The sequence below is a fragment of the Mycolicibacillus trivialis genome (genome assembly GCF_002102395.1).
Taxonomy (GTDB): Bacteria; Actinomycetota; Actinomycetes; order Mycobacteriales; family Mycobacteriaceae; genus Mycobacterium; species Mycobacterium triviale.
Genome location: NZ_LQPZ01000016.1, coordinates 1 through 57154, shown reverse-complemented (window position 1 = coordinate 57154; position 57154 = coordinate 1). Strand labels below are relative to the sequence as shown.

55 protein-coding genes and 3 pseudogenes (1 of these 58 cut by a window edge) are annotated in these 57154 nt (G+C 67.1%); 28 read left to right on the top strand and 30 right to left on the bottom strand.

Annotated elements, in window-relative coordinates:
- Both AWC30_RS06380 and AWC30_RS06375 read right to left on the bottom strand, forming a co-directional pair.
- Positions 1-759, bottom strand: partial view of a glutamyl-tRNA reductase gene (locus tag AWC30_RS06380; RefSeq protein ID WP_085109359.1) — the 5' portion only. The gene continues 606 nt to the left of window position 1, outside the view; the window shows 759 of its 1365 coding nt (coding positions 1-759); it begins with the start codon at positions 757-759; its stop codon lies off the left edge, out of view.
- Positions 760-849: 90 nt separating this feature from the next.
- On the bottom strand, positions 850-1119 hold the full coding sequence (locus tag AWC30_RS06375) for a glutaredoxin family protein (protein WP_264000296.1): 270 nt from the start codon (positions 1117-1119) through the stop codon (positions 850-852).
- A 97-nt stretch (positions 1120-1216) separates the two neighbouring features.
- Between AWC30_RS06375 and AWC30_RS06370 the strand changes: the two genes are divergently transcribed.
- Together AWC30_RS06370 and AWC30_RS06365 are read left to right on the top strand one after the other, a co-directional pair.
- On the top strand, positions 1217-2119 hold the full coding sequence (locus AWC30_RS06370) for an HAD family hydrolase (protein ID WP_085109357.1): 903 nt from the start codon (positions 1217-1219) through the stop codon (positions 2117-2119).
- Positions 2120-2328: 209 nt separating this feature from the next.
- On the top strand, positions 2329-2844 hold the full coding sequence (locus AWC30_RS06365) for an FAS1-like dehydratase domain-containing protein (RefSeq protein ID WP_085109356.1): 516 nt from the start codon (positions 2329-2331) through the stop codon (positions 2842-2844).
- A gap of 12 nt (positions 2845-2856) precedes the next feature.
- On the opposite strand, the gene AWC30_RS06360 is transcribed toward AWC30_RS06365, so the two are convergent.
- The 9 genes from AWC30_RS06360 to AWC30_RS06320 all read right to left on the bottom strand — a co-directional run bounded on the left by AWC30_RS06360 (position 2857) and on the right by AWC30_RS06320 (position 10638).
- Complete coding sequence (locus AWC30_RS06360) at positions 2857-3915, bottom strand: lysophospholipid acyltransferase family protein (protein WP_085109355.1); 1059 nt, start codon at positions 3913-3915, stop codon at positions 2857-2859.
- 47 nt (positions 3916-3962) lie between these two features.
- On the bottom strand, positions 3963-5042 hold the full coding sequence (locus tag AWC30_RS06355; protein ID WP_085109354.1) for an SDR family oxidoreductase: 1080 nt from the start codon (positions 5040-5042) through the stop codon (positions 3963-3965).
- A gap of 54 nt (positions 5043-5096) precedes the next feature.
- Complete coding sequence (locus AWC30_RS06350; RefSeq protein ID WP_081597721.1) at positions 5097-5198, bottom strand: 30S ribosomal protein bS22; 102 nt, start codon at positions 5196-5198, stop codon at positions 5097-5099.
- Between the two features lie 206 nt (positions 5199-5404).
- Positions 5405-5668, bottom strand: a complete 264-nt coding sequence (locus tag AWC30_RS06345) for a helix-turn-helix domain-containing protein (protein ID WP_085109353.1) — start codon at positions 5666-5668, stop codon at positions 5405-5407.
- A gap of 140 nt (positions 5669-5808) precedes the next feature.
- Positions 5809-6678 carry a pyrroline-5-carboxylate reductase gene (proC, locus tag AWC30_RS06340; RefSeq protein ID WP_207568400.1) on the bottom strand — a complete coding sequence of 290 codons (870 nt, stop codon included), beginning with the start codon at positions 6676-6678 and terminating at the stop codon, positions 5809-5811.
- A gap of 27 nt (positions 6679-6705) precedes the next feature.
- Complete coding sequence (locus AWC30_RS06335; RefSeq protein WP_085109351.1) at positions 6706-7563, bottom strand: thioesterase family protein; 858 nt, start codon at positions 7561-7563, stop codon at positions 6706-6708.
- A gap of 16 nt (positions 7564-7579) precedes the next feature.
- Positions 7580-8422, bottom strand: a complete 843-nt coding sequence (locus tag AWC30_RS06330; RefSeq protein ID WP_085109350.1) for a sugar phosphate isomerase/epimerase family protein — start codon at positions 8420-8422, stop codon at positions 7580-7582.
- An 18-nt stretch (positions 8423-8440) separates the two neighbouring features.
- Entirely contained in the window at positions 8441-9625 is a 1185-nt protein-coding gene (locus AWC30_RS06325; RefSeq protein ID WP_085109349.1) for an Rv0497 family membrane protein, read from the bottom strand.
- Positions 9622-10638 carry a Ppx/GppA family phosphatase gene (locus AWC30_RS06320; protein ID WP_085109348.1) on the bottom strand — a complete coding sequence of 339 codons (1017 nt, stop codon included), beginning with the start codon at positions 10636-10638 and terminating at the stop codon, positions 9622-9624. The genes AWC30_RS06325 and AWC30_RS06320 overlap by 4 nt, the downstream gene beginning before the upstream one ends.
- Before the next feature lie 74 nt (positions 10639-10712).
- Between AWC30_RS06320 and AWC30_RS06315 the strand changes: the two genes are divergently transcribed.
- A complete protein-coding gene (locus AWC30_RS06315; RefSeq protein WP_109561950.1) occupies positions 10713-11498 on the top strand; it encodes a DUF3109 family protein in 786 nt (261 codons plus the stop codon).
- 12 nt (positions 11499-11510) lie between these two features.
- On the opposite strand, the gene AWC30_RS06310 is transcribed toward AWC30_RS06315, so the two are convergent.
- Together AWC30_RS06310 and AWC30_RS06305 are read right to left on the bottom strand one after the other, a co-directional pair.
- Positions 11511-12404: a metal-dependent hydrolase gene (locus AWC30_RS06310; RefSeq protein WP_085109347.1), complete on the bottom strand. Its 894-nt coding sequence runs from the start codon at positions 12402-12404 to the stop codon at positions 11511-11513.
- Between the two features lie 21 nt (positions 12405-12425).
- A complete protein-coding gene (locus tag AWC30_RS06305; RefSeq protein WP_234807964.1) occupies positions 12426-13307 on the bottom strand; it encodes a metal-dependent hydrolase in 882 nt (293 codons plus the stop codon).
- A gap of 232 nt (positions 13308-13539) precedes the next feature.
- Here AWC30_RS06305 and AWC30_RS18235 point away from each other — a divergent pair.
- The 6 genes and pseudogenes from AWC30_RS18235 to AWC30_RS06275 all read left to right on the top strand — a co-directional run bounded on the left by AWC30_RS18235 (position 13540) and on the right by AWC30_RS06275 (position 20716).
- Positions 13540-15089: pseudogene (locus AWC30_RS18235) on the top strand (flavin-containing monooxygenase).
- Positions 15079-15660, top strand: a complete 582-nt coding sequence (locus tag AWC30_RS06295) for an SRPBCC family protein (protein ID WP_085109346.1) — start codon at positions 15079-15081, stop codon at positions 15658-15660. The pseudogene AWC30_RS18235 and the gene AWC30_RS06295 overlap by 11 nt, the downstream one beginning before the upstream one ends.
- Complete coding sequence (locus AWC30_RS06290) at positions 15657-17219, top strand: flavin-containing monooxygenase (RefSeq protein ID WP_085109345.1); 1563 nt, start codon at positions 15657-15659, stop codon at positions 17217-17219. Before AWC30_RS06295 ends, AWC30_RS06290 begins: the two co-directional genes overlap by 4 nt.
- Complete coding sequence (locus tag AWC30_RS06285) at positions 17216-18091, top strand: SDR family NAD(P)-dependent oxidoreductase (RefSeq protein ID WP_085109344.1); 876 nt, start codon at positions 17216-17218, stop codon at positions 18089-18091. The genes AWC30_RS06290 and AWC30_RS06285 overlap by 4 nt, the downstream gene beginning before the upstream one ends.
- A 59-nt stretch (positions 18092-18150) precedes the next feature.
- A complete protein-coding gene (locus AWC30_RS06280) occupies positions 18151-19629 on the top strand; it encodes a flavin-containing monooxygenase (protein WP_109561958.1) in 1479 nt (492 codons plus the stop codon).
- Positions 19630-19741: 112 nt separating this feature from the next.
- A complete protein-coding gene (locus AWC30_RS06275) occupies positions 19742-20716 on the top strand; it encodes an alpha/beta hydrolase (RefSeq protein ID WP_085109342.1) in 975 nt (324 codons plus the stop codon).
- A gap of 352 nt (positions 20717-21068) precedes the next feature.
- Here AWC30_RS06275 and AWC30_RS06270 read toward each other — a convergent pair whose 3' ends face one another.
- From AWC30_RS06270 to AWC30_RS06235, 8 genes are all read right to left on the bottom strand, one after another.
- A complete protein-coding gene (locus tag AWC30_RS06270) occupies positions 21069-22112 on the bottom strand; it encodes a ferredoxin--NADP reductase (RefSeq protein WP_085109341.1) in 1044 nt (347 codons plus the stop codon).
- Complete coding sequence (locus tag AWC30_RS06265) at positions 22109-22975, bottom strand: alpha/beta fold hydrolase (protein ID WP_165756449.1); 867 nt, start codon at positions 22973-22975, stop codon at positions 22109-22111. The genes AWC30_RS06270 and AWC30_RS06265 overlap by 4 nt, the downstream gene beginning before the upstream one ends.
- 53 nt (positions 22976-23028) lie before the next feature.
- Positions 23029-23982 carry an SDR family NAD(P)-dependent oxidoreductase gene (locus AWC30_RS06260; protein ID WP_085109339.1) on the bottom strand — a complete coding sequence of 318 codons (954 nt, stop codon included), beginning with the start codon at positions 23980-23982 and terminating at the stop codon, positions 23029-23031.
- Positions 23979-25556 (bottom strand): flavin-containing monooxygenase, encoded by a 1578-nt coding sequence (locus AWC30_RS06255; protein WP_085109338.1) that lies wholly within the window; start codon positions 25554-25556, stop codon positions 23979-23981. The genes AWC30_RS06260 and AWC30_RS06255 overlap by 4 nt, the downstream gene beginning before the upstream one ends.
- A 16-nt stretch (positions 25557-25572) precedes the next feature.
- Positions 25573-26472 (bottom strand): metal-dependent hydrolase, encoded by a 900-nt coding sequence (locus AWC30_RS06250; protein ID WP_085109337.1) that lies wholly within the window; start codon positions 26470-26472, stop codon positions 25573-25575.
- A 37-nt stretch (positions 26473-26509) separates the two neighbouring features.
- Complete coding sequence (locus tag AWC30_RS06245; protein WP_085109336.1) at positions 26510-27409, bottom strand: metal-dependent hydrolase; 900 nt, start codon at positions 27407-27409, stop codon at positions 26510-26512.
- Positions 27410-27630: 221 nt separating this feature from the next.
- Positions 27631-28335 carry a TetR/AcrR family transcriptional regulator gene (locus AWC30_RS06240; RefSeq protein ID WP_085109335.1) on the bottom strand — a complete coding sequence of 235 codons (705 nt, stop codon included), beginning with the start codon at positions 28333-28335 and terminating at the stop codon, positions 27631-27633.
- A gap of 58 nt (positions 28336-28393) precedes the next feature.
- Complete coding sequence (locus AWC30_RS06235) at positions 28394-29791, bottom strand: ABC1 kinase family protein (protein ID WP_085109334.1); 1398 nt, start codon at positions 29789-29791, stop codon at positions 28394-28396.
- 26 nt (positions 29792-29817) lie between these two features.
- On the opposite strand from AWC30_RS06235, the gene AWC30_RS06230 reads away from it, so the two are divergent.
- The 11 genes from AWC30_RS06230 (at position 29818) to AWC30_RS06180 (ending at position 40395) form a co-directional block, all read left to right on the top strand.
- Positions 29818-30573, top strand: coding sequence for a TetR/AcrR family transcriptional regulator (locus tag AWC30_RS06230; protein ID WP_085109333.1), 756 nt, complete (start codon positions 29818-29820; stop codon positions 30571-30573).
- Positions 30570-31190, top strand: a complete 621-nt coding sequence (locus AWC30_RS06225; RefSeq protein WP_085109332.1) for a TetR/AcrR family transcriptional regulator — start codon at positions 30570-30572, stop codon at positions 31188-31190. The genes AWC30_RS06230 and AWC30_RS06225 overlap by 4 nt, the downstream gene beginning before the upstream one ends.
- Before the next feature lie 424 nt (positions 31191-31614).
- A complete protein-coding gene (locus AWC30_RS06220) occupies positions 31615-32445 on the top strand; it encodes an MlaE family ABC transporter permease (protein ID WP_109561957.1) in 831 nt (276 codons plus the stop codon).
- A complete protein-coding gene (locus AWC30_RS06215; protein WP_085109331.1) occupies positions 32445-33317 on the top strand; it encodes an MlaE family ABC transporter permease in 873 nt (290 codons plus the stop codon). The genes AWC30_RS06220 and AWC30_RS06215 overlap by 1 nt, the downstream gene beginning before the upstream one ends.
- Positions 33318-33319: 2 nt before the next feature.
- Positions 33320-34351: an MlaD family protein gene (locus AWC30_RS06210; RefSeq protein ID WP_085109330.1), complete on the top strand. Its 1032-nt coding sequence runs from the start codon at positions 33320-33322 to the stop codon at positions 34349-34351.
- The gene (locus AWC30_RS06205; RefSeq protein ID WP_085109329.1) at positions 34348-35361 is read left to right on the top strand and encodes an MlaD family protein; all 1014 of its coding nucleotides are present in this window, start codon (positions 34348-34350) and stop codon (positions 35359-35361) included. Before AWC30_RS06210 ends, AWC30_RS06205 begins: the two co-directional genes overlap by 4 nt.
- Positions 35362-35414: 53 nt before the next feature.
- Entirely contained in the window at positions 35415-36380 is a 966-nt protein-coding gene (locus tag AWC30_RS06200) for an MlaD family protein (RefSeq protein ID WP_234807963.1), read from the top strand.
- A 1-nt stretch (position 36381) separates the two neighbouring features.
- Positions 36382-37563 carry an MCE family protein gene (locus AWC30_RS06195; RefSeq protein WP_085109327.1) on the top strand — a complete coding sequence of 394 codons (1182 nt, stop codon included), beginning with the start codon at positions 36382-36384 and terminating at the stop codon, positions 37561-37563.
- Positions 37560-38618, top strand: a complete 1059-nt coding sequence (locus AWC30_RS06190) for an MlaD family protein (RefSeq protein WP_085109326.1) — start codon at positions 37560-37562, stop codon at positions 38616-38618. Before AWC30_RS06195 ends, AWC30_RS06190 begins: the two co-directional genes overlap by 4 nt.
- Entirely contained in the window at positions 38615-39580 is a 966-nt protein-coding gene (locus tag AWC30_RS06185; protein ID WP_085109325.1) for an MlaD family protein, read from the top strand. The genes AWC30_RS06190 and AWC30_RS06185 overlap by 4 nt, the downstream gene beginning before the upstream one ends.
- A 17-nt stretch (positions 39581-39597) precedes the next feature.
- Positions 39598-40395, top strand: coding sequence for a hypothetical protein (locus AWC30_RS06180; protein WP_133053663.1), 798 nt, complete (start codon positions 39598-39600; stop codon positions 40393-40395).
- 42 nt (positions 40396-40437) lie between these two features.
- Here AWC30_RS06180 and AWC30_RS06175 read toward each other — a convergent pair whose 3' ends face one another.
- A complete protein-coding gene (locus AWC30_RS06175) occupies positions 40438-42009 on the bottom strand; it encodes a flavin-containing monooxygenase (protein WP_085109323.1) in 1572 nt (523 codons plus the stop codon).
- Positions 42010-42371: 362 nt separating this feature from the next.
- On the opposite strand from AWC30_RS06175, the gene AWC30_RS06170 reads away from it, so the two are divergent.
- Positions 42372-43553 carry a phthiocerol/phthiodiolone dimycocerosyl transferase family protein gene (locus AWC30_RS06170; RefSeq protein WP_165756448.1) on the top strand — a complete coding sequence of 394 codons (1182 nt, stop codon included), beginning with the start codon at positions 42372-42374 and terminating at the stop codon, positions 43551-43553.
- Here the strand turns inward: AWC30_RS06170 and AWC30_RS06165 are convergent.
- The 5 genes from AWC30_RS06165 to AWC30_RS06145 form a co-directional block, all read right to left on the bottom strand.
- A complete protein-coding gene (locus AWC30_RS06165; protein ID WP_085109321.1) occupies positions 43532-43900 on the bottom strand; it encodes a hypothetical protein in 369 nt (122 codons plus the stop codon). The two genes, AWC30_RS06170 and AWC30_RS06165, sit on opposite strands and share 22 nt — an antisense overlap.
- Positions 43901-43916: 16 nt before the next feature.
- Positions 43917-44792: an oxidoreductase gene (locus tag AWC30_RS06160; RefSeq protein WP_085109483.1), complete on the bottom strand. Its 876-nt coding sequence runs from the start codon at positions 44790-44792 to the stop codon at positions 43917-43919.
- 67 nt (positions 44793-44859) lie between these two features.
- A complete protein-coding gene (locus tag AWC30_RS06155; protein WP_085109320.1) occupies positions 44860-45627 on the bottom strand; it encodes a methyltransferase domain-containing protein in 768 nt (255 codons plus the stop codon).
- The gene (locus AWC30_RS06150; RefSeq protein ID WP_085109319.1) at positions 45624-46550 is read right to left on the bottom strand and encodes an SAM-dependent methyltransferase; all 927 of its coding nucleotides are present in this window, start codon (positions 46548-46550) and stop codon (positions 45624-45626) included. The genes AWC30_RS06155 and AWC30_RS06150 overlap by 4 nt, the downstream gene beginning before the upstream one ends.
- A gap of 74 nt (positions 46551-46624) precedes the next feature.
- Positions 46625-48439 (bottom strand): SDR family oxidoreductase, encoded by a 1815-nt coding sequence (locus AWC30_RS06145; RefSeq protein ID WP_085109318.1) that lies wholly within the window; start codon positions 48437-48439, stop codon positions 46625-46627.
- A 291-nt stretch (positions 48440-48730) separates the two neighbouring features.
- Here AWC30_RS06145 and AWC30_RS06140 point away from each other — a divergent pair, with 291 nt between their 5' ends.
- On the top strand, positions 48731-49402 hold the full coding sequence (locus AWC30_RS06140; protein WP_234807962.1) for a hypothetical protein: 672 nt from the start codon (positions 48731-48733) through the stop codon (positions 49400-49402).
- A 31-nt stretch (positions 49403-49433) separates the two neighbouring features.
- On the opposite strand, the gene AWC30_RS06135 is transcribed toward AWC30_RS06140, so the two are convergent.
- Both AWC30_RS06135 and AWC30_RS06130 read right to left on the bottom strand, forming a co-directional pair.
- Entirely contained in the window at positions 49434-50282 is an 849-nt protein-coding gene (locus AWC30_RS06135) for an SDR family NAD(P)-dependent oxidoreductase (RefSeq protein WP_085109317.1), read from the bottom strand.
- Positions 50283-50314: 32 nt separating this feature from the next.
- A complete protein-coding gene (locus AWC30_RS06130) occupies positions 50315-51226 on the bottom strand; it encodes an oxidoreductase (RefSeq protein ID WP_085109316.1) in 912 nt (303 codons plus the stop codon).
- A gap of 264 nt (positions 51227-51490) precedes the next feature.
- Between AWC30_RS06130 and AWC30_RS06125 the strand changes: the two genes are divergently transcribed.
- The 5 genes from AWC30_RS06125 (at position 51491) to AWC30_RS06105 (ending at position 55771) form a co-directional block, all read left to right on the top strand.
- On the top strand, positions 51491-52378 hold the full coding sequence (locus tag AWC30_RS06125) for a metal-dependent hydrolase (RefSeq protein ID WP_085109315.1): 888 nt from the start codon (positions 51491-51493) through the stop codon (positions 52376-52378).
- A 37-nt stretch (positions 52379-52415) separates the two neighbouring features.
- Positions 52416-53306 (top strand): metal-dependent hydrolase, encoded by an 891-nt coding sequence (locus AWC30_RS06120; RefSeq protein ID WP_085109314.1) that lies wholly within the window; start codon positions 52416-52418, stop codon positions 53304-53306.
- Between the two features lie 154 nt (positions 53307-53460).
- Positions 53461-53733, top strand: a complete 273-nt coding sequence (locus AWC30_RS06115; RefSeq protein WP_085109313.1) for a hypothetical protein — start codon at positions 53461-53463, stop codon at positions 53731-53733.
- Between the two features lie 326 nt (positions 53734-54059).
- A complete protein-coding gene (locus tag AWC30_RS06110) occupies positions 54060-54911 on the top strand; it encodes an MlaE family ABC transporter permease (protein WP_234807961.1) in 852 nt (283 codons plus the stop codon).
- Between the two features lie 95 nt (positions 54912-55006).
- Positions 55007-55771 (top strand): ABC transporter permease, encoded by a 765-nt coding sequence (locus AWC30_RS06105; protein ID WP_085109480.1) that lies wholly within the window; start codon positions 55007-55009, stop codon positions 55769-55771.
- A 24-nt stretch (positions 55772-55795) separates the two neighbouring features.
- Here AWC30_RS06105 and AWC30_RS06100 read toward each other — a convergent pair.
- Positions 55796-56605 (bottom strand): annotated as a pseudogene (locus AWC30_RS06100) (IS481 family transposase); the annotation flags it as partial.
- 76 nt (positions 56606-56681) lie between these two features.
- Here AWC30_RS06100 and AWC30_RS06095 point away from each other — a divergent pair.
- Positions 56682-57005 (top strand): annotated as a pseudogene (locus tag AWC30_RS06095) (IS21-like element ISMyma9 family transposase); the annotation flags it as partial.
- Between the last annotated feature and the right edge of the window lie 149 nt (positions 57006-57154).

Here is a 57154-nt window from a genome sequence, read left to right as displayed (position 1 = left end):
GCTGACCACGACGTCGGCGACGGCCAGCGCCTCGGCGACCGCGTCGAGCCCACCGGCCTGCGCGGGCACCTTCGACTCGGTGATGCGCTCGGCCAGCCGCCGGGCGCGTTCCGGGGACCGGTTCAGCACCTCGATGCGGCCGATCCCGGCGCGCGTCAGGTGCGCGGCGGCCAGCGAGCCCATCGAGCCCGCGCCGATGATCGCCGCGGTCTTGCCGGCCAGCCCGTCGAGTCGGGTGGCGGCGATGTCGAGGGCGACCGACACCACCGACGCGCCGGCGGCGTCGATGCCGGTCTCGGAATGCACCCGCTTGCCGACCGACAGGGCGCGCTGGGCCAGGTCGTGCAGCACCCGGCCGACGGCGAGGTTGGCTTCGGCGACCGCGTAGGCCTGGCGCACCTGCCCGAGTACCTGCTGTTCGCCGACCACGGCGGAATCCAGGCCGCTGGCCACCGAGAAGAGGTGCTGAACGGCGGCTTCGCTGTAGCGGACGTAGGCGTAGCGGGTGAGTTCGCCGACCGGCATCCCGGAGTGCTCGGCGAGCACCTCGCCGATGGCGGCCAGACCGCCGTGGAAGGCGTCCACCACGGCGTACACCTCGACCCGGTTGCAGGTCGAGAGCAGCATCACCTCACTGACCAGCGAGGATTGCAACATCCGGTCGAGGATTTTGACCTGATCGGCTTCGTCGCTGCTCAGTTGTTCCAGCACCGGCACCGGCGCACTGCGGTGGGAAAACCCGAAGAGCAGGACGCTCACGGCTGCTTCACCCGGCCTGCTCCCTTGCATTCACAAGTGACAACACTTACCTCCAAGGTAAAGGTTTACCAGTCCAGCAATCAAATTTGCTCAGATCGGTGGCCGGCTGCCCAGATCCGCTCGCAGTCGCGGTTCGTCGATCTCCCAGTAGCTGTGTTCGCGACCGTCGAGCAGCACCACCGGCAGCCGGTCGCCGTACTCCGCGCGCAGCCCGCTGTCCCCGGCGGCAGCGGCGGCGTCGACATCGGTGGTGGTCAGTGCGAAACCGAGTTCGGCGGCCAACTCGGTCAGCCGGGCGTGCACCCGCACGCACATCGCGCAGCCGTCCCGGCTCAGCAGTTGCACCTGTCGTTGCGACACGCCTTCCAGTGTGGCACCGATCTCGTCGGCGCCGCCGAGACGGTAGAGCCGGATAAAGTTGGACGACGACCGGTCCAGGTGGAAGGGAGGGGCGGTTGTGAGTTCACCCGAGACTTTCCCCGAACCCGTTGATGCGGCCGGGGCGGCCAGCGCCGAGCGCGCCCTGGTGGATCTCTCCGCCGGGCCCGACGAGCCCGGCGAGGAGGCGCCGCCGACGCCGCCGCCGGTCGATCTGACCGCCGCTGCGTTCTTCGATGTCGACAACACCCTGGTGCAGGGCTCGTCGATGGTGCATTTCGGGCGCGGCCTGGCCGCCCGGAAGTACTTCACCTACAGCGACGTCGTCCGGTTCCTCTACGCCCACGCCAAGTATCAGCTCACCGGCTGGGAGAACAGCGACGACGTGGCCGCCGGGCGACGCAAGGCGCTGGCGTTCATCGAGGGCCGCACCACCGAGGAACTGGCGGAGCTGGGCGAGGAGATCTACGACGAGATCATCGCCGACAAGATCTGGCCGGGCACCCGCGACCTGGCGCAGATGCACCTCGACGCCGGCCAGCAGGTGTGGCTGGTGACCGCCACCCCCTACGAGCTGGCCGACACGATCGCGCGCCGGCTGGGCCTGACCGGTGCGCTGGGCACCGTCGCGGAGTCGGTGGACGGGGTGTTCACCGGCCGGCTGGTCGGGGAGATCCTGCACGGCACCGGTAAGGCGCATGCGGTGCGCTCGCTGGCCATCCGGGAGGGCCTCAACCTCAAGCGCTGCACCGCCTACTCCGACAGCTACAACGACCTGCCGATGCTGTCGCTGGTGGGCACCGCGGTCGCGGTCAACCCCGACGCCCGGTTGCGCGATCTGGCCCGCGAGCGCGGGTGGGAGATCCGCGACTTCCGCACCGCCCGCAAGGCCGCGCGCATCGGGGTTCCCTCTGCGCTGGCGCTGGGGGCAGCCGGCGGCGCCCTGGCGGCTGCCGTGTCGCGTCGCCACGAGCGCGTGTAGCGCGCGAGGGGCGACCGACCGCCTCCCAGCACGTGTCGCGTCGCCACGAGCGCGTCTAACGCGCGAGGGGCGACCGACCGCCTCCCGACACGCGTCGCGCCGCCACGAGCGCGTGTAACGCGCGAGGCGCTCACGACGGAATCGGAGTTGATAAACTTTCGGCCGCCGACGACCAGCGGCAAGATCCCCCGAGAGATAACGGCACCGACATGGCTACCCAGTTGGAGAACGCCGACAGCATCATCGGCACCCACTACCGCTTCCCGGACTACTTTGAGGTGGGCCGGGAGAAGATCCGCGAGTTCGCGTCGGCGGTCAAGGACTCCCACCCGAGTCATTTCAACGAGTCCGACGCCGCGGCCGACGGCTATGACGCGGTGGTCGCGCCGCTGACGTTCCTGGCCGTCGCGGGCCGGCGGGTGCAGTTGGAGATCTTCACCAAGTTCGACATCCCGATCAACATCGCCCGGGTGTTCCACCGCGATCAGAAGTTCACCTTCCACCGGCCGATCCTCGACGGCGACCGGCTGTACTTCGACACCTACCTGGACTCGGTGCTCGAGTCGCACGGCACGGTGATCAGCGAGATCCGCAGCGAGGTCACCGACGCCGACGGCAACCCGGTGATCACCAGCGTGGTGACCATGATCGGCGAGTCGTCGCGTCAGGACGCCGACGCCGAGACCACGATGGCCGCGATCGCGGCGATGCGCGCCAAGAAGTAGCGCCGACGCGGCTCAGCCGAAGAAGGCGTTGCGGCGGCCGGCCAGCACCCGGTAGAGGGTCTTCTGGATCGTCTCGCGGACGTGGTCGGTGATCTCGAAGGTGACCATCGGATCGTCGGCCGCACTCTCGTCGTACTCGGCGGTGGAGATCGGTTCGCCGAAGGCGATATGCCATTTCGACGGCAGCGGCACCAGCCCGGCCGCCCCGGCCAGCGGGAACAGCGGGGTGACCGGGAAATACGGCAGACCCAGCAGCCGCGCCAGCAGCTTCAGGTCGGCGACCATCGGGTAGATCTCCTCGGAGCCGACGATCGAGCACGGCACAATCGGCGCCTTGGTGCGCAGGGCGGCGGCGACGAATCCGCCGCGGCCGAAGCGCTGCAGCTTGTAGCGGTCCTTGAAGTGTTTGCCCAGCCCCTTGTAGCCCTCCGGGAACACCGCGGTCAGCTCGCCGGCCTCCAGCAGCCGCTGCGCGTCGGCGGTGCACGCCATGGTGTGGCCAGCCATCCGGGCACCCTGGCTGATCATCGGCAGGTCGAAGACCAGGTCCGCGGCGAGCAGTCGCAGGTTGCGCTGGGCGGGGTGTTCGTCGTGGACGGCGACCGAGGCCATCAGTCCGTCGATGGGCAGCACCCCGGCATGGTTGGCGACCACCAGCGCCGCACCGGAGTCGGGCAGGTTCTCCACCCCGCTGACCTCGACGCGGAACCAGGACCGGAACCACGGCCGCAACAGCGGCAGGATGACGTTCTCGTTGAAATGCGGGTCGAACCCGAACTCGTCGACGCTGTAGTCGCCGGTCAGCCGACGGCGGACGAACTCCGCGATCGACGAGATCCGTTGCGACAGTTCGTTGGGCTCCGCGGGCGGCACCGCTGCGCCGCCGTGCTGCGGGTCGATCTCGCGGATGATGGCGGCGGCCTGGTCGGCCGGCGGCCACTGTCCGGACCGGGCCAGCAGCGACGGGTGCTGACGGGCCGCGTCGGCGCGTTGGGCGGCCCGGCGTTGCGCCGCCGAGCGACCCGAATCTGCGCGCAGCGGAATGACTTTCGCCTTCCGTTCACCCGCCACGCGGTTACCTCCCCGTCTGTCGTGACCGCCTCACGCGAACCCGACCTTCAGCCTCCCCAGCGCTGCGCGGCCGCAACGAGCCGGGTTTCCATCGAGCGTACCCAGCCGGGGTCGATGACCGGCATCAATCCGCGACCGTGAACGTAATCGTCGAACGCCTCGACCGTCGTCCACTTGGGTTCGAAGCCGAGCTCCACGCGCATGCGTGTGGTGTCCATCACCCGGCCGTAACTCAAATAGTCGAATTGTTCGCGACTGGTCTCGGTGTAGCGATTGGCTCGACGCAGCGAATCTATCACCCGCAGGCCCATCTGGGGTACGGGAACCGGGACCCGGCCGGCCCGCTGAATCGCCTGGGTCATCATCATGATCCCGTCGCCGCCGACGTTGAAGGTGCCGGGTTTTCCGGCCATCGTGGCGTGCTCGAGGGCACCCAGCGCATCCTGCTCGTGCAGCAGTTGCAGGCGTGCGTCGCGCCCGAGCACGGTCGGCACCAGCGGGCCGCTGAGGAACCGGGACAGCACGGTGTCCTGGCCGGGCCCGATCATGTTGGCCAGCCGCAGGATGGAGACCGCGATGTCGGGGCGGCGGCGGCCCAGCCCGCGGGCATAGCTCTCGATGTCCAGACTGTCGCGGCCGAACCCCTCCAGCGGGCGATGGCTGGTGCTGTCCTCGGTGAACCGGACCGGATCGCGCGAACTGGCGCCGTAGACGTCGGAGGTCGATTTGAGCACCACCCGCCGCACCGACGGTGCCTTCTGACAGGCCGCGAACAGCTGCATAGCGCCCATCACGTTGAGTTCCTTGAGCACCGCGCCGGAGCCCGAGCGGGGCGCGTACGAGGCCGCCGCCGCGTGCACCACGGTGTCGACGTCGCCGTTACGGATGACCTTGGCGATGAAGGGGTTGCGGATGTCGGCGCGCACGAACTCGGCGCGGCCCATCCGGCGTAGCAGATCCTTGCTCGGCGCCACGGCGTCGACAGCGATGATCCGGTTGATCAGCGGGTTCTGTGCCAGCCGCGCGGTCAAGTACCCGCCGAGGAATCGGCAGGCCCCGGTGACCAGCACCACGCTCGGGTACTGCAGCTTGTCGCCGCCGTCGGAGGGGGTGTCGGACGAACTCACCTCGTCAGCCTAGCGACGGCACCGCCGGATCCTGCCCGGCGATGCCCGACCGCTCTACTTGCCGAGTTTTCTGCGCTGCACCCGGGTGCGACGCAGCAACTTGCGGTGCTTCTTCTTCGACATACGCTTGCGCCGCTTCTTGACTACTGAACCCATAAACTCCGCTACCTACATCCTGCCGATGGCTGTTCGCACCGGGCCGGTGTGAAGACTTGACCCGGTCACTTTACCTGTGCCGGGGTGGGGAACGAAAAACCGCACCCGCCGCCGGCCGTTGCCGCGCGCACCGTGGTCCGGACACGCGAAAACCCCCGGTGCGCTGCCCGGGGTTCCGGTCCGGCCGGATTCGCGCCGCGGTCGAGCTAACCCGCGTCGAAGAAGGAACTCTCCAACATGTCGTGCACGGCCTTCGCGTGAACGCGGAAGGAGCGTCCCACCCGCACCGCGGGCAGTTCACCGTTGTGCACCAGTCGATACACGGTCATCTTCGAAACCCGCATCAGCGCGGCCACCTCGGCCACCGTGAGGAACTGTGTTCTGCCTTGCTGGCCGTCCGGCGAAGCGGATTCGCGTGCCGGCTTGCCACTAGCCGAATCCCGCGCCGACGGCCCGTTCATTGACGTCATCGCAACCCAATCCAATCGGGCATACGCAGTCCAGCGGCTTCCCCTCCGCAGGCCTGACGCATGCTTACACCCAAGGAGAATAGCGGGACCAATGGGGTTGCTGCGACGGGTGTGGGTTATTTGAGAGTAAAACTTATGAATTACTCGGATGTAACTCTTTGCTGCTCAGAGTGGGTTTTTGCGGCCTGAACCGCGGCGTCCACGACGGCGCGCAACCCGCCTCGTTCGAGTTCTCGCAGCGCAGCGGCGGTGGTGCCACCCGGCGAGGTCACCATCGCGCGCAGTTCCACCGGGGTGGCGTCCATGCCGCCGCGGGTCGCTGCCCCCGCCCCGGTGTTAGCCCGCTCGAGACGGTCCAGCAGCATCTCGGCGGAGCCGGCCATGGTCTGCACCGCCAGATCCGTCGCCACCGCGCGGGTCAGTCCGGCGGCCACCCCGGCATCCACCAACGCCTCGATCATCAAGAAGAAATAGGCGGGGCCGGAGCCGGAGATCGCGGTGACCGCGTCCATCTGTTCCTCGGGGACGGTCAGCACCGAACCCACGCTGCGGAACAGGGCAGCGGCCTCGTCGAGTTGCTCGGCAGTGGCGAAACGACCCGCGGAGAGCACGCTGACGCCCGCGCCGACGAAGCTCGGGGTGTTCGGCATCACCCGCACCACCGGCGAGCCTGCGGGCAGTTTGGCCTCCAAGTAGCCGGTGCTGACACCCGCGGCGACACTGACCACGACCTGTTCGGCACTGTGTTCGGAGGCGGTGGCCGTCTCGGCGATCTGGGTCATCACCGCGTCCACGTCGCGGGGCTTGACCGCCAGGATGACGATGTCGGCGGTCTCGACCGCATCGGGCACGGCCGCGACCTGCACCGCGTAGGTCTCGGTGAGGTAGTCGACCCGCTCCGGCACGTGCTCGACCACCACCAGGTCCTTGACCTGCCTGCCGCTGCGCAGCAGTCCGGACAGCAGCGCTTCACCCATGTTGCCGACGCCGACGATCGCGATTCTGGACATGGCGGCAAGCATGGCAGACCCGGCCGGTTACCCGGTGGGCACCATCGCCAACTGGCGTGTCTGCACCACGATGCGCCCGCGGCTGTCGACCACGGTGTGGTCCTCGTCGAACCAGTCCTGGCCGATCTCGGTGGTGGTGCAGATGACCCGCAACCAGCCGTCGGCCGGCACACCCCGCAGATAGGCGGTGAGCTGCACGGTGGGCGCCCACCCGGGCCGGTTGACCGCCAGGGTCACCGGCGCCGACGCATCGCCGCAGAGCAGCGCGAACAGCACGTCGGGGCGCTCGTCTTTGGGCCGGACCCACATCTCGATGACCGGCGGTCCGCCGTCGGACCGCGGGGCCAGGGTGGTCAGGGCGGGCCGGATGTCGCAGCCGTGCGCCAGGTGCACGATGTCGGCCATCGGGTGACCGGGGCCGATCGGTTCCAGCCCCGGCGGCGGTTCCGGGGTCATCAGGGCGACCACCGGGTTGACCGAGAGCAGCGGCGCCCGGCCTGCCGAGGTGTCCTCGGGCGCACCGAGAGTGATCGCGGCGTGCACCGCGGTGCGGTCACCCTGGCCGAGTTCGACGTCGACGACGTTGACCCGCCGTCCCCGTTTACGCAGCCGGGTGCGCAGCCACATCGGACCGGGGTCGGGTGCCCACAGGAAGTTGGCCGAGACGGCGACCGGCTCCCGGCCGTCGCCGAACGCGGTGCGTGCCGCGTTGGCGCAGAGCGCCAGCATCGCCCCGCCGTGCACCTTCGGCCCGATCGTCCAGTGCGCGTTGAGCTCTCCGGCGAAGTCGACCCGGTCGGTGTCGGCGGCGTCGGCGGGGCTGGCGTCGCCGACGTCCAGACGGGTCAGCCGCATCGCGTCGCTGAACCGGGTGGAGTCGGTCATCGGGCTCCTCTCGGACTCACCGCAGCAGGTGGGTGCGGGCGAACTGCAACGACTCGACCAGCAGGGCCTCCCGCTCCTGGGTGGTGCGGGCCTGCGAGGTCGTCACCTCCAGCACGACGTGGCCGGCGAAGTCGCCGGCGGCCAGCATCTGGCAGACCTCGACGGTGGGCTGGGTGCCGCGCCCGGGCACCAGGTGCTCGTCGGCAGGCAGCCCGGTCCCGTCGCACAGGTGCAGGTGTACCAGTCCCGAGCCCATCTCGCGGGCCATGTCCACCGCGTCGCTGCCGGCGGTCGCGGTGTGGGAGAGGTCGAGGGTGTAATGCGCGTGGTCGCCGTCGAGCGGGTTGTAGGACGGGGCGAAGGCGGAGATGCCCGCACCAGGCCCGCCGCCGCGGCGGCGCATGCGCTCCAGAGTCTGTTCGGCGCGGAACAGCCGGTCGGCCCGGAACGGGAACATGTTCTCCACCGCAACCATGACGTCGCTGCGCTCCTCCAGCGAGGCGACCTGGTCGGCGAACCCGGCGGCGTAGCGGCGCTGCCAGCGGAACGGCGGGTGGACCACGACGGTCTGGGCACCGAGCTGTTCGGCCGCGCGGACGCTGCGCTCCAGTTTGTGGACCGGGTTGGCGCCCCAGACCCGTTGGGAGATCAGCAGGCACGGTGCGTGCACCGAGAGCACGGGCACGCCGTAGCGGCGGGACAGCTTGGCGATCGCGGGGATGTCCTGGCTGACCGATTCCGCCCACACCATCAGCTCGACCCCGTCGTAGCCGAGGCGGGCGGCGTATTCGAAGGCGGCCTCGGCCTTCAGGGGGTAGACCGAGGCCGTCGAGAGGCCGACTTTGATTGCGGGACGCACGATGGTTGCCCGTAGCGCTCAGCCGGAGAGCCAGAACACGAGCGGACCGAGGGTGACCAGGAGTCCCACCGCGGCGGCGGCCAGGGTGCTGCCGATGTCGTCGGTCTTGCGGACCGCCTGCACGGCGCCGACCAGCCCGAGCGTCACCAGCACCGTGAGCACCAGCGCCACGATGCTGTTCCAGCGCCACAGCTGGTCGAAGGCGACGAACAGCGCGGCACCGAACAGGAACGCCCCCAGCGACTGCACGACCACCCAGGCGCCGCGCAGCACCCGGCGCAGCCCGGATTCGTGCGCCCGGTCGTGGTCGTCGGTGTCGAACGCGTCGTCGGCCCCGGTGGCGGTGCCGGTATCGAGGTCGAGGTCGTCTGAATCGAGGTCGTAATCGGCGCCGGCCTCCCCGTCTTCCGAATCCTCGAGGTCGATCTCGTCGAGGTCGGTCTCATCGAGATCCGAGTCGTCGAGGTCCGCATCGTCGAGGCCTGCGTTGTCCCGGCGGCCGCCGAAGCGCCCGCGCAACGCCCCCAGCAGACCGCCGCGGCGGGCGCGAGCGGTGCGGTCGACATCGTCTGCTTCGTCGGTGTCTGTCTCGGCGGTGAGGTCGATGTCCTCGGCGGCGTCGCTGTCCTCGATGTCATCCTCGACGGCCCCCCGCGCTGCCGCGTCGGCCTCGAGGTCGGCGAGGGGGTAGGCGTCGACCGGGTCCGGACTCATCCGTTCCGCATCGGACTCCGGCTCGGGCGACGACGACTGGGCGGGCATCGGGTGGGCGCTGCGCACCGGTCCGCTCTTCCGCGCGGTGTGCGGCGGTGACTGCGGCCAGCGCGGCTGCGGTTCGGAGAATCGCACCGGGGAACTGGGCTCCTCGGTCCGTCGCCCGGCGGTCTCGCGCGGCGGGCGTGCCGGCCGCGCGGTCCGCGGCTCGCCCGCGGCCTCCGCGACGTCCTCGGCCTCGTCGGTCTCAGCCGCCTTAGCGGCGGCGTCGGGTTCGGTTGTGGTCGTCGCGGCGGTCTCCGACGGGGGTGGGTCGTCGTCGCGGATCACCGGGATCTCACCGGTCAGTTCGGCGACGGAGACGGAGTCGGGGTCGCCGCGGCGCCGGCGGCGCCGCCCGGTGACCGGCGGGGAGCCGATGTTGCCGTGACGCGCGAGCAGTTCGGCGACCGAGATCGGCCGCGTCTCTTCATCGCGTGGCTCGGTCATCGTTTCCCGCCTTTCGACCGGTCGCCTTTGGTTTTGGCCGGTCGGGTCTCCGCATCGGTCATCGGGATCTCCACCAGAGCGGTGCCATCCGCCTCGCTGTCGAGTTTGCGCAGGATCAGGCCCTCACGCAACGCCCAGGGACAGATGTCCACCGTTTCGATCGACAACGCTCGCATGCTCGCCTCTGCCACCAGAGCGCCCGCCACGATCTGCGGTGCCCGGTCGGCGCTCACCCCTTCCAGTTCTGCACGGTCAGCGGTGGTCATCCTAGAGATGAACGATATGAGTTGTCTGAGACCACTGGCGGTCAGTGTCCGTTTCACCCGCGGTCCGGCGCCCGAGGGCGCCGCTCCGGTCAGCCGGGCCAGCGAGCGGAACGTCTTCGAACAACCCACCGTCAGGTCGGCTGGGCCGGCGTCGAGCACGCTGGCGGCGGACTCGGCCAGTTCACTGTGCAGCCAGTCGCGCAGCATCGAGACCCGGCGGCGCCCCGGCGGGTCTTCGGGCAGCCATTCGCGGGTCAACCGGCCCGCCCCCAACTGCAGCGACAGCGCGATGTCGGGTTCCTCGTCGACCCCGCTGCACATCTCCAGCGAGCCGCCGCCGATGTCGATGTTGATGATGCGACCGGCACTCCAGCCGTACCAGCGGCGCACCGCCAGGAACGTCAGCCGGGATTCGTCGACCCCGCGCAGCACCTGCAGGCGGACGCCCGTTTCCTTCTGCACCCGGGCCAGAACGTTCTCGGAGTTTTCCGCATCGCGCACCGCGGAGGTGGCGAACGCCATCAGCTCGGCACACCCCGAGCTGGCCGCGATCTTGGCGAACTCGTCGATGGTGTCGACCAGCCGGTCGGCGCCGCGCTTGGTGATCTGGCCGGACTCGTCGACCGCCTCGGCCAGGCGCAGCGTCGCCTTGGTCGAACTCATCGGGGTGGGGTGGCCGCCGCGTCGGGCGTCGACCACCAACAGGTGAACGGTATTGCTGCCCACGTCGAGCACGCCCAATCGCACGGAACACCAACCTAGTAGGTCGAGCTGATCTGGTGAAACTCCCGGCTCGGCGATTTGGTCTACGGTGGATTTTTGTGGCACCGCATTCCTCCGATCATCCGCAGGAAGTCGAGCTGGATTTCGCCCGGGAGTGGGTGGAGTTCTACGACCCGGACAACCCCGAACACCTCATCGCGGCCGACCTGACCTGGTTGTTGTCGAACTGGACCTGCGTGTTCGGCACCCCGTCGTGCCGCGGGACGGTGGCCGGCCGGCCCGACGACGGCTGCTGTTCGCACGGGGCGTTCCTCTCCGACGACGACGACCGGGCCCGGCTCGACGACGCGGTCGCCCAGCTCACCGACGCCGACTGGCAGTTCCGTGACAAGGGTCTGGGCCGCAAGGGCTACCTCACGCTCGACGAGAACGACGACGAGCCGGCGTGGCGCACCCGCAGGCACCAGGGGGCGTGCATCTTCTTGAACCGTCCCGGCTTCGCCGGCGGCGCCGGGTGCGCGCTGCACATCAAGGCGGTGAAGCTGGGTGTCGAGCCGCTGACGATGAAGCCCGACGTGTGCTGGCAGCTGCCGATCCGGCGCAGCCAGGAGTGGGTGACGCGGCCCGACGACACCGAGATCCTCAAGACCACGATCACCGAGTATGACCGGCGCGGCTGGGGCGCCGGCGGCGCCGACCTGAACTGGTACTGCACCGGTGACCCGGCGGCCCACATCGGGACACGTCCGGTGTACCGGTCGATGTCGGCCGAGCTGACCGAGCTGCTCGGCGAGAAGGCCTACGCCGAACTGGCCGCGATCTGCGCCCAGCGCGCCGAACGCGGCCTGATCGCCGAACATCCGGCCACCCGGGCTGCCCGCTAGCCGTCTCGCGCGTCAGCCCAGGTGCCCGACCAGGACGCCGTCCGCGCCGAACAGTTCCCGGCGCCACCGTTCGACGAGCGCGTCGGTGTCGATGTCGTCGGGGTGGAACCCCGGGCGCATATAGGGGCGCAACTCCGCGAGCAGGCCCTTGACCAGCGGGCCACGGAAAACCCCCCAGGTCTGGCGCAGCGCGGTGAACGGTCGCCACGCGGTGGGGTCGGTGGTCATCGACAGAATCACCCCGCCGGTCACCACCGGGATCGTCAGTGTGTACATCCCGGCCATCACCCCGATGCGGATCCATTCCGGTCCGCCGACGCTGCGGTAGACGTCGAACGCCACCGACTTGTGCTCGAGCTCCTCCACCGCGTGCCAGTTCAGCAGGTTCCACACCTCGGGATCGCCGGGGATGGCCTGCATCTCGTCGCCGAGCACCCGGGCGGCCAGCGTGGCGGTGTAGTGCTCAGCGGCGGCGGTGCCGGCGAGGTGGACGTAGGCAGGAATCCGGTTTTCGATCCCGAGCATCAGTCGCTGCCGTCGGGTGTCGTGGCCGAAGGTGAACAACCGCACCATCGGGTAGCCCATCTCGATGAGCTTCTCGTTGAGCCGGCGGTGCTCCTGGCCGTGCACCGATTCCTGGCCGATGAACCCGGCGACCCGTTTCTTCAACCCCGGGTCGGTGATCTGCTCGGAGAACCGGCGCACCGAGCGGATGAACGACTCCTCGCCCGGCGGGAACACCGCCGAGAGCAACGAGGTCAGGTGGCTCATCACGATGTCGCCCTCCACGTAGTGGCGGCGCATCGGTTTCGGGTCGCCGAACCGGAATCGGATGCGGCGCACCTTCGGATAGCCCGACGCGACCGTTTTCCCGTTGTTCGACACCGCTGCCGTACCGGCAACCATGATCGTCTCCTTCCGGAAGGGCTAACGCACGTACTCGACGAGGGCACCCTCGGCGCCGAAGAGTTCCTGCTGCCAGCGCCGCAGCAACGCGTCGGTGTCGATGTCGTCGGGGTGGAACCCGGGGCGCAGATACTTGGCCAGGTCTCCCATCAGGCCGCGGAACAGCGGTCCACCGAACAGCGCCCGGGCCTCCCGGACCACCCGCAGCGGGTGGCGCCGGGCCTGGCGGTCGCCGGCCAGCGAGAGGGTCAGTGTCGTGGCCACTAGCGGCAGGGTGAGGGCGATCAGCGCCGCCATCACCGCAATCCGGGTGGTTTCGCCGCCGCCGACGCTGCGATAGACGTCGAAGGCCACCGATTTGTGCTCGAGCTCCTCCAGGGCGTGCCAGTTCAGCAGGTGCCAGACCGCGTCGTCCCCGGGGATTGCCTGGATCTCATCGAGGGACAGGACCCTCTCGGCGAGCACCGCGGTGTAGTGCTCGGCGGCGGCGGTCATCGCCAGGTGGGCCAGTGGCGAGATGAGCTGCTCGAACCGGAGTCTCCTGCGTTCCATGGCTTTCGAATCCCCCCAGCCGATCCGGTAGCCCATCGCGATGAGCTTGTCGTTCAGCCGGCGATGCTCCTGGCCGTGCATCGATTCCTGACCGATGAACCCGGCGACCCGCTTCTTCAGGTCCGGGTCGGTGATCCGGTCGGAGAAAACCCGCACCGATCGGATGAAGGCTTCCTCCCCGGGCGGGAACGCCCCGGACAGGCCGGCCACGAAGTGGCTGAAAACGCTGTCGTCGTTGACGAAATACTTGCCGTACTGCCGGTCGGTTCCGAACGGGAACCGCACCCGGCGGGTCTTCGGGTAGCGCACGGGCACCGAACGCGAACCCGCCGTCACATCCTCGTTGAGCACGCCAACCTCCAGCGACTTTCAGTATCTAGTACTGCCAGTACTGTGTTATTGGTCACGTTACGCGGACACCGGACGCGGCGCAAGGCTCAGCGGTCACGCCCCGGCGGCAATCGTCGGCATCCCCGAAATCCAGAGAGAACCAGCCGACCACTTGACAGAATGACACATCAGTCTAATTATTAACCTCATGCTGGGCGCCCCTGCGGTTCGGCCGATCGACGCCGAGTCGAATATGGCCGCGGACCGCTCCCCCGACCACGAAGTGGCTATCATCGGGGCCGGCTTCGGTGGAATCTGCGCGGCGATCAAGCTAAGGGAAATCGGCGTAGAGGACTTCCTCATCATCGATCGCGATGAGGACTTCGGCGGAACGTGGCTTCGCAACACCTACCCCGGTGTGGGCGCCGACATCCCTTCGGTGGCTTATCAATTCGCGTTCGCCCCGTCCGGGAACTGGCGCCGGTTCTTCGCCAGCGGCGCCGAGATCCAACGATATGCGCTCGATCTGGTCGCCGAGCACGACCTCTATGCTCGCGCCCGGTTCAACGCCCGCGTGGAGCGCGAGACCTTCGACGACCACAATCACTGGTGGCAGATCCACCTGGCGGGCGGCCAGGTGATCACCGCGCGCTTCGTCATTACCGCGGTCGGCGCCTACATCAACCCCAAGAGCGAACCGGACATCCCCGGACTGGCGAGCTTCACCGGGCCAGTATTGATCCCGTCCCGATGGCAGCACGACGTCGACCTGCGCGGCAAACGGGTGGGCATCGTCGGCGTCGGCAGTTCCACCGTGCAGATCGCGCCGTCCATCGCCGGCCAGGTCGACCACCTCGACATCTACCAGCGCACCCGCAGTGGTATTTCCCCAAACCCGACTTCGCGTACCCGGGCTTTCTGCGACGCCTGCTGGCCAAACGCTGGTTCGCCACCGCGCTGCACACGGTCGTGCTGGCGTTCATCGAGATCGGCTTGCGGATCCTCATCTACACACCGCGACCGGTGTTCACCGCAGCGGCCGCCGTTTTCGATCGGGTTGCGCTGCTGCTCTACCGAGGCTGGCTGCGCTACAAGGTGCACGACCGCACCGTGCGACGGAAGCTACGGCCCCGTTTCGGCGCCGGATGCACCCGCGGCACCCTCGGCGGCGATTACCTGCCGACGTTCAACCGGACCAACGTCGAACTCGTCAGCGTCGGCATCGCGCGGGTCACACGCGACGGCATCGTCGACGCGAACGGCGCGCACCGACCCATCGATGTCCTGGTCCTGGCCACCGGCTATGAGATGTTCTCCGACCCGGAGACCTACCGGCCGGGGACAGTAGTGGGCAGCAACGGCTTCGACCTTGCCGAGTTCTACCGCAGCGAAGGCCTGCAGGCCTACCAAAGTGTCACCGTGCCGCAGTTGCCCAACCGGTTCATGATGGTCGGCCCCTATTCCTGGACCGGAACCGGGTTCCACTACATCCTGGAGAACGCGATGCGCCACATCGCCGCGGTGATCAAGATCGCGCGCGATCAGCAGGCCAGCCGGGTCGAGGTCACGTGGGGCGCCTTGAACCGATTCCAGTCGGGGCTGAAGGAAAGCGGTGCCAACCTGAATCGCTACTTCACGGTCAACTGTGCGGGCTCCAACAGCTATTTCATCAATTCCCACGGGCACACCCCCTATGTCCGGCCGTGGACGGTGCTGCAATCCCGCCTGCGCAGCACCCGGTTCCCGGAATCGGACTACAGTTTCCAGCGACTGCCGGTGCGGGAGGTTCCCCATGCGGTTTGACGCGATCGCGCTGGCGCCGCAGAACGCCGACGAGTTCCTCCGCACCGCACCGCTCGTCACCCACGTGCGCCGCACCTTCGCCGCCCCCGCTGACCAGGTCTGGGAGATCGTCGCCGGTAGCCGCATGTGGTCCTGGCTGCCGACGGTGTGGGGCAGCCGCTACCCGCGCGCGATCGACCCGGCGCCGGGCGTGGTCCGCGATTTTCAGATGCATATCTTCAAATGGCTGATCTTCGCCCAGCATGAGCGACTGTTGGAGTTCGATCCGGCTCAGATGATGATGAGCTACACCGCCACCGACGCCACGCTGCCGGTGTTCGGCTCGTGGTGCGAGCACTACCGGGTGGAACCCGAGAACAACGGCCACGCCACCGTCGACTGGACGCTGGCCTGCGCGCCACGCTATTTGCGCCGCATTCCGGGCATCCGGTGGGGGCTGCGGCCAGTGGCCGCGGTGCTGCAACCGGTGTTCCATTTCGGCCTGGGAGGCTTGGAGCGGGACCTGTCCCGCACCCCCCGCGCCATCACCGCCCCGCCCCGAGAACCGAGAACCGAAAAGGACCCGCAATGACCCCACAACACACCGTCGCCGTCGTTGGCGCCGGCCCTGCCGGCATCGCGGCGGGCGCGCGGCTGAAACAGGCCGGTATCGAGGACTTCGTCATTCTGGAACGCGCCGATGAGCCCGGCGGCAGTTGGCGCGACAACGACTATCCGGGGATCGGTGTCGACGTACCCCATTTCACCTACCAGTACTCGTTCGCCAAAAACCCCAACTGGTCCCGCGTCTTCCCCAAGGGGGAGGAAGTGAAGGCCTACCACTGCCGGGTCGCCCGGGAACACGGACTGTATCCGCATCTGCGGTTCGGTGTCGGTGTGGTCAAAGAGGAGTGGGATGATGCCGCCGGGCACTGGCGGTTGCACACCGCCGCCGGCCAGGAGATCACCGCGCGGTATGTCCTCAGCGCCGTCGGCGCCTTCATCAACCCCAAGAACGACCCGGGCATCCCCGGCTTCGACACCTTCACCGGCAAGGTGCTGCGGCCCACCGAGTGGGACCACGACTACGACCTGACCGGAAAGCGCGTCGGGATCATCGGGACCGGGGCGAGTTCCGTGCAGATCACCCCGGCTATCGCACCCGAGGTGGAATCGTTGGCGGTCTTTCAACGCACACCGGTATGGTGTTGGCCCAAACCAGATTTCGCGATCGGTCCGGTGCTCCGTACCGTGCTGGGTCGGGGCGCCACCCAGTCGCTGCTGTCGGGGATCGCGCTGGCGCTGGTCGAGGCGCTGACCCGGCTTCTGGTCTACACCCCGCCGGTGATCGCCAAGCCGGCGACGGCGCTGATGGACGGCGGCGCCAGGGCGGCCTACCGCGGGTATCTGCGCGCGGCAGTACGCGACCGAGATGTTCGGCGCGCGCTCACCCCCGGCTACGGGCTACTCGGCAAACGCCCCACCTTGTCGAACACCTTCGTGCAGGCCTTCAACCGCGACAACGTGGAGCTTGTGGACAGCGCGATCGAGGAGATCACCACCAACGGTGTGCGTACCGCCGACGGCCGGGAACGCGAACTGGACGCGCTGGTCGTCGCCGTCGGGTATGAGTTGTTCTCCGACCCGGAGACCTACCGCACCGGGACCGTCGTCGGTGTCGACGGCTTCGACCTCGGCGAGTTCTACAACGCCCACCGCCTGCAGGCCTATGAGAGTGTCGCGGTGCACGGGCTGCCGAACCGGTGGATGCTGGTCGGCCCGTACTCCTGGACCGGAACCGGGTGGCATTTCATGGTCGAATCGTCGGCGCAGCACGCGGTCCGGGCGATCTGTGAGGCGCGGCTCCGCGGCTGCGACGTGGTGGAGGTGACCGCCGAGGCACAGCGGCGCTACCACGCCAAGATTCAGCATCAGGGCCGCAACATCCAGCACTATTTCCAGGTGCGTAACAAGGGCCTGCGGACCTATTACGTGAACTCGCAAGGCGACATGTGCTACATCCGGCCCACCACCGCGCTGCAGTCACGCAGGGCCGCCGCCAACTATCCGTTCGACGATTACTCCTGGCGCTCGGCCTCCGCCGAGATGACCGAGCAGCATGGGGTGGTCGGCCTGGAAGGAGTCCGATGAGCCGCGCCTATCCGGCAATCCCGGTCCCTGGGTCGGTGGTGGTGGTCACCGGCGCCGCCCGCGGCATCGGTCTTGCGACCGCGTCGAGATTCGTCGCGCGAGGGGCGAGGGTGGCCATCGGCGATCTCGACGGATCGGCTGCGCAGGCCGCCGCCGCCACGCTCGGTGAGTCGGCCCACGGCTACCGGGTCGACGTGGGCGACGCGGACAGCTTCCGAGTGTTCCTGGACCGAGTCGAAGACGAACTCGGCCCGGTCGACATTCTCGTCAACAACGCCGGCATCATGCCGATCGGTGCGTTCCTGACCGAACCGGAGGAGGTGACCCGGGCGACGTTCGCGGTCAACGTGTTCGCCCACATGAACGCCGCACGGATCATCGCGCCCCGGATGATCACCCGGGGCCGCGGGCACATCGTCAACGTCACCTCGGCGGCCGGGAAGATCCATTCGGCCGGGCTGGCCGGCTACACCGCCGCAAAACACGCCGCGACCGCGTTCAGCCGAAGCCTTCGCGAAGAGCTCCGCCCGCACGGCGTCTCGGTCTCGGCGGTGCTGCCATCGGCGATCAACACCCAGCTGGTGGACGGAATCCCGCTCGGGGTCGTGCGGATCGGTGTGCTGCCGCCGAGTGTGGTGGCCCGCCGCGTCGAATCGACGGTTCGGCGTCGGCCCGCGCTGGCCGGCGCACCGCATGGCCTCGTCCCACTGTTGACCCTGGCCAACCTGGTGCCCGAGTGGCTCTGGTTGGCCGGGCGGCGGTTGGTCAATGCCGATCGCACGCTGGGCCCGATCGACCGGGACGCCCGCGCCGAGTACGACGCCCGCATCGCCGCCAACGCGACACCGCCTGCCGAGGAGCTTCGACCATGACCGTAACCACACCGCGCGCTGACCACGACGCCACACCGGCGCATCGGCGCGACCCCGACATGCTGGTGGCCATCATCGGGGCCGGCATCGGCGGACTGGGCGCGGCCATCCATCTGCAGCGCGCCGGGTACACCGACTACGCGATATTCGAGCGGGCCGACGACATCGGCGGCACCTGGCACTCCAACCGCTACCCGGATGTGGCCGTGGATATTCCGGGCATCGTCTACCAGTTCTCCTTCGAGAAGCATCCCGGATGGTCACGCACGTTCCCGAAAGGGGCCGAGGTCCGCGGCTACATCAACATGCTGGCCGACAAATACGAACTGCGCCCCCGCATTCGGCTGAACACCGAGGTGATGCGCCGGGATTGGGATGAGGACAACCATGTGTGGGTCCTGACCCTCGATGACGGGTCGACGCTGACCGCCCGCTTCGTGATCACCGCGACCGGGGCTTTCGTCGAACCACGAGTCCCCGACATCCCCGGCCTGGACACGTTCGAAGGCAAGATCATCCAGACCCAGGCGTGGGACGAGGACGTACAGATCGCCGGAAAACGGGTCGCGGTGATCGGGACCGGAGCAACCGCTATCCAGGTGGTCCCCCAGTTGGCCCGGACCGCGAACAGCCTGGACGTCTACCAACGGCGCGCGATCTGGGTTTTCGCCAAACCCGACTTTGAGATTCCGCGCCTGGTGCAGAGCGCATTCCGCAGGATCCCGTTCCTGCAGACGCTGATCCGTGCCGCGGCGGCCGCCCTCGTCGAGGTGGGGCTGGTCGCCATCACCGTGCACGGCAAGCGGATCGCCCCGCTGGCCAAGATCCCGGCTTGGGCGTGCCGCGCCTTTCTGTTCACCCAAGTGCGCGACCGGCACCTGCGCCGACAACTGACGCCGACCTACGGGTTCGGCTGCAAACGCCCCAGCGTGTCGAACGTCTATTACAAAACGTTCACCGAGGATCACGTCACCTTGATCACCGATCCGATCGAACGCATCACCCCCACCGGCATCCGCACCCGCGGCGGGGTCGAGCGCCCCGTCGACGTCCTGGTGCTCGCCACCGGATTCGAGATGTCCAACAGCCCGGTGGTCTACCGTCTTCGACCGGTCAAGGGCCGCGATGGATTCGATCTGGCCGACTTCTACGAGAACAACCGTGCCACCGCATATGAGGGCGTGACGATGCCCGGGCTACCCAACACGTTCATGGTGTTCGGACCGTACGCGTGGTCCGGGAGCTCCTGGCATGTGATGGTGGAGAACGCTTCTCGGCATGCAGTGCGGGTCATCGACGAGGCACAGCGGCGGGCGGCCACGGCGGTGGAGGTCTCCGAGCAGGCCAACGACCGGTTTCACCGATTCATCGACGAGCGCGGCTCCGACACCTTGATGCACGGTCGGGCCTGCGTCGATGCCAACAGCTACTACATCGACCGCAACGGCGATTTCTCGTTTCTGCGGCCGACCACGGCGTACCAGTCGATGCACGCGTCGAAGACGTTTGATCTCGACGACTACCGCTACCAGCAGTAACCGGCACGGCCCGTCACGGGGCGGGCGGAGAACCCAGCCGGCGATCGGTTCGCCACGTCATAGCGATTGCCTGCCGGGGTGAATCGGGACAGACCGACGAAAGGTGAACCTCATGAGCACTGGCACCGGCGCCTTGGCGGATGGAGTCCCGCAACCGTCGGCGAGCCGACGCGAGTTACCCGGGCCGGGCGCCCTGTCGAGGGTGGTGGCAGTCCTGTTGAGGGTCTTCGTCCGTCCGGTGATCACATTGTTCGCCCGGTTTCCCGATGCGCGCTGGCCGTTCGCCCTGGCGGACCGGGCGGCGTGGCTGCTCCCACGGCCATACGGTGTCCGCCGCCACGCGATTTCGCTGCCGCACTGTCGCGCCGAGTTGCTGATCCCGGCCCGTCCCACTGCCGGCCGGGCGATTCTTTACCTGCACGGCGGCGGGTTCATCGTCTGCGGTTTGAACACTCATCGCCGGCTCACCGCCGACATCGCGCGCGCCGCCGGGTGTCCAGCGCTCGCGGTCGATTATCGACAGATGCCTCGGCACGGTCTCGGCGAGGCTCTCGACGACGCTGTCGCCGGCTTCCGCGCGCTACTCGATGAGGGGTATTCGTCCTCCGAGATCCGAATCGTCGGGGACTCCGCCGGAGGTTATCTTGCCGTCGCCACCGCGTTGGCGGTGGTGCGGCGGGGACTCGGTCGACCAGGGGGGCTGGTGCTGATGTCACCGATGACGGGCATCGATCCCGACTTGGCTCTGGAGCCCGCCGATGACCCGCTGCTGACCGCTCCGGTGGTTTCTGTCCTCAGCCGCAAACTCGCCGCCAAACCGGCCATCTCGGCGGACCTCTTGCCGCATCGGCGCCTGGCTGCCGATGATCTGTCACCGTTGCCTCCCACTCTGATTCAAGTCGGGACGCGCGAGGTTCTCCGCGCGGGCGCCGAAGAACTCGCCGATGCCATTGCCGCCGCGGGTGGTCGGTGCGAGCTGCAGGTCTGGGCCGGGCAGTTCCACGTATTCCAGGCCGGCGCCGTGATCCTGGCACCGGCACGCAAAGCGATCGCGGAGATCGGATCGTTTCTGGTCGACCCGCGGTAAGGAGCCGCTGACCTTCCCGAGGGTGCTGTCATCCGTTGTGGGGTGTGTCGCTACCGATCGCGGAGCCATCACGTGAGCTGAGGGGGGGCGACCTTCACACCGTTGCCCCAACCTGAACCGACCTGCCCCACCGGGCGGGTTTCCGGTCAGGTGGAAACTGACGACCCGACCGAACCGCTGGAAAACGGGTGGCCAGCGCAGCACCGGACGCGATTACTATTGTCCGACACCACATTTGCGGAAACGCACACAGCCGTGACCTCACCCACCAGCCGAGGCCGGGTTGACCGACGTCGGCATCGTGTCCGCAGGTCTTCCTCGCGACTGGTCACCGACGACCGGCCTCCGGCTGTTACTGATCGAATGCGATGTCCACCTCGGCGGACTCCGGCAAGGTCTGGCACGCCAGGGTGAGCCCGCGGGAGAGCTCCTCCTCGATCAACGACTCGTTCATGCGCATCTTGGTGCGCCCGCTTTTGACCGAACACACACACGTGCCGCACGCCGATTCGCGGCAGACGTGGGGCGGGTCCAGCCCGGCCGCCAACAACACATCCAGCAGCGGAGTGTCCTTGGGCCAGTCGAAGACATGGCTCTCCCCGTCGAGTTCGACGCGGACTCGTGCCCCGCCTTCGCCGAGCGGGGCCACCACCGGTACTTGGGCAGCGGGAGTCAAGAATGGATTGGTCTCCAAAGATTTGTAATTCTCGATATGCAGCCGCTCGGCGGGCACCCGAAGCTGAGTCAACGCGGCCCTGACCTCTTCAGCGAACCCGGCCGGTCCGCACAGGAAGATATCGCGGTCCACATCGGGTGCGATCAGGTCGGCCACCGCGGTCGATTGCGGCAGGCCTCGCTCCGCCTCCAACCAGTGGGTGACCGTGAATCGGTGCGGAAACCGTTCGGCCAGGCCACCGATCTGGTCGGCGAAGATCACCGCGTCACGGTCCCGGTTGGCGTAGAACAACGTGACCTTCCCGGCGCCCGTGTACAACAACGATTTGGCAATCGACAGGATCGGTGTGATCCCGCTGCCGGCGGCGCACAGCAGTACGTCGTCATCGAAGGACCGGGGGGTGAAAGAACCGGAGGGTTCGAGCACGGTCAGCAACGAGTCGACAGCGACGTTGTCGCAGATCCAGTTCGAGGCGAACCCGCCGCTCACCCGTTTGACGGTGACGGCTGGACGGCTGTCCTGGTGCGGACTGCTGGACAGCGAATAGCAACGGGCCACCGAACCGGTCCGGTCACTGGGGATGCACACCGTGAGGAACTGCCCCGGTTTGTAATCGAACCGCGACGCCGCCTCCGAAGGCACGTCGAAGACCAACGTCACCGCTTCGGCGGTCTCCTTGATCACCTCGAAGACCCGCAACTCGTGGCTACGCTCTGTCATCCGATGGCCTCCGCCGTGGCAAGCGCCCGCTGACGGATCCGTCCGATCGTCCCCAGAAGGTGGGCAGTGACTGATTCACGTCGTTCGTAGGGCAGGAAGTGCCCGGCACCGCGGAACACCACCACGCTGCTGTCCGGCAGACGCTCGCCGATCCGATGGGCGTGGGTTGGCGAGGTCAGAAAATCGCGCGTTCCGGCCAGCACCGTTACCTCCAGGTCTTGGAAGGCCTCCAATGCCCGGTACCGGTGATGCTGCAGGATCGATCCGCCGAGCGCAGCGACCACCCGGGGATCGGCCTGGGCGCCCTGCTGCACCACTCGGTTGAGGTCACGGCGCCGCGGGTGTTTGCCGAAGGCTCCGCGCGCCCCCTGTCGGACCAGGAACAACGGCCGGCTGGGCATCTTGATCCGGGACCCCAGGCGCAGTGCGAATCTCATGACGGCTTCGGTCCCCGGGATCCGGCGGACCGCGCCCATCAACTCACCCGCGCTGGAGGCTGCCAACATCACCCCCTCGACACGCTGGGCCACCAACTGGGGATGCCGCTCTGCCACTGCCGTCAGGGTGAACCCACCGAGCGAGTGTCCACCGAGCACCACCGGCCCGGTCGGGGCCAACGCGGTGATCACCGAAGCGAGGTCGTCGGCGAGTTGTTCGATCGTGGCTCCGTTCACCCGGTCGGAAAGGCCGTGTCCCCGATGGTCGTAGGCGATCACCCGCACCGTGGGGTCAGCGGCGACCAACGATTCGGCGACGTCCTCCCAGATGCGGTGGGACAGCGTCCAGCCGTGGGCCAGAACAACGGTCAATTCTGCGGTCGGCGCACCCCATTCAGCAACCTGCAGGTTGACGCCATCGGCCATCGGCAATCGGAACTCACGGTAAGGGACCGTCGGCATCCGTCGACTCACCACGGCTACCGGCCGACCTCTGCGGTCGGTGCGTGCGACGTGGTGGGAGCGCCTTTCGGGCCGAGCAGTCTGGTGTCACCGAACCGGCCCAACAGCTTGGCACCGACCGTCTGCATCCGCTCCACCGAGAACGGTTGCGCCATCCGCCGGTTCACCCCGGGGGCGATCCGCAACATGAAATAACCCAGCCAGGCTTCGGTGCGCACCGGGACCACCGCCAGGTCGAACCGGACGGCCCGGACCACCGCACGGGCAACCAGGTTGGGGTTCATCGGGGCCCACGGCAGCTTCGCGGCGATCTCCTGCATCCGCCGACTGATCTCCAAGCCGCGGTCCATCAACTCCTGATCCACCCCGACGGTGACCGCGTTGTCCCCGATGTTGGTGTTGATCACCCCCGGACAGATCGCACTGACACCGACACCCTTCGCACCCAACTCCAGGCGCAGGCACTCGGTCAGCATCTTCACCCCGGCCTTGGACACCGAATAGGGCGCCATCACCGGAGTCGGCGTGAACGACGCCGCCGACGCGATGTTGACGATGTGACCGCTGCCCCGCTCGACCATCTGGGCGCCGAAGGCCCGACAGCCGTGCACCACCCCCAGCAGGTTGACGCTGAGTTGGCGCTCCCAGTCGGCGGGCGTCAACTCCAGGAACGGCCCACCCACCAACATGCCGGCGTTATTGACCAGCACATCGGCATAACCATGATCGGCCAGCACGTCGCGGGCGAACGCATCCCATGCCTGCGGGTCGGTGACGTCCAGTCGGGCCGCCGAAGCGGTTCCGCCCTGGCCGCGGATCATGGCAGTGGTCGCCTCCGCGGCGTCGAGGTCGATATCGGAAACAACCACGTGAGCGCCGCGCTTGGCGAATTTGATGGCGGTGGCCCGGCCGATGCCGCTTCCGGCACCGGTGACCACAACCAGTCGGGGTTGCAGGGTGTTGATTTTCACGCGTTCTCCTTCGCTTTCTCCTCAGCCGGCTGAGACGTCTCAGACCCCGAGTTGTAGCGGTAGACATCCAGGTCGTAATGACGGTTCTGCCAGTACATCTCGCCGTGGGTGGAGGGCCGGAACGGTGAGTCACCCTTGTCGTCGATGTAATAGGTGTTCGAGCCCTCACAGGTAGAGGTGAACAAGAAGTTGCGTTCTTGACGTTTCAGGCATTTGCGGAAGTACTCGTCGTGGGCTTCCTGCCTGATCTCAACCTGGCGGGTGCCCCGACGTTTACTCTCGGCAATCGCCCGGCTGAGGTGAGCGGAGGTGGCCTCGATCATCCACAGGTAGGAGCCGAGAACGAACCCGTAGGGTCCGGTGATGGTGAACATATTCGGAAACCCGGGGACCGAAACGCCTTGGTAAGCTTGGTAGCGGCGCTCATCCCAGAATCTGCCTAGGTCGATGTCGTCGCGTCCGATCACCGGGAACGGTGGAACCGCGCGGTTGTCCCAGAGCCGGAATCCGGTGGCGCAGATCAACACGTCGACCTCGTGTTCCACGCCGTCGACGGTGCGGATCCCGTTCTCGGTGATGCGCTCGATGGAGTCGGTGATCAGGCTGACGTCGTCGCGGTTGAACGTCTTGAGATAATCGTTGGACATCGACGGCCGTTTGCAGCCCAGTCCGTAGCGGGGCATCAGCTTTTCCCGGAGAACAGGGTCGTCGACCTGGCTGCGCATCCACCGGCGCACCGGGATCTCGGCCATCCGTCGACTGAGGTCGGTGAGCCAGCGCGGGCCGACCAACTGGCCGCTCATCCCGATCTCGGTGCCGATCGTGCCCATCGCTCGGATCGCCGAGCGCAGTCGGGGCCGGCTCATCACCCATCGGCCGAGGGTTTTCATCTCCATGTCGACCTTGGGGAACACCCAGATCGGGGTCCGCTGAAAGACCGTCAGGTGACCGGTCTCCTCGACGATGGCCGGCACCACCTGCAGGGCGGTGGCGCCGGTCCCGATGATTGCGACCCGCTTGCCCTCCAGCGCGACATCGTGGTCCCACAGCGCGGTATGCATCAGTGTGCCGCCGAAGTCGTCGATCCCGGGGATGTCCGGCATCTTCGGGCTCTCCAGCCCGCCGACCGCCATCACCGCGTAGCGACCGGTGATCTCCTGCCCACCGTCGGTGGTCAGCCGCCACATGCTGTTGGCCTCGTCGAAGACCGCGGAGACAATGGTGGTGTTCAAGCGCAGCTTGTCCCGCAACCCGTATTTGGTGACCATGTCATCGGCGTAGTCGCGAAGCTCCTCACCGGGGGCGAACAACCGCGACCAGTCGCCGCGCTGCTCGTAGGAGAAGCTATAGACGAACGACGGGATGTCCACCGCCACACCCGGGTAGGTGTTGGCATGCCAGGTGCCCCCGACCTTGTCCCATTTGTCGATGATGACGAAGTCGTGGATGCCTTGGCGCTGCAGCGCGATCCCGGTGCCGATGCCGCCGAATCCGGCGCCGACGACCACCACCTCGTAGTCGGGATCGACCCGCTCGCCGGTCGGCAGCGGTTTGGTTTCAATGGTTGTAGTCAACGGTCCTGTCCCTCACCTATTTCATTTGCTCGCGGAGTGCGCCGTCGGCGCCGAAAAGTTCCTGCTGCCACGTCTGAACGATCTGCTCGGTGTCGATGTCATCGGGGTGGAATCCGGGCCTCATGTAGACCGCCAGCTCGCCCATCAACCCCTTGACCAACGGGCCGCGGAACATGTCGTAGGTTTGCCGGATCAGTTTGATCGGGCGCCATCCTCGCGGGTCGGTGGCGATCGACATCAGCACACCGACCGTGACGACCGGGATGGTGAACGCGTACATCAGCGCCATGACACCGATCCGGATCCACTCGGGCCCACCGACGGCACGGTAGACGTCGAAGGCGACGGATTTGTGCTCCAGTTCTTCGGTGGCGTGCCAATTGAGCAGGTGCATGACCTCCGGATCGCCGGGGATCTGCTGAATCTCCTCACGGGTGAGGACCCGCTCGGCGAGCGTCGCGGTGTAATGTTCGGCGGCTGCGGTCATCGCCAGGTGCGCGTAGGCGGGCGCGGCGTTCTCCAGGCGCCGCACCCACCGCTCACGACGGCTCTCCGGCGTGTACATGAACAGCCGGACGAACGGATAGCCCATCGCGATGAGCTTCTCGTTGAGCCGCCGGTGCTCCTGGCCGTGCACCGCCTCCTGGCCGATGAAACCGGCGACGCGCTTCTTCAGCACCGGGTCGGTCACCCGGTCTGCGAAGCGTCGCACCGACCGGATGAACGACTCCTCACCGGGCGGGAACGCGGCGGAGAGCACGGCCACCAGGTGGCTGTAAACGATGTCGCCCTCGACGAAGTGATGGCTCATCGGTTGCGGATCGCCGAACCGGAATCGTATCCGGCGTACCTTCGGATAGGCGCTCGCCGGCACCTTGCGGTGGTCCGCGGCAGGGACGACAGGGTTGGCTACCATCGGTATCTCCTTCGATTTTTCACTGGGCCGCTTTGGGTTATTTCAGCCGATCCAGAAGCGCGCCCTCGGCGCCGAACAACTCGGTTTGCCAGCGCTCCAGCAACGCGGTGGTGTCGATGTCGTCCGGGTGGAAGCCCGGCTTGAGATATTTGGCGAGTTCGCGCCCGATGCCGCGGAACACCGGCCCGCGGAACAACCCATAGGCTTCACGCACCAGGCGAAGCGGCTGACGACGGGCGATCGGGTCACGCGCCAGCGCCACCAGCAGGGTGCCCAGTACCACCGGCCCGGTCAGGGCAAGCAAAACGGCCATCACCGTGATCCGGACGCGCTCGGAACCGCCCACCGCACGGTAGACGTCGAAGGCCACCGACTTGTGTTCGAGTTCCTCGAACGCGTGCCAGTTCAGCAGGTTCCACATCTCGGGTTCGCCTGGGATGGCTTGGATCTCGGCGCTGGAGAGCACGCGCTCGGCCAGCACCGCGGTGTAGTGCTCGGCGGCCGCCGTCATCGCCAGGTGCACCTGACCGGAGATCCGGTCCTCAAACCGCTTCTGCCGCGAGATCACCGACTCGGCGTCATACCAATCCACCAAGAAACCCAGCTCGGAGAGCTTACGGTTGAGTTCGCGGTGCTGTTGGCCGTGCATGGCTTCCTGGCCGATGAAGCCGGCCACCCGCTTCTTCAGCACTGGGTCGGTGACCTGATCGGCGAAGCGTCGCACCGACCGGATGAACGCCTCCTCGCCGGGCGGGAAACCTGCCGAGAGCCCGGCCACGAAGTGGCTGAACACGATGTCGTTGTCGACGAAATACTTGCCGTAGTCGCCGTTCTCTCCGAAGCGGAACCGGACCCGGCGCGTCTCCGGGTAAGTCGGCCTGCCCTTCCCCTCGTCGGCCACGGCGAGCGACCCCGCCTTCGACGTCCCACCAGCCATGACACCCCAACCTTTCGCGTACTTGAAGTACCTGATACTGCATGTATCGAGCTACAATAGTGCGTCAGACGCGGGGCCACAACCCCTGTCAGCGGCCTAAAAAATAAGGCGACTGACATGTCACTAATATCCTGACTGATGCGTCACTCTGTCAAGGGGCAGTGCGGAGGGAGCGGAGAATCGGAAGAAAGCTGCGCCGTTTCAGCGCTGACGCGACGCCGTCAGCGGAGGTCGATATCGAGCAACCGCTGGTCGGGGTCGAGGATCACCCCGCGAGCCTCGGCTCCGGCCGCCATCGCGCCCCACAGGAAGCCGCTCAACTCGTCGACCAGGCGCTCCTTGCTGACCGTGGGGGCGTTGAGCCAGCGCAGCACCCCGAGCGCCACCGCTCCCAGACTGGCGTCCACCACGTACTCCACGCCGGTGCCATCCCCACCGCGGCCGGCGAGCAGCGCCGACCAGACCGCGGACATGGCATCCGAGAGTGGCCGGCCACTGTCGATCAACTCCGCGGCGGAGCGCCCGGACCGGAAGTGTGATCCGACCAGAAATCGGAATACGTTGGGCCGTTCATCGACGAGGTTGACGTAGGCTGCCAGCGCCGAATACACCATCTGCCGCCCCGTCGCGCTGAGATCGAACTGCGGCACCACTCGTTGCAGGATCAGCTCCTGAACACTTTCGGCGACCGCAGCGAACAAGGCGTCCTTGTCCTCGAAAAAGCGGTAGAGCTTGGGCCTCGGCACTCCGGCAGTCTTGACGACATCATCGATGGAGAGCTCCGGCCCGTACTCCTCGATCGCCCGCAACGTCGCATCGATCAACTCCGCGCGCACCGCCGCCCGGTGCTCGCGCCAACGGTCAACGCGGGCGTCACCAGTCAGCGCCGGCAACCGCTCACGCCTGGGAACCGCACCGGTTGACACGGGACCAGCTTAGTCCACCGCGCCGACCGCACCGATGGGTTCGCCGGTATCGGGAAGCTCAGGGGCGCGGGAGTTCCTGACGCCAGGCCGCCTCGGCGCGACCGAGGTCGGTGACCGGATCGGCACCGAGGAGCCATTCAGCGGCGATGCGAAACCAGTTGTTGCCGGCACCGATCTGACTGAGCGTGCCGAACACCAGGAAATCCAGCCGCCGGGAGAACAGGTGCTCCGGTGGCAGCCGTTCATTGCGCATGGTTTGAAAGGTGTCCGCGGTCGGATCGAGCACCCCGAGCAGCGCCGCGCTGACGTCGATCGAGCGCACTGCCACATAGTCGTCGACGAAATTCCAGCCCGCCGCGTCCAGCGTGTAGTCCAAGCAATCCTGTGCCGACACCGCTGAGTCCGGGCGCAACACGCCGTACTCCCCCATGATCGCGCGCAGCCCCTCGCCGTCGCCGGCGATGCAGCACCGCCCGATGCGACGTTCGAACTCCACCGCAGCCGGATCCATGTGCTTGTACATGCCGAAGTCGAGGAACGCGACCCGCCCGTCGGCGCAGTACAGGAAGTTGCCCGGATGCGCATCACCGTTGAACTCACAGTCCCGGTACAGCGACCCCAGATAGAACCGGTAGATGATCTCGCCGATCCGGTCGCGCTGCGCCGCGGGAAGGTCAGCAACCTCACCGGCTCGCATCCCCGGGACGTATTCGGTGGTCAGCACCGAGTCGGAGCTGAGCTCGGGGATCGGCGCCGGGACGTAGATGAACGGATGATCGGCGTATCGCTCGGCGACGCGGGCCTGGCTGGCCAGCTCCCGGCGATAGTCCAGCTCGCGGGAGAATTCGTGGGTGATCTCGTCGAGGAACTCCTGGGCGGCCACGGTAGGCAACGTGGTCTTCATCATCCGCAGAAACAGGGCCAGATTTTTCAGGTCCGCCGACACCGCCGTGCGCACTCCCGGGTACTGCACCTTGACCGCGACGTCCCGGCCGTCGCGAGTACGGGCGCGATACACCTGACCGATGGAGGCCGCCGCGAACGCCTCGGGGTCAAACGCGGCGAACAGCTGCTCGACCGGCGCGCCGAGTTCGGATTCGATCACCGGGCGCATCGTCTCGAACGGCATCGCGTTGATCGATCCCTGCAGCTTGGCCAGCTGCTGCCGAAAGTGTTCGCGCGAGGCCTCGTCGACGATGCCGAGGTCGATCACCGACAGCAACTGGCCGATCTTCATCGCCGCCCCACGCATATTGCCCAAGACGGCGACCAAATCTCGTGCGATCCGCTCGTTGGTCCGATCCAGCATCCGCTCCCGGCGGTTCTCCGTAACCACGATCGAACCGGCCTTGACACTGACCCGCCGCAACGTCTGTTTGGCGGCCAACCCACCCAGCCGCGCACCGCGCGCCAACCGCGAGGTATTCAACGAGTCGGAACCCCGGGAAGTCGACATAGCGCCACATCCTACGATCGAAATGTATGATCGACATGACGCGTCAGTCCGCGAAATCAGGGCCGTCTGCTACTAATCGCCACCCGGGAGGATCCATGCCCGTGCGGCCCACCGACGTGGAAGCCGACCCACGCCCCACCCGGCGGCGCGGCCGCCCGCCAGTGGAGAACTTGCGCGAGGACCGGCGCGCCCAGATCATCGCCTCGGCACTGGCTGTCTTTGCCGAAAAGGGCTACGAGGCGACGACCGTCTCCGACATCGCCCGGCACGCGGGGATCGGCCAGGGCACCATTTACCGCTACATCGGCAGCAAACGGGAGTTGCTGGACCTCGTCTTCGACCACTCGGTGGAGGAACTGATGGGCGCGGCGCAACCGGAGTTGCTCACCGTGGCGCAGCCCACCGGACCCCAAGAATTCCTCGACCGCGCCGAAGCGGTGCTCACGGCGGTGGACGCCGCCTTGGACCGCCAGCCCCAACTGCTCTCGCTGGTCTTGGTCGAGGCGAGCGCGATCGACGAGGAACTCAAACTTCGCATCCTCGGTCTCGAGGCGACCGTCGCGCGCATCGCAGCCGGTCTGTTCGACCAGGCGCAGGAAGCCGGGCTGCTGCGGCCGGGCGCCGACCCCGAGGTGTGCGGCGTGCTGGCCACCAAACTGCTGCTGCCGGGCGGGTTACGGGAGGTGATGGGGCAGCGCGACCCCGCGATCCGGGCCCGCTATCGGGCCGCGGTCATTGATTTCGTCCGACGCGGTTTTTTTGTCGAGAGGGACCCGCGATGACCGCCCAGAAGCAGCCGGACCGGCGGGCCGAGCTGACACGGGCGGCTTTCGACGTGTTCACCGAGCGCGGCTACCGGAACACGTCGGTGGCCGACATCGTCGCAGCGGCAGGGCTGGGTCACGGCTCGTTCTACAACTACTTCGCCAATAAGCGGGAGATCCTGGACGCCGCCATCGATCTCGGTCTGCGAGAGCGCGCCCCCGAATTGTCTCCGCCGGATCGGCTCGCCGACACGATGGCGGAGTTTCTCGACGCGATGACCGGGCCGTTGCGCGCGTTGCATTCGCTGTCGGTCACCGACAACAAACTCGTCTCGCTGATCGTGTTCGACGCCGGCGCGGTCGACGAGCAGCTCACCCGGCGTCTGTTCGACATCTACCAGTCATTCGCGGCGTCGGTACAACGCCAGATCGACCACGGCATCGATGTCGGCTATCTGCGCCCCGGTGTGGACAGCCAGGTGCTCGGCGAACTCGCAGTGACGATGAGCCTGACCTTGTTACTGCCTGCGCAGGGCGGGCCGCCGCTGCCCGGCGGTCCCGATCACGTCATCACCCAGATCCGCGAATTGGTGCGCGCCGCGCTGGGCCGGGCGCCGGTCTCGACGACACTCTGAGCGATCCGCCGACACGCCCTCCGAGGGTGTGCTTTACTCACTCGGGGTGACGCATCAGTCTCCTAATTTTGACGCGAGCGAAGGGGGCCCCGCCGATGACCGTCGCGCCGCCGCCGGTCGGCTCCGCCGCCCCCCTTGACGGCACCCCCAACCTCCCACATACTAACTACCTCATACGACCAGTATCCGGTACCGATCGTCCCGCCAGGCTGTCGCCAGCGCCGGCCCGATTGCGAGACCGTCCCGCACGGAAGCAAGGAGAACCCCGCCGTTGACTCCGGGAGTGCGCGCCACGGTGGACACCGATGCGGCGCCCACCGAGATCGGAGTCGACGCCTGCGTTGACGCGAACCACCGCGTGTCGCCCGCGGAGCTCGACGCGCCGTCGCAGGCGGCGGGTCCCGTGTCGGCACGCCGGCCGGTGATGCGAGCCCAGCTCGTCGGATTGCTCGACCGACCGGTGACTGCGGTGATCGACCGCGCCGACTCGTCGCTACAGACGCTGGGCCGTTTCATCGAGCTGACCGCCCAAGCGTTCTCGTTTTTGGTCCGTGACCTGATCCGGCTGCGCCATCCCTGGCGGGACACCATCAACCAGGCCTGGTTCATCGTCAGCGTCACCGCGATCCCGGCGTTGCTGGTCTCGATCCCGTTCGGCGTCATCGTCGCTGTCCAGGTGGGTAGCCTCATCCAGCAGGTCGGCGCCAGTTCCATCTCCGGCGCCGCCGGCGGGCTGGGCGTGATCCGGCAGGGCGCGCCGATGGTGGCCGCGCTGCTGCTCGGGGGCGCGGCGGGGTCGGCGGTGACCACCGACCTGGGCGCCCGCACCATCCGCGAGGAAGTCGCCGCACTGGAAGTGATGGGCATCCACCCGGTGCAGCGGCTGGTGACACCGCGGCTGGCTGCGATCGTTTTCGTGGCACCGGTGTTGTGCTTCTTCATCATCTTCATGGGGCTGAGCGCCGGCTACCTGATCAACGTCGGCTTTCAGTCCGGCACCCCGGGCAGCTACATCGCGTCGTTCGCGTCGTTCTCCAGCGTCACAGACGTCTTGGTGGCCCTGCTGAAAACCTGGCTGTTCGGGCTGGTGGTGATCCTGGTGGCCTGCCAGCGCGGACTGGAGGCCAGCGGCGGGGCCCGCGGTGTCGCCGACGCGGTCAACGCGGCCGTCGTCATCGGGGTGGTCGCGGTGTTTTTGATCAACGTGGTCGTCACCCAGCTGGTCACCATGTTCATGCCGACGAGGGTGGGCTGATGGCCACCCCGTCCCGGTACCTGCCGCACAGCCTGCCGGCCCCGCTCCGCCTCTCGTGGACGGTGGCCGCCGGCGGCGGCACCCTGCTCGAGCGGCTCGGACACCAGCTGAGTTTCTTCACCCAGGTGATCGGCTCGATACCGCGGACGATCATTCGCTACCGCCGACAGACCGGGCTGCAACTGGTGGACATGGTGTGGGGCAACGGCGCGCTGATCGTGGGTGGCGGCACCATCGGAGTGCTGGTGTTCCTCGGTGCCGCCGTCGGCGGGTCAGTGGGCATCGAGGGCTACTCGGCGCTGGACATGGTCGGGATGGGGCCGCTGACCGGCTTCATCTCCGCCTACGCCAACACTCGGGAGATGGCGCCGATGATCGCCGCGATCGGATTCGCGGCGCAGGCCGGCACCCGGATGACCGCCGAGATCGGTGCGATGCGCATCGGCGAGGAGATCGATGCCCTTGAGGCGCAAGCAATCCCGTCCATCCCGTTCGTGGTGACGACCCGGGTGCTGGCCGGGGCGATCACCATCATTCCGCTGTACCTGCTGACCCTGGTGTTGAGCTATTTGTCCTGCGCCGTCGTGGTCAACGTGGTGCACGGCCAGTCCTCGGGCACCTACTACCACTACTTCGACTCGTTCATCCAGCCGTCCGACGTGGCGTTCTCGCTGGTGAAGGCCGTCGTCTTCGTCACGTTAATCATCGCGATCCACGGCTATCAGGGCTATTACGCCGGTGGCGGACCGGAGGGGGTCGGCCAGGCCTCGGGCCGGGCGATCCGCGCCAGCCTGATCGCGATCGTGCTCAGCGACATGGTGTTGACGCTGCTGTTCTGGGGCGACAATCCGGGAATTCAGATCTCAGGGTAGCCATGCCACCATTACTCGTAATCGACGGCCGAGCCACCAGCCCACGGACCCTGCGGTTCAAGGGCCTGATCGTCGCGGTGGTGATCACCGTCGCGGCCGGGGTGCTCTACCAGATGGCGGTGGGGCGGTTCGACAACAAATTCCAGTTGACCGTCATCGCCGACACCATCGGGGAAGGGCTGGCACCCGGCGCCGAGGTGAAATTCCGCGGCCTGCCGATCGGGACCGTCAAATCACTGGAGTCGACCGGCTTCAACCAGCAACGGATGCAGGTGGAACTCGACCCCCGCCAGGCACATGTGTTGGCCACCGACACCCGCGCCCAGTTCACCTCATCGAACGTGTTCGGCAGCGCCGCGGTCGAATTGGTCAGCAGCGGTGACGGCGAAGCGCTGCGGCCCAACCAGACACTGGTGATGGAGGCCGGCGCCCAGGCCGCTTCCATCACCGGGTTGCTGCGCCAGGGCCAGAAGATCGGCAAGATCTTCGACTCGCCGGAGGCCGACCATATCCTGGCGGTGTTCAAACGCCACACCGACCTGACCGAGCCCGTCGCCCGATCGATCATCGACTTCGCCCGCATCCTGGCCGACTCGCAGACCGTGCCGTTCTCCGAGACACTGGCGGTGCTGGCCGGGTTGGTCGACGGCATCAACGACTTCGTCCCGCTGATCAGTCTGCTCAACGACCTGCTCGACGGGTTGGCATTCTTGAGCGAAGCCGACGGGCCGCAACGCACCACCCGGGTGCTCGGCGAGATCGGCAAACTGCTGAGCGGCGTCGGTGAGTTGATCGGCAAACATCTGCCCTGGCTGACCCCGGTGATCACCTCGATCATGAACCTGACGGTGCCGGGGGCATACCTGTTCGGCAGCCTGGCGCCGGCCTACGACCGGCTGTCAGGCCTGATCGACCGCACCAGTACGGCGTTTCCGTTCCAAAACGACCGGGTCCGCATGCAAATCGAACTCATCATGGACACCGCACCGGGTCTGGCCTCTGCGCTGCCGGAAACCTCGGGGGATGGCGGATGAGAAGTGTCTCCAAGGCCGTGCTGTGGCTGACGGTCTTCACCGCGGTCAGCGCGTTGTGCGCGGTGATCGTGCTCAACACCCTGCGCGACCCGGTCTCCGGTGCCGTCAGCCGCTACACCGCCACGTTCTCCGACGTGTCCGGGTTGTTCCCCGGCGACGATGTGCGCATCTCCGGGGTGCAGGTCGGCAAGGTCGATACGATCCGACTCGACGGCAGGCGGGCCCAGGTCGGCATCGCGGTACTCAAAGACCATGCGCTGTATGAGAACACCGACGCCGCGGTGCGATACCAGAACCTGCTCGGCCAACGGTATGTGGAGCTCGTCCAACCGGCGACACCGGGCCCCCGACTGGCGGAGAACAGCACCATCGGCCTTGAGCACACCATCCCGTCCTTTGATGTCACCAAACTGTTCAACGGCTTCCGGCCGATCTTCGAGACCCTCGATCCGGCCCAGTTCAATCAATTCGGCGAGAACCTGTTGCGGATCATCCAAGGCGACGAAACCGGGATCGGACCGTTCCTGCGGGACCTCGACAAGCTGTCCACCCTGGCCGTCGACCGGCAGAGCGTGCTGAAGGTGTTGATCGCCAACCTCGCCTCGGTCTCCCAGGACCTCGGCGGCAAATCCCACCAACTGTTCGCACTGATCACCGAACTCAATGAGGTATTGGGCAAATTCAACTCGAAGGCCGCCGAGTTCAACGAGTCCATCGACCGGGAACTGCCCACCTTCCGCAACGCCGTCAAACTCCTGCAGTACATCGAACGGATCTTTGACGGCACCACCACCCCGCTTTATGACCTGCTGGGCCGGATGTGGCCGCAAACCCCCACGATCGTCGCCGGCCTGTCGCTGGTGCCGTCCCTCATCCAGGGCATGCGGGACTCACTGGTCGATGACAAACCGGCCAGACCGGCGTTCGAATGCTCACACGGCGAGGTGAGCCTGCCGGGTATCGGGCAGGTCTCGTTCGTCCACCAGAATCTGGTGGTGTGCCAACCATGAGGCTGCGCAGGAGAACTCGAACCGGCCAACCGGAGCGGCACAGTGACCACGCGGTGGCCTACCGCAGTCGCCGTAACGGCATCATCGCGCTGGCCCTCATCGTGGCGGCGCTGGCGGTCACCGGCCTGGCCTACATCAACCCGCTGGGCAAACAGGGCTACACCGCGCACCTGAGCACCTCCGGGGGTGCCCGGCCCGGCGATGAGGTCCGCATCGCCGGGGTCAAGGTCGGCAAGGTCACCGGCGTCCGACTCGATGGGACCGAGGTCGCGATGACATTCGAGGTCCAACAGTCGGTGTTCATCGGTTCGGACTCCACCCTCGACGTCAAAATGCTAACCCCGCTCGGCGGGCACTACGTCGCGCTGGATCCCAAGGGAGACCGCCCATTGGGCCACGAGGCACTACCGGCCCGGCAGACCAGCACGCCGTTCGAGATCGCCGACATCATCCAGACCGCGGCGCCGATCATCGAAGAAGTCGACGGCACCGTCATCCACCGGACGTTCACCGAGGTCGCCAACGCGGCCAACCGCTATCCCGACTCGCTGCGGGACGTGCTGAACTCCGCGCACCTGCTGACCGAATCGTTGAGCCAGATGACCGGCGATTTCCGCCAGGGTCTGACGTTCACCAACAACACCTTGGAGGCGTTGGTCGGCAACCGCGACCAACTGGTGGCGGTTGCCGAGACCCTCGCCGGCCTCGGCCAGACCTACACCGCCAAGGCCGTCGACATCGTCGAGTACTTCACCGGTCTGAGCGAACTGGCCCGCATCGTGGATCGCCTGATGGTGTTCTACGGCCGCGAGGTCCGCCCCATCGTCAACGGAATCGATGACATCATCGACACCCTGGTCGCCCACCCGGACCGGCTCGGGAAGGCGGCGATCAACCTCGGCCAGATCCTGGAGATCGTCTGGCCGATGCTCAGCGGCAACGGCATCACCGTCGATGAGGGGAATTTTCTGGTGCCCGGACAAGACCTGTGCCTGCCTAACATCATGAAGCAGTGCTGAGATGACTCGCATCACAGGCATTTTCGTAGCCGCTGGGCGGCGGCTGGGGTCACGCGCCGCCACCGTGCTGACCGTGATGCTGGCGGCGGCTCTGGTGGCGGCCGCGGTGGCGGGCGCGCGGGTGGCGCTGCCCTATCTCAGCGACCACCGGACGCTGTGTGCAGAATTCGCCGACGCGGTCGGTCTGTATCCTGGAAACCTGGTGAAACTGCTCGGGATCGAGGTGGGCGAGGTCACCGCGGTCACCAACGAACCCGACCACGTCCGCATCGATTTCACCGTCGCCAACGACCTGGATCTGCCGGCCGACATCGGCGCGGTCACCTACTCTCAGTCAATCGTCACCGACCGGCACGTCGAACTCACCAAGCCCTACGACAGCGGACCCAAGTTTTCCGGCGAGCACTGCATCGGCCTGCAATCCACCAAGACCCCGATCGGCGTCAGCGAAACCTTCTCGGCGCTCGGTAAGCTCAGCGATGAGCTGCTCGCCACCGAGCCAGGGCAGGACCCCGGACAGGCCCCCGGGGTAAAGGCCCTCAACGACACTTTGTCCGCGGCCAGCCGGTCGCTCGCTGACACAGGCCCCATGCTCAACCAGACGCTGCGGGATCTGGCCACCATGCTCGGTGACCCGTATCGCGCCGACGCCGACTACCGTCGGCTGTTCGAGAACGCCCAGGTGCTCACGTCCGGTTGGCTCAACCACTGGGACACCTTCACCACGTTGGTGCAGACGCTGCCGGATACCACCGAGTTGATCACCGGACTCTCCGACAACTTCGCTTCGGCCTTGGAACATCTCAACCACCTGCTGCCGATCCTGCTGGAGGCGCTGGACCGGTACGCGCCACGCGTTTACCACAACATCAGCGGCAAACTGGTGCCCTGGATCAGGGACCTGCTGAACGCCTACACACCGCACATCGTCAGCTTCATCGGCACGCTGCCGCAGATGACGAACTGGCTGGCCGACATCTACGAGCCGGCCTGGGGGACCCACAACATCACCTACATCCCGCCGCGTGTCGCGATCTCGCCGTCGCAGGCCAGCGCCATCTGCAGCAACCTGCAGTCCCGCGGGGTTCCCGGCAGCGACAGTGCGTGCGCGCCGGGCACCGCGTCGGACCCGGTGACCCTGGGCTTGACCGACCTCATCATGGGGGCAGCACTTTCGCCATGACACGACTACCGAAACGCGCCTCCGCGCGGGCCGCGGGTGCACTGCTGGCCACCCTGCTCGTCGGGCTAGCCCCCGCCTGTTCGCTCGATCCCACCCGGCTGCCGGTGCCCGGAGCGTTTCAGCCGACCGACGAATACACCGTGGGGATCGAGTTCTCCAGCGTGCTGAACCTGCCGGCGCGCGCGAAGGTCGAATCGGGTGGGGTGCAGGTCGGGGTGCTCGACCGGGTGGAACTCATCGACAACACCGCGGTCGCCTTCGTGGACGTCTCCGGCGACATCGAACTGCCGCAGAACATCCGGGCGGAGCTGCGCCAAGCCACCATCCTCGGTGACATCTACATCGCCTTGTTCCCACCGGACGAGCCCGCCCCCACCCGGTTACGGGCCGGGGATGTGATCCCGCTGCAGAACACGGTGCCGGCCGACAACGTTGAGGATGCGCTGCGGTCGGCGTCGAACCTGGTCGCCGGCGGCGCGATCGGCACCCTGCAGCAGAGCGTGCTTGATCTCAACCGGGCCTTCCCGAAGGACTCCGGCGAGCTGGTCCGAGTCAAAGACAAGCTCAGCGGGGTCCTCACCGACCTGGCCACAAACCAGGACACCATCAACAGCATGTTGACCAGCATGGAGAACATCAGCAACAGCCTGACCTCCAACACCACCACCTTCGACCGGCTGGTCACCGAGGGACCGGCCAAACTCGAAGGGCTCTCCGCGGTGATCCTCAGCGTGGTCCAGCTCGTCGTCGACGCACGCGGGATCGGCGACTTCGGCGGTGAACTGCTCAACCCGTTGATGCCCGATCTGATGCAGATCCTGTCCTACATCTCCCCGCTGGTTGCGACCGTCAGCACCGCCGACACCACCATTCCGGTCGTTGCCGACAAGCTGGTCGGTCTGGTCCGCGACAAGCTGATCCCGTTCTTCGGCAACGGTGGACCGAAATACACCGTCTCCGACATTCATGCGCCCGACGGATCCTTCGGGATCAGCCCGAGCCCGTCGGCCGACGACCTGATCCGGGCGATGCAGACGATGGGGTTGATGCCATGAAATTCAATCCGGGCATCACATTGCTGATTTTGGTCACCATGGCGCTCGCCGGGTCCGGGTACATGGCGATCGGTGTGCTGGACCTCAAGCCGACCAAACCCCGCACCCGGGTGACGCTGATGCTGGACACCTCCGGGGGGCTGTTACAGACCTCGCAGGTGACGATGCGCGGGGTAGCGGTCGGCCGGGTCACCGGCATCCGGACCCGCCCCGACGGCCTGGCCGTGTCGATCGACCTGGACGCCGAACATCCGGTCCCGGCCGACAGCGCGATCACTGTGCAAAACCTCTCGGTGGCCGGCGAGCAGTTCATCGACTTCGCCCCCGCCGTCATCCCCCCGCCGTACCTGGCGGACGGGGTGGTGATCCCCGCCGACCGGGTGGCCCCGACGGTCACCGTCAGCGCCCTGCTGGCGAAACTGGAGGCGCTGTTCGCCGCACTCAACCCCGACGACCTGCACACGATCGTCAGCAATGTGGCGGCGTCGCTGACCGACAATGACGACACCCTCGACGCGCTGGCCACCACATCCCGGCTGTTCGCCGGGATGGTTCACGACGATCGCGAGCAGCTGGGCACCATGTTCGACAACCTGTCGACGCTGACCGCCGGGATGGACGCACTGAACGTCAAGGAGGCCTTCAACCGAACCGGGACCTCGCTGCCGTCGGCGGTCCCGGCGTTCGTGCGACTGATTCACTCCTTCGAAGAGATCTCCTACGTCGGTCAGGGTCTGGGCAGCGACCAGCCGGTCGCCGAGTTGGTCACCAAGATCGACCAGTACCTGGGGGATCTATCCGGCCCATTGGGTACGTTCGCGACGGTGCTGCAGCCGGTAACCGCACCGCTGCGCGACGTCAAGGTCGATTCCGGGCATTGGCTCGATTTCTGGGAGTCGACGTTCAACGACTCCGGCGGGCTGCGGGTGCACCTGTCGGTGCCGGAGTGGCACCAGCCGTGAGCGGTAAGGAAGCGCGCATGACAGGTAGGGTCAACGCGATGGAGGACACCGACCCCGGCGAGCCCGAAACCGGCACCACAGATGCTCCCGAGCCCTCCGAGACGACCCCGCAGACCACCGCGGCTCGGGATGCCGACGACGGGGCATCGGCCAAGTCCGATCCGGTCGAGCCCGACCCCGAAGACGGCGATGACGGCGACCCCGAAGCCCCCGAAGCGGACGCCGAAGACGACGCGTTCGGCAGTCGGTGGTGGCGTCGGCCCGCGATCGGCGCAGCGGCCCTGGTCGCGGTCGCGGTGCTCGCTGCTGCCGCGGTGGGCATCGTCAAATTCCGCGACACCGCCCACGAACTGACCCGCCTGCAGCAGAGCGAGGCCGACCGCAGCGCGGTGCTGGAGGTGGCTCGCGATTACGCGGAGCGCTCGCTGAACTACAGCTTCGAGAACCCCGACGAGTTCTTCGACGCGGTTGAAGAGAACGTGTCCCCGACGTTGAAACAGAAGTTCGTCGACGCCACCGAATTCCTCACCGGGGTGATGCGGCAGGCCCAAGTGTCCTCCACCGGTGAGGTGGTGGCCGCCGACGCGTCGGCGCACTCCGGTGACCTCTACGAGGTCGTCGTCTCGGCCTACCAGACCACCCGCAACCTGCAGAACCCGGAACCGCGGGTGTCGGTGATCCTGTTGCAGATCACCGTGAACCGGGCCGACGACGGGTGGCAGGTCTCCGATATCGGCCCGAAATCGGGCAGTCACACCGCCGAGGAGGGCGGCGCCGGGTTGCCCGATCTGGCCGGCGATCAGCCCGGCGGCTGAGCGTCCGAACCGGACCGCGGCCATCCGGTCCGACCGTCGCCCCTACCGGCGGGCGGCCGCGGTGAGCGCGGCCCGGCGGCGACGCTCCCGGACCGGATCGATCCACTCGTATTCGCCCGGTTTGATTCCCCGGGTTTCCAGCCAGTATCGCCAGGTGAAACCGGACCACAGCGTGCGGTTGTTGCCGTGCTCGTCCATGTACCAACTCTGGCAACCCCCGGTGTTCCACACCGACTGCCGTAGCTTGCGCTGCAGGTCGGTGTTGAACTTGTCCTGAGCCTCCCGCCGCGGGGCGATCGCCTCGACACCGACCCGGTCGGCCGATTTGATGGCCTCGGCGACGTAGTGGATCTGGGATTCGATCATGAACACCACCGAGGTGTGCCCCAGTCCGGTGTTGGGCCCCAACAGGAAGAAGGCGTTGGGCATCCCGGCCACGGTGATGCCGCGGTGGGCGGCGATCCCCTCCCGATCCCACCGGTCGCCGAGATCCTCCCCGTCGCGGCCCTTCATCGAGATGTAGCGGTAGGAGTCGGTGACGTGGAACCCGGTCGCGTAGATAATGACGTCCACCGGCCGCTCCCGACCGTCGACGGTGATGATCGCGTCCTCGGTCATCCGTTCGATGCCCTCGCTGATCAGTTCCGTCTTGGGGTTCTCGATCGCACCGTAGTACTCGTTGGAACCCAGCAGTCGCTTGCAGCCGGCACGGTAGTCGGGGGTCAGCTTGCGCCGCACCTCCGGATCGGAGATCTCCCGCCGGATATACGCCCTTCCGAGCACCTCAACGGCCTTGAGCAGGCCCGGTCGCCGGTTGAGCGCATAAGCCCCACCTTCGGCGCCCCAGTACAGACCGGAGCGGAACGCGGCGCGCAATCCGGGGATCCCGGAGAACGCGCGTTTGACGAACCTCGGGAAGGCGATGTTGTTGCGTGGTAGCACCCAGGCCGGCGTGCGTTGATACAGCTGCAACTCGCCGACGGTGCCGACGATCTCGGGCACCAATTGGATGGCGCTGGCGCCGGTGCCGATCACCGCGACCCGCTTTCCGGCCAGATCGACGTCATGGTTCCACTCGGCGGAATGGAAGGCCGCGCCGGCGAACTGATCGGCGCCCTCGATCTCGGGGATGCTCGGGATGTGCAGCGCACCGGCCCCGGAGATCAGGAACTGGGCGAGGTACTCCTGGCCCGACTCGGTGAACACATGCCACCGGAACTCCCCGTCGTCCCAGTAGGCCCGTTCCACTTTTGCGTTGAACACGATGTGCTCCCGCAGGGCGTACTTGTCGGTCACCCCGCGCAGGTAATCGAAGATCTCCGGCTGGTACGACCACAGGTGCTTCCAGTCCGGTTTGGGTTCGAAGGAGAACGAATACAGATGGGCGGGAACGTCGCAGGCACAGCCCGGGTAGGTGTTGTCCCGCCAGGTGCCGCCGATGTCGGCGGCCTTCTCCAGCACCACGAAGTCCACCCCCTGCCGCTGCAGGGCGATCGCCATGCCCAGGCCGGAGAACCCGGTGCCGATGATCACCGCGCGGGTCTCGACGGGCCGGGCGGCGGCGGGGTCGCGTCGGTCGGCGGCCTTTGCCGTCGGTGCTGCGGGGGTAGTCATGGCAGCGGTTCCGCCTCTCGTTGGGGTTGAAGGCCCGATCGGCGCCCGACTGGGCCTCGGGCGATAGGTTGACATTAATGCAGTACTGCAGGTACCCAATACTGGCTGTTTGGATAATTGCCGATAGTAACCGCCCGACGCGGGCTCCGGCAAGCCCCCGGGCCTCACCCGAAAAGACGATGACGCGCTACACTCAAACTTTGAGTACCTGATACCGTTCGTCTTAGTTTTTTTCGCACCTCTAGTTCGGGAGAGCCATGGGTTACACCTCCACACCGATCCGGCCGCCGGTCGCTGACACCGCTGTGCCGGCCTCGGACCGCACCGAGCGCCCACTCGGTGGAACTGAGACGATGTTCGCGATGTCGGGCACCGCCATCACCTACTACGCCCTGGCCGACGGGGCTCTGGACCCGTTGGTCATGCGCCGCGCTTTCGCTGCGCTCGCCGAACACAACCCGGTGCTGTGCGGATCGATCACGGTGGAGGGCGAGCAGTTCGTGCTGCGCCGGGGTCGCCCACGGCCGCTGCCGTTCTCGGTCGCTGCCGGCGATCCGGGGCAGTGGTTCGCCGGCTGGTCCCAGGCGGTGGACCAGACCAGGGACCTGGCCCGGCTGGATGTCGTCACCGACGACCACCGCACCGCGGTCGGCCTGACCGTGCACCATGCGATCGCCGACGGCCGGGCGGGCTTCGCGTTGTTGGGCGAGTTGTGGTCGGCCTACACCGAACTGCTGTCCGACCGACACCTCGACCGCGCAGTCCGGGCGTTTCCCCGGTCACTGGAGACGGCGATCCCCTCCGTCGCCGGGCAGCCGGCGGACCCTCCCGACCTCGCCGCGTTCACCGACCTCCCCAGGTCGCCGCTGACCGGGGCGGCGTCGGTGCAGGGCCAGTTCGCCATCGAACTCACCACGGCGCAGACCGCGGCGCTGCGCGACGACGCCCGATCCCAAGGGGTCAGCGTGCACGGCCTGCTCAGCGGAGCAACGTTGGCCGCCGAGCGCTCCCTCATCGAGGGCGACGGACCGGAACTGTTGCTCACCTCTTCGGCGGTTGACCTGCGTGCGAGCCTGCCGAAGCCGATGGCTCCGCTGGACGGGACCAACATCATCGCTGTCATTCCGGACGCCATCGTCGTCGACCCGAGCACCCCGCCGGCCGAAGTCGGGCGCGCGGTCGTCGACCGGATCAACGCCGAACGCACCAGCGCCACGGTCCTGTCCCGCAGTCTGCTCGCGCCGATCGACCTGAATCTGTTGTTGGCGGCCCCGCCGATGTCGTTCATCACCAACGTCGGTCGGGTGTCCGCAATGGCGACCCCGCCCGGCGTCGAGATCACCGACCTGCGGTTCGCCTTCCCCAACCAGGTCACCAAGAGCCTCACCTACGTGGTGACCGGATGGCAGGACCGCCTGCGCATCGATGTGCTGCACCCGCTGCTGGGGCTGCCACCGACCCGCGCCGAGGAGCTTCGCGCCGCGCTGGCCACACTGCTGGGCGCCGGCCCGACCGGCTCGGCTCAACCGCCGGTACAGGCCTGACGGCTGACCGTCAGCTGCTGGCGAGCCAGCTGCAGGTCATCGGCCAAACTCGCGTCGCGGTAGGGATTGGTGCCGTTGACGTGATCGGCTACCGTGCTGACCCGCAACCGCAGGTCGACCGCTGCCGGGCTGGTCAACCCGGACAGCAGACTCGCTGCGTTCTGGATGCGGCTGCCCGCGTTCGGCGGCATCGCCGAACCCAGCGACAGTAGGTCCAGCGCCTGCTCGATGCGATCGCCGGCCGGCAAGATGACGTCACATTCGGTGTCGCGCGCCCCGGCGACCGCCGCCGACGCCAAGCCGGTCGCCACCGCCATCGCCGAACCGACGACGATGCGCACCAGCACGGACCCTCGCCGTGCCCTACAGCCCATAGCCGACCCCGGTCATCCGCTCCGACTCCTCCCAAAGCCGGTGCCACAATTCCCGGTCCTGCGACAGCCGGCTCGATGGCGCGGAGCGCACCGGTCCGCGCGCATGCAGCAGGCCGGTGGGCCCCCAATAGCGGGTCGGATCGGCATCGGGCATGGTGGCCGCGAACAGCATCGACTGGGCCGCCTGCTCCGGTGGATGCCCGACCAGCCGGGCGCCCTGCTTGGCGACCCGGTCGAAAACCGTCTCAGTGCGGGTGAACAAGTCGGTCCCCGAGACGCCGGGGTGCACCGCATAGGACCGTTTGCTCGAGCCGGCGGCGGTCAACCGCCGCTGCAGTTCCCGGGCGAACATCAGGTTCGCCAGCTTCGACTGCGCGTAGGCCAGGTTGCGTTGATAGCGGCGGTTTTCGTAGTTGAGATCATCGATCCACAGTTTCGGTGTCTGCCGGTGCGCGATGCTCGCCAACGTCACCACCCGATCGCTGATCTTGTCCAGCAGCAGACCGGTCAAGGCGAAATGGCCGAGGTGATTCACCCCGAACTGCATCTCGAACCCGTCGCTGGTGCGCGCGAACGGGATGTTCATCAGACCGGCGTTGTTGATCAAGACATCGAATTTCTCCTGGTCCTCGGCGAACCGCCGAACCGAAGCCAGGTCCGCGAGATCCAACTCGGCGACCGTGACATCACCCGGTATGCGGGCGGCGACCTGCTGGGCTTTGCCACGATCACGGCAGGCCATCACCACCCGCGCACCGGCGCCGGCCAGCACCCGGCTGGCGACCTCGCCCAGCCCGCCGTTCGCGCCGGTCACCACCACGGTGCGGCCCTTCTGATCTGGCATCTGCCCCGGTTCCCACGCCATCGCCTTCACCTCATCATGTTTCGCGCCGCTCAGCCCTGGCGCCGATCAACACCACCGCCGACCGCGGCTATTGTTTGGTGGCCACCACGGTCTGCGCCACTCCTTCGACACGCTGAATGACATCGACGAAGCCGAGCTCACTGACGTAATCGGTGATCTCGGCGCGATCGAACCAACGCATCCCGGTCGCCACGCCCAGCACGGAACCGCTCAGGCCACCGCGAACACCGCCAGGGCGCAGCGTCGTCAACAACACGATACGGCCCCCCGGTTTGAGCACCCGCGCCATCTCGCTGATCGCCTGAAACGGACGGTTGATCAGATACAACGCCGCCAAGCAACTCACCGCGTCGGCGACCTCGTCGGCGAACGGCAGGTTCTCGGCATCGCCGCGCAGATAAGCGGTGGTAGGGCCGGAGTTGTCGGCTACCGCCCGCCGCAGCATCGGTTCGGACGCATCCACCCCGACCGCCAGTCCGCGGGTGACCCGCCCACCGAACCACCCGGTGAAATTTCCCGGACCGCACCCGATGTCAAGCACCGTCGAGTCGGCACGCAACCGCATCCAGTCGGCGACCTGCATCCGATCACCGTCGCGTCCGGGTGCCTTCAGGCCACTGGCCACCCGGAAGCCCAACGGGCGGAGCAGCTGATAGCCGGCGGAGTAGAACCTGGTGCGCATCAGCCGCTGGCTGACCGTGTGCACGGGCGGGGAACCGTCGATCAGGGTGTCCAGATACCCCCGATCCGCTACCTCTACCCGATCACGGTGCCGTCGATCCAGCAGCGCCACCAGCCGGTCATCGGCGGGAACCGGGGTAACCCCGGCCGTCACTCGCGGGCCTTGTCTGCGGTGGCCAGCACATAGTCGGAGTGCCGGGCCGCCAGCCGGAACCCCAACGGCGAGAACGCTTGCCGCAACAGCGGGTTGACGTGGTGCATGTCGGGATCGCGGAGACGTCGCCGCAGGAACCTGCCCAGCGGCGGATACACGTCATCGGTGATCGGCTGCACGTGGGCGTTGACGAAGCCGATGTCCCGCAACAGGTCACGGTATCCGCCGGTGTCGGCTGCCTGGCGCACCGCGGCCCGCGACGCCTTGCGCCACCCGCGCGCCGCCACTTCGGCTCGAGCCAGCGCCGTCAACGGGGCGCGCTTGGGGATGATGTCGGCGGTGACCAACCGGCCCCCCGGTTTGAGCACCCGCAGCGCCTCGGCGAAGAACTCGACCCGGGACGGGAAGTGAAATGCCGACTCCAGCGCCACCACCTTGGTGCAGGATTCGTCGTCGAACGGCAGGTCGGTCGCGGAGGCCTCGACGTAACTGATCCGTTTACCCAGCCGCGCTGCCTTCACCCGCCGGGTGGCGATGTCGATCTGTTCCGTCGCCAGGTTCACCCCGGTGATGCGCTTGGGTTTGAATTCCTTGATCCACAAGATGTCCTGATCGCCGTAGCCGGGGCCGCAGTCGACCACCAGATCGCTCGGCCCGAACTCCGCGGCTCGAGCCACCAGGCGCGCGAGTTCCCTGCTGGCCTCATCCAGGGTGTCCGGGTCGTTGGCCCAGTAACCGAAATTGATGAACAGCGACTCCTCGCCGAACAGGTTCTGCGGCCCGATGATGTCGTAAACCTGGCCGGTTCTCGGGCCCGAGGACGAGCTCAGCCCGACCTTGACCATCCGACCCCATTCGTCGGCCCAGCGGCGGATCCGCGCTCCAGACGATTCGTCGTGAAAGGGCTGCACGGTGGCGGTCATCACTCCCCGTTTCCAAGGGTTCGGCAAGCTACAGCAACTACTGTAACAATTGGTACGCGATACTTCTAGTATCGCTATCCGAGGCTGGTGGTTTTGGCGCCGTACCGCCCGAGGCCGGGGGCCAGTCGGCTCATCGCGTACTGCACGCGCGCCTCGACGGTCACCGGCACGACGGCCTTGTCGGCTCGGACCGCCTTGACGATCCGTTTTGCCACCTTCTCCGGGCCGTAATGGCGCAGCCTGTAGGCCCGGTCGACCTGGGCGAGCTTCTTGGCCGCCTCCTGCTCGGAGAAACCGGAGACCACCGTGGACCGCACGATGTTGGTGTGCACCACACCGGGACAGATCGTGCTCACCCCGACCCCGGAGGCCGCCAGTTCGGCGCGCAGACAGTCGGAGAACATGAACACCGCCGATTTGCTGGTGGCGTAGGCACTCAGCCCTTGCGCCGGGGTGTAGGCCGCCATGCTGGACAGGTTCACGATATGGCCGCCCAAGCCGCGCGCCGCCATCGCCGGACCGAAGGCACGGCAGCCGTACACGACGCCGTAGAGGTTGATGTCGAGGACCCGCTGGAAGTCCTCGGTCGGGGTGGCCAAAAATCGGCCGGCTTGGGCGATCCCGGCGTTGTTGATCAAGATGTCGGGGATCCCGTGCCGCCCCATCACCTCCGCGGCGTGCGCGGTGACCGCCGCCTCGTCGGCGACGTCCAGTTGGTAGGGGTGCGCGGCGCCGCCGGCCTCGGCGATCAGGGCGGCAGTCTCCTTGGCGGAGGCCAGGTTGACGTCGGAGAGCACCACCTCGGCACCCTCGCGGGCGAACGCGAGCGCGGTCTGTCGGCCGATTCCGCTTCCGGCCCCGGTGATCACCATCAGTTGATGCTCGAACGGCTTGAACGGCTTACCCATCTCGGCGCGGCGCAGCCCACGGGCCGGGGTACCGCCCCCGACCGCATCGATCAGTTCGGTCGTCGCGGTGGCCAGCAACTCCGGGTGCGAGAACGCCAGCCAGTGCCCACCACGCACCACCCGCCGCCACACCTGCGGCGCCCATTTCGGTTCGTCGTCGTAACAGGACTGGCGGACCGCCGGATCGCGGGTGCCGACAATCACCTGAACCGGGACCCGGGTGAACCGCTCCCGGCGTTTCACCAGTGTGCGCAGCGACATCACGGTGGCGCGGTAGATCCGCAATCCGTTGCCGATGTCCTGCTGGAAGGTCGGGCCGAGCAGAATCCGGTCTTCGCTGGCCCCTTCGCGCCGGGCCAGCTGCCTGCGCCACCGCTCCGGGTTGACCACCAGCCGCAGCGCCACCTTCGGCACCACCGGCACCATCAGGGCGAACATGTAGCTCAGCGAGCCCACCTGGGCCAGCACCAGCGCAAGGTTCTTCGGGGTGGGACGGCGTAACCGGCTGCGCGCCCACATCGCCAGGTGCGCCGTGCTCGGCCCGGAGACCGAGGTGAACGACGCCACCCGATGCTGGTTGGCGGCATCACACACCAACTCCCACATGGCGACACTGCCCCAGTCGTGGGCCAGGACGTGGACCGGCTTGTCCGGACTCACCGTGTCGATGACCGCCCGGTAATCCCCGGCCAGCGCCTCAAGCGCGAAGTCACGGTAGCTCTTCGGGTTCGTCGATCGCCCGTGGCCGCGGTTGTCGACGGTCACCACCCGGAACCGCTCGGCCAGCAGCGCCGCGACATTGCCCCACATGTGGTGGGAATCCGGCCACCCGTGCAACAACACCACAGTCTCGCCGTCGGGGTTGCCCTGCTCGTAGACGGCGATCTCGATGTCGCCGTTGCGCACGATCCGCTCGATCACCGGTGCGGCGCCGGCTTCGGTGTCAGACTGGGCAGTCGAGGCGATCGGTGCGGTTCCCATGTGACTCCATCGATTGTGCGCGAATTCAGTACGGACACCCGGTATCGTGTACCGATTGTCACAGGATGTCAATATCTCGGTCAACACCTACGGGGAGTGGCTCACGTGCCGAAATCGCGCCCAGCACCGCCCACAGCGGCATCGACCGGCCACCGGGTGCCGACGCCGCCGGCCCGGCGACACCTGCGGCGGCACCATGTGCTCACCACCGCCGTGCTCGCCCTCGCGCACCTGGGCGCTCCGGCCGCCGGTGCGGATGTCGCATCACCGCCGTGCCCAAGCACCGCGGTCATGCTCAATCCGGAGGCAACCGGGCCCCACACCGACTGCCGGACCGGTACCGGCGATCGGGCGAACCTGTCCCTCGACGTCAGTTATTGGTCGCTGGATTCTGGCGACCCGCCGCGGGCGGTCAAGGTTGTCGTCACCGACGGCGGCGGGGAGACGATCCAGACGATCAACGAAATGCTGGAGCCGTCGAGCCCCGGCCCGGTCGGGTTGCAGGATCTCGACGGCGACGGCCGCAACGAGGTGATCATCCCGATGGGGCGGTACTCCTCCAACGGCAGCCCGAACACCCGGTTCTCAGTGTGGCGGGCCGACGGCGACAGCAACCATTTCGAACGCACCCAGATGGTCGGCCAGGCGGTCTATCCCAGCGGAGACGGCTATGTCGTCAGCAATGCCGGGGCGCCGACCAGTCGCGATTTGACCTTCTATCTGCCGACCAGAGCCGGGTTCACCTTGGTCGTGGTGCTGACGATCGAGGCCGAACAGGTTGACCAGGAGACCGGGAGGGTGTTGACCGTGAGCTGCCGCGCCCACCAGGAAGACGGCCTGCACGCCGTCGGGATGGACGTCTACCAGGCCGAGGACGTGTTCTGCGCATCCCCGGCCGCCGATGCGATCTGGCCGGGGGCCCAACGGATCTCGATGCGGCCGTGGCCCCGCCCGGGGCAGTGACCGGTATCCGCCCGGGAGCCGGGCTTCGGGGTCAGATCTCGATGCCGAACCGGCCGGCCATCCCGCGTCCGAGGCGATATAAGGGTGCGCCGATGTCTTCGTAGCGAGGCCCGATCACCCGAGGGATCGCGTCGAAGACCCGTGCGTCGGGACCGATCAGCACTCGTGGCTTGTTCTTCTCCACGCCGCGCAAGATGATGCGCGCCGCGGAGTCCGCTCGGGTGATCGCGATCAGATCGAAGCCTTTGCGAATCTGCTCACGATCGGCATCCGCGGGGACCCCGCGAGCGTTGACCGCGATGTTGGTCTTGATCCCACCGGGGTGCACACAGGTAACCCCTACGGGGTACTTCGCCGCACGCAGTTCCTGACGCAACGCCTCCGTGAAACCGCGCACCGCGAACTTCGCGGAGTTATACGCGCTCTGCGATGGGATGCCCATCAGCCCGAACACCGAGGAGACGTTGATGACGTGCCCGTCCCCGGAGGCGATCAGGTGCGGCAGGAACGCCTTGGTCCCGTAGGTGACGCCCCAGAAGTTGATTCCCATCAACCACTCGAAGTCGTCCCATTCCATGTCGATGACGTCGGCCGACAGCGCCACGCCGGCATTGTTGAACACCAGGTTGACCCGCCCAAACCGGTCCATCACCTCGTCGGAGTGGGCGTAGACCGCAGTCCGGTCGGCGACATCGAGACCGAACGACACCGCCTGGACGCCCAGTTTTTCGCACCGCTCGGCGGTCTCGGCAACCGCGGCGGTGTCGATGTCGGAGAGCGCCAGACGGGCGCCGCGCTCGGCAAGTTTGACCGCCAGGCTGCGGCCGATGCCCGAGCCTGCGCCGGTGATTACGGCGACCTTGTCAGTGAAGTCTTTCATCGCTGGTGTGCCTTCCTCATCAGAAAATCGGATTAGTCACCGAAGCCGTAGCCGACCCCGGTCATCCGTTCGGATTCTTCCCACAGCCGCGCCCACAGTCGCCGGTCCCGCGACAGCCGACTCGACGGGCAAGGTTCGGCCGGCCCCCGGGTCTGCCGAAACTTCGCCGGCCCCCAGTAGCTGGTCGGATCGGCGTCGGGAATGGTGGCCGCCAGCAGCATGGAGTGCACCGCCTGTCGCGGTGGCTGCCCGACCAGCCGCGCGCCCTGCTTGGCGATCCGATCGAAGGCGGTCTCAGTCCGGGTGAACAGGTCGGTGCCCGACACGCCGGGATGCACCGCATAGGACCGTTTGCTCGATCCGGCGGCCGCCAGCCGTCGCTGCAGTTCCCGGGCGAACATCAGATTCGCCAACTTCGACTGGGCATAGGCCAGATTGCGCTGATACCAGCGGTGTTCGTAGTTGAGGTCATCGATCCACAGTTTGGGTGTCTGCCGGTGCGCGATGCTGGACACGGTGACGACCCGGTCGCTGATCTTGTCCAGCAGCAGACCTGTCAACGCGAAGTGCCCGAGGTGGTTCACCCCGAACTGGGTTTCGAAGCCGTCCCGGGTCCGCCGGAACGGCACATTCATCAAGCCGGCATTGTTGATCAGCACGTCGATTTTTCTTTGCCGGCCGGCGAATTCGCGCACCGAAGCCAGGTCGGCTAGATCCAGTGCCGCGACCCGTACTCGCCCCGGGCCGCCCACCGCGGCGGCCATCCGGTCGGCGACCCGTTGGGCCTTACCGACGTTGCGGCAGGCCATCACCACGGTGGCCCCCTTGCCGAGTAGGGCCGCCGTGGCGACCTCGCCGAGCCCGCCGTTGGCTCCGGTCACCACGAAGGTGCGCCCGTCCTGAGCGGGCATGTCGTCAGGATGAAACGGCCGTCGTGCGCTCATCCGGGACACCCTACCTCGCGGGCCGCCCCACCAATTGACAGAGTGATGCATCAGTCCGGATATTTGAGCGGTCGGGCGACACCCAGGGCAACCGCGATGGCCCGGCCGGTTCGCGCTGGCCACCAACCCCGAACATAATCCGACCGATACGTCAGTCCGTCGGAGGCTTGACCTTGGCGTTGCATCCGAGGCCCGGTATGGTGACCAGATGTTAGCGATACAAGCAGTATACGTTACTTATCGTTCGAGAAGGGGAGCCGAGTAATGGTCGACCAAGACACCGCTCAGCGGCCGCTGAGCGCCGCGGAGGGCGGCAGCTACCCCAAAGTCCGGCGGATCCGGTTCGGATTCGGCGAGGACGACTCATACGGCAAATACTTCGTCAACGACGACATCGTGTTCAGCCACTTCGTCGCAGGGTTGTCCGGAGCGTTCCCGCCCGGCGAAGAGTCGTTCATCCGGTCGGTGCGCCGGTTCGCCGACGACATCACCGATCCGGTGCTCAAGAAGCGGGTGGTCGGGTTCATCGGCCAAGAGGCCATGCACGGGCAGGAGCATCGCCGCCTCAACGAGAAACTGGTCGAGAAGGGCTACCCGATCGGGTGGTGGGATTCCGAGACGCTGAAAGACCGCCAGATTCGCGCCGAGATGCGCCTGCCGGCCCGGGTGCACCTGGCGATGACCGCGGCCGCCGAGCATTACACCGCGGTGCTGGCCGAACGAGTCCTGTCCAGCGACGAGATCCAGGGCATCCCCGGCGAACCGGAGTTCTGGAACCTGCTCAACTGGCACGTGTTGGAGGAACTCGAGCACAAATCGGTGGCCTTCGACGCCTACCGCGCGGTCGGCGGCACCGAGACCATGCGGATCGCGGTGATGGCGGCCCTGTACGTCTTGACGCTGCCGGTCAGCCTGCTGTCGTTGGCGGCCTCGTTGGCGCAGGACCCGATCGCGCGGCGGCAGCCGGTGCGGCTGATCCGGGAGGCCTACTCGCTGGTCCGGGGGCCGGTGTTCCGCGGCATCATGGGCGAGCTGGCGCGGTATCTGAAACCGGGCTTCCACCCCGATGACATCGACACCGACGCCTTGCTGGAGCGCTGGCAGGCGGAGCTTTTCGGCGCCGACGGCACCCTGGTCGATCACCTCAAGTGACCCCGGGAAACACCCCCCCTCGAAAGGAAACACCGATATGACCGCTCAACCCGTACCAGCCGGTGACGGCAGAGTGCCGGCCAGTGCATACCCGAAGGTGCGGCGGATCCGGTTCCCGTTCGGGAAGCCCGAGCCGATCAAGCGCCATTTCGTCGAAGACAACATCGTCATGAGCCATCTGGCCGCGCTGCTGTCCGGCGGATTCCCACCCGGTGAAGAGGGGTTCATCCGGTCGGTGCGCCGGTTCTCCGATCAGATCACCGACCCGGTGCTGAAGAAGCGGGTGGCGGCGTTCATCGGTCAGGAGGCGGTGCACGGCCAGGAACACCGTCACCTCAACGACCAACTGATCGAAAAGGGCTACCCGCTCGTGCGTTTCCTCACGTTCGGCCCGGACAGCAAACGGCAGAAGGCCTGGGAGCGTGGCCAGGATCTGTTGCCCGCCTCCGTGCATCTGGCGTTCACCGCTGCCGCCGAGCATTACACGGCCACGGTCGCCGAGCGGGTGTTCAGCGACGAGTTTCAAGCGATCCCGATGACCTCCGAGGTGCGTAACCTGCTGAATTGGCACGCGCTGGAGGAGTTGGAGCACAAGTCGGTGGCGTTCGACGTCTACCGCGCTGTGGGCGGACCGGAGTGGATCCGCATCGGGGTGATGGCCGTCCTGTACACCGTGATGTTCCCGTTCCTGATCGTTGCGGTGCTGCTGTCGATCGCGACCGACCCGAGCGGATGGCGTCCGATCCGCGTGCTGCGGGAGACCGTCGGGGTGTTCCGCGGGCCGCTGCTCAAGGGCCTGTTGCCGGACCTGCGCAAGTACATGCGGCGTGGTTTCCACCCCGACGACATGGACACGGCCGCCCTGTTGGACAAGTGGCAGCAGGAGCTCTTCGGTGAGCGGGGCGTTCTCGTCGACCATCTCAAGTAGCCACCATCACCGCCGCCCCCGAGGCGATGCGGCTGCGTTGGCAGCAGCTGTTCACTTCCTGAACATTAACTGGGAACATCCCGATACGCTGTTCTCGAACCGTCGTCCCGGACGGACCACCGAACCGCCTCACCGCGGACCGAGAGAGGAAGACATGATCCGATCACTGATCACCGGCACGGCGATCGCCGCCGGCCTGCTCCTGGGCACCGCCGGGGTGGCTGTCGCGGACGACGTGGTCGTCTACGACGGCGACACCGGGATTCCCTGGAGTTGGGGAACCAAGGCCGAGTGCATCTCGGATGGTCCCGACATGCATCTGGACAACGTCGGTGAGGACGAGGTGTACCAGTACTGGTATTGCCTGCAGCACGACGACGGTCTGTGGTACCTGCACAACTCCGACCAGCCGACCCACGAGGAGTAAAACCTCGGCACGTTCGAGCCCCGATGCGACGGCGCCCGCGACCATTTCGGTCGCGGGCGCCGTCCTCGTAGGCCGGGTTGCCGGATCCGCCATACGCACCGGATTCCCGCGCGGGCCGGGGCAACCGGGACCTGTCAGGTTCGCCAATCCCCCGCCCGCGACGACAGGCACAAGCTAAGGTGCCGTTCACCACGTCGGACGAATGACGAGTCAGTCAGATAACCACGGACCGGGCACGACAGGGGAAGAACGCCGCCGATGACAGCTGTTCCGCGCGCACGGTGCGCCGCGTCGGTCGCCGACGGCACCACCGCGAGGAGCGCTCCTTGACCGCCACCGGCGCCGGTGACCGCTCGGCCATCGGCGAGATCCTCACCTGGTTCCGCCGCTACCTCAACAACCACCCGTTCACGGCGCTGCACACCCTCGGCGGCCAGATGGTGATGGGCGTGCGCGCCGTCCAGTACCTGGTCATCGACCTGGTCACCCGGCGGTTCAAGCTCGGCGAGTTCATCGAACAGGCCGCGTTCATGGCCGGCACCGCGTTCGCGCCGACCGTTCTGGTCACCATCCCGATCGGTGTCACCCTGTCCATCCAGTTCTCCCTGCTGGCCGGGCAGGTGGGGGCCACCTCGCTGTCGGGTGCGGCGACCGGGCTGGTGGTGATCCGGCAGGGCGCCCCGCTGGTGGCCTCGCTGCTGCTGGCCACCGCGGTCGGCTCCGCGGTCTGCGCCGACCTGGGATCACGGACCATGCGTGAGGAGATCTCCGCCATGGAGGTCATGGGCGTCTCCCCGCTGCGGCGCATGGTGGTGCCCCGGCTGGCCGCGCTCGTCCTGGTCGGGGTGCTGCTGACCGGGGTCACCAGCTTCGTCGGCTACATCGCCGGCTACCTGTTCAACGTCTACCTGCAGGACGCCACACCGGGGTCGTTCATCTCCACCTTCGCCTCCTTCGCCACCGTCGGTGACCTCACGCTGGCTCTGGTCAAGGCCGTCGTCTTCGCCGTCATCGTGGCCACCATCGCCTGCCACAAGGGGCTGAACACCTCCGGTGGGCCCGCCGGGGTGGCTAACTCGGTCAACGCCGCCGTCGTCGAATCGGTGCTGCTGCTGATGATCGTCAACGTGGTGATGAGCCAGCTCTACGTCCTGGTCTTCCCGAGGCAGACACTGTGACCGCCGCGACCCCGAGCACCTACCAGCTGCCCGGCTACCGCTGGGCCAAACTCGCCGTCGCGGCCCTCGGCCGCTCGATCGGCAAGACCGGGCACATGGTGCACTTCTTCGGCCTGGTGATCGCCTCGCTGCCGGTGATGCTGCGCCACTACCGCCGGGAACTGCAGCGGCTGCTCTCCGACATCTCCTGGGGCAACGGCTCGATCGTCGTCGGCGGCGGCACCGTCAACGTCGCCGCGGTGCTGGGCATCACCGCCGGCGCACTGGTCGCCGTCGAGGGCTACAACGCGCTGAACCTGCTGGGTCTCGGCCCGGCGACCGGGCTGATCTCCTCGTTCGCCACCACCCGTGAGCTGGCCCCGATCATGATCGCGATGGCGTTCATCGCCCAGGCCGGCTGCCGGTTCACCGCACAGCTCGGCGCGATGCGCATCAACGAGGAGATCGACGCCATGGACGCCCTGGCGATCAACCCGGTCCCCTACCTGGTGGCCACCCGGGTGATCGCGTCGGTCATCGCGGTCATCCCGCTGTTTCTGACCTCTCTGGCGCTGGCGTATCTGGCCTGCCAGGCGGTCAGCATGACGGCCGGCCAATCCACCGGCTCCTACCTGCACTACTTCTCGCTGTTCATCAACAGCCGCGACGTCTTCTACGCGACGATCAAAGCGGTGGTGTTCGTCTTCATCTCCTCAACCATCCAGTGCTACTACGGCTTCTTCGCCAGCGGCGGCCCGGCCGGTGTCGGCGTGGCCGCCGGCCGCGCGATGCGCTCCAGCGTCACCGTGGTGATCATCGTGAACATGCTGCTGACGATGGCGCTGTGGGGCGTGGAGTCCGGCGCGAGGTTCGGTGGTTAGCTGTCGTGACCTGTGACGTTGTTGTCAGGCCGCGAGCCGGCTGATGGGTGGTTTCCCGCCGAGGGCGGAGTGGCCTCGTTGAGTGTTGTAGCGGCGAAGGAATCGGTCAAGGCCGCGTGTGCGCGAGTTGTTTGACGTCCAGGGCCGGGCGTAGGCCCATTCGTTAAGCAGAGTGCGGTTGAAGCGTTCTGCTTTGCCGTTGGTCCAGGGGCAGCCGGGTTTGATGAATCGTCGCTTGACCTGCCAGGCCGAGCAGACCCAGCTCCAGTTGGTGCCGTGCCGGTAGACCAGGGCGTTGTCGGTCAGCAGCCGTCGTACCTGGATTCCGTGGCTGGCGAACCAGACCAGGGCTCGGTGCAGGAACGCTGCGCAGGTGGCGTCTTTCTCGTCAGGGTGGACCTCGCTGTAGGCCAGGCGGCTGTGGTCGTCGATGGCGGTGTGGGTGTAGTCGTAGCCGATCTTGGTTTTCTTGTGCCGGTTGGCAACTGAGATCGCGGCGTCACGGCCGTGCAGCCGCCACCCACCGCCTTTCGGGATGCGGCCGAGCTTTTTGACATCGACATGGACCAACGACCCCGGGGCGCGGTGTTCGTAGCGGTTGGGGGTGCGCCGCGAGGAGCGCACCGGCTGCCCGGTGATCGGATCGATGGTGCTCAGGTGCGGTACCTGATGTCGTGCCAGGATCCGTCCAACCGTGGACGGGTTGAGCTTGAGCTCGGCGGCCAGGACCACGGCGCCGCGCTTGCGGCGGCGTCGGGCCGCCAGCACTTTCTGCTCGACCCGATCGCTGGTTTTCTGCGGCATCCGGTGTGGCCGCGAAGAACGGTCCACTAAGTGTCGGTTCCGGTCGAAAAGTGAGCAGGTGATTCCGGTCGAAAAGTGAGCACCCTTCGATTGGAGAGTGATCACTGTGGAGGATTGGGCCGAGATCCGCTGGTTGTATCGGTCGGAGAAGTTGTCGCAGGCTGCGATCGCGCGGGAGCTGGGACTGTCGCGAAACACCGTGGCCAAGGCGCTGCGCGCCGATGAGCCGCCGCGGTATGAGCGAGCGCCGGTGACGACGTCGGCGTGGGCGCAGATTGAGCCGGCGGTGCGAAATGTGCTGAGAAGTCATCCGAGGATGCCGGCGACGGTGATTGCTGAGCGGGTGCGCTGGGCCGGTGGGCATTCGTGGTTCAGCGAAAATGTGGCAAGGATTCGCCCGGAGTACGCGCCAACTGATCCGTGCGATCGGGACTGCTGCACGGATAGGTGACATCTGATCTGTGGTGCCGAGAGGGTGCCACTGGAAGGATGAGTCCCATGCCTAAGCCGTATCCCCGCGAGTTCCGTGATGATGTCGTCGCGGTGGCCCGCCGTCGTGAACCTGGAGTGACGATCAAG

Bases quoted from the DNA above. Each gene is read 5' to 3' on its own strand.
- AWC30_RS06365 (WP_085109356.1), top strand. From the start codon at position 2,329: ATGGCTACCCAGTTGGAGAACGCCGACAGCATCATCGGCACCCACTAC.
- AWC30_RS06350 (WP_081597721.1), bottom strand. From the start codon at position 5,198: ATGGGTTCAGTAGTCAAGAAGCGGCGCAAGCGTATGTCGAAGAAGAAG.
- AWC30_RS06345 (WP_085109353.1), bottom strand. From the start codon at position 5,668: ATGACGTCAATGAACGGGCCGTCGGCGCGGGATTCGGCTAGTGGCAAG.
- proC (WP_207568400.1), bottom strand. From the start codon at position 6,678: ATGTCCAGAATCGCGATCGTCGGCGTCGGCAACATGGGTGAAGCGCTG.
- AWC30_RS06335 (WP_085109351.1), bottom strand. From the start codon at position 7,563: ATGACCGACTCCACCCGGTTCAGCGACGCGATGCGGCTGACCCGTCTG.
- AWC30_RS06325 (WP_085109349.1), bottom strand. From the start codon at position 9,625: ATGACCGAGCCACGCGATGAAGAGACGCGGCCGATCTCGGTCGCCGAA.
- AWC30_RS06310 (WP_085109347.1), bottom strand. From the start codon at position 12,404: ATGGTTGCCGGTACGGCAGCGGTGTCGAACAACGGGAAAACGGTCGCG.
- AWC30_RS06295 (WP_085109346.1), top strand. From the start codon at position 15,079: ATGCGGTTTGACGCGATCGCGCTGGCGCCGCAGAACGCCGACGAGTTC.
- AWC30_RS06290 (WP_085109345.1), top strand. From the start codon at position 15,657: ATGACCCCACAACACACCGTCGCCGTCGTTGGCGCCGGCCCTGCCGGC.
- AWC30_RS06285 (WP_085109344.1), top strand. From the start codon at position 17,216: ATGAGCCGCGCCTATCCGGCAATCCCGGTCCCTGGGTCGGTGGTGGTG.
- AWC30_RS06280 (WP_109561958.1), top strand. From the start codon at position 18,151: ATGCTGGTGGCCATCATCGGGGCCGGCATCGGCGGACTGGGCGCGGCC.
- AWC30_RS06275 (WP_085109342.1), top strand. From the start codon at position 19,742: ATGAGCACTGGCACCGGCGCCTTGGCGGATGGAGTCCCGCAACCGTCG.
- AWC30_RS06270 (WP_085109341.1), bottom strand. From the start codon at position 22,112: ATGACAGAGCGTAGCCACGAGTTGCGGGTCTTCGAGGTGATCAAGGAG.
- AWC30_RS06265 (WP_165756449.1), bottom strand. From the start codon at position 22,975: ATGGCCGATGGCGTCAACCTGCAGGTTGCTGAATGGGGTGCGCCGACC.
- AWC30_RS06250 (WP_085109337.1), bottom strand. From the start codon at position 26,472: ATGGTAGCCAACCCTGTCGTCCCTGCCGCGGACCACCGCAAGGTGCCG.
- AWC30_RS06245 (WP_085109336.1), bottom strand. From the start codon at position 27,409: ATGGCTGGTGGGACGTCGAAGGCGGGGTCGCTCGCCGTGGCCGACGAG.
- AWC30_RS06235 (WP_085109334.1), bottom strand. From the start codon at position 29,791: ATGTCGACTTCCCGGGGTTCCGACTCGTTGAATACCTCGCGGTTGGCG.
- AWC30_RS06230 (WP_085109333.1), top strand. From the start codon at position 29,818: ATGATCGACATGACGCGTCAGTCCGCGAAATCAGGGCCGTCTGCTACT.
- AWC30_RS06225 (WP_085109332.1), top strand. From the start codon at position 30,570: ATGACCGCCCAGAAGCAGCCGGACCGGCGGGCCGAGCTGACACGGGCG.
- AWC30_RS06220 (WP_109561957.1), top strand. From the start codon at position 31,615: ATGCGAGCCCAGCTCGTCGGATTGCTCGACCGACCGGTGACTGCGGTG.
- AWC30_RS06215 (WP_085109331.1), top strand. From the start codon at position 32,445: ATGGCCACCCCGTCCCGGTACCTGCCGCACAGCCTGCCGGCCCCGCTC.
- AWC30_RS06210 (WP_085109330.1), top strand. From the start codon at position 33,320: ATGCCACCATTACTCGTAATCGACGGCCGAGCCACCAGCCCACGGACC.
- AWC30_RS06205 (WP_085109329.1), top strand. From the start codon at position 34,348: ATGAGAAGTGTCTCCAAGGCCGTGCTGTGGCTGACGGTCTTCACCGCG.
- AWC30_RS06195 (WP_085109327.1), top strand. From the start codon at position 36,382: ATGACTCGCATCACAGGCATTTTCGTAGCCGCTGGGCGGCGGCTGGGG.
- AWC30_RS06190 (WP_085109326.1), top strand. From the start codon at position 37,560: ATGACACGACTACCGAAACGCGCCTCCGCGCGGGCCGCGGGTGCACTG.
- AWC30_RS06185 (WP_085109325.1), top strand. From the start codon at position 38,615: ATGAAATTCAATCCGGGCATCACATTGCTGATTTTGGTCACCATGGCG.
- AWC30_RS06180 (WP_133053663.1), top strand. From the start codon at position 39,598: ATGACAGGTAGGGTCAACGCGATGGAGGACACCGACCCCGGCGAGCCC.
- AWC30_RS06175 (WP_085109323.1), bottom strand. From the start codon at position 42,009: ATGACTACCCCCGCAGCACCGACGGCAAAGGCCGCCGACCGACGCGAC.
- AWC30_RS06170 (WP_165756448.1), top strand. From the start codon at position 42,372: ATGTCGGGCACCGCCATCACCTACTACGCCCTGGCCGACGGGGCTCTG.
- AWC30_RS06160 (WP_085109483.1), bottom strand. From the start codon at position 44,792: ATGGCGTGGGAACCGGGGCAGATGCCAGATCAGAAGGGCCGCACCGTG.
- AWC30_RS06150 (WP_085109319.1), bottom strand. From the start codon at position 46,550: ATGACCGCCACCGTGCAGCCCTTTCACGACGAATCGTCTGGAGCGCGG.
- AWC30_RS06145 (WP_085109318.1), bottom strand. From the start codon at position 48,439: ATGGGAACCGCACCGATCGCCTCGACTGCCCAGTCTGACACCGAAGCC.
- AWC30_RS06140 (WP_234807962.1), top strand. From the start codon at position 48,731: ATGCTCAATCCGGAGGCAACCGGGCCCCACACCGACTGCCGGACCGGT.
- AWC30_RS06135 (WP_085109317.1), bottom strand. From the start codon at position 50,282: ATGAAAGACTTCACTGACAAGGTCGCCGTAATCACCGGCGCAGGCTCG.
- AWC30_RS06130 (WP_085109316.1), bottom strand. From the start codon at position 51,226: ATGAGCGCACGACGGCCGTTTCATCCTGACGACATGCCCGCTCAGGAC.
- AWC30_RS06125 (WP_085109315.1), top strand. From the start codon at position 51,491: ATGGTCGACCAAGACACCGCTCAGCGGCCGCTGAGCGCCGCGGAGGGC.
- AWC30_RS06120 (WP_085109314.1), top strand. From the start codon at position 52,416: ATGACCGCTCAACCCGTACCAGCCGGTGACGGCAGAGTGCCGGCCAGT.
- AWC30_RS06115 (WP_085109313.1), top strand. From the start codon at position 53,461: ATGATCCGATCACTGATCACCGGCACGGCGATCGCCGCCGGCCTGCTC.
- AWC30_RS06105 (WP_085109480.1), top strand. From the start codon at position 55,007: ATGGTGCACTTCTTCGGCCTGGTGATCGCCTCGCTGCCGGTGATGCTG.